General features: G+C 62.4%; 57 protein-coding genes and 1 tRNA gene (1 of these 58 only partly in view). 39 read left to right on the top strand and 19 right to left on the bottom strand.

All coding sequences use genetic code 11. The features are described from left to right. Both RE4_RS24385 and RE4_RS24380 read left to right on the top strand, forming a co-directional pair. On the top strand, positions 1-984 hold the 3' portion of the coding sequence (locus tag RE4_RS24385; protein ID WP_060939533.1) for an exonuclease SbcCD subunit D. It extends 192 nt beyond the left edge of the window; 984 of the gene's 1,176 nt are visible here — the last part of the coding sequence; its start codon lies beyond the left edge, outside the window; it ends in the stop codon at positions 982-984. Beyond that, positions 981-3,959 (top strand): AAA family ATPase, encoded by a 2,979-nt coding sequence (locus RE4_RS24380; protein ID WP_060939509.1) that lies wholly within the window; start codon positions 981-983, stop codon positions 3,957-3,959. Before RE4_RS24385 ends, RE4_RS24380 begins: the two co-directional genes overlap by 4 nt. On the opposite strand, the gene RE4_RS24375 is transcribed toward RE4_RS24380, so the two are convergent. Then, positions 3,960-5,153, bottom strand: a complete 1,194-nt coding sequence (locus tag RE4_RS24375; RefSeq protein ID WP_003945249.1) for an AI-2E family transporter — start codon at positions 5,151-5,153, stop codon at positions 3,960-3,962. It abuts the gene before it with no gap. Positions 5,154-5,305: 152 nt separating this feature from the next. Between RE4_RS24375 and RE4_RS24370 the strand changes: the two genes are divergently transcribed. After that, complete coding sequence (locus RE4_RS24370; protein WP_019744573.1) at positions 5,306-5,710, top strand: hypothetical protein; 405 nt, start codon at positions 5,306-5,308, stop codon at positions 5,708-5,710. A 6-nt stretch (positions 5,711-5,716) separates the two neighbouring features. Here RE4_RS24370 and RE4_RS24365 read toward each other — a convergent pair whose 3' ends face one another. The 3 genes from RE4_RS24365 to RE4_RS24355 form a co-directional block, all read right to left on the bottom strand. Beyond that, positions 5,717-5,917, bottom strand: coding sequence for a YbdD/YjiX family protein (locus RE4_RS24365; RefSeq protein ID WP_019744572.1), 201 nt, complete (start codon positions 5,915-5,917; stop codon positions 5,717-5,719). A gap of 2 nt (positions 5,918-5,919) precedes the next feature. Further along, positions 5,920-8,202: a carbon starvation CstA family protein gene (locus RE4_RS24360; RefSeq protein ID WP_019744571.1), complete on the bottom strand. Its 2,283-nt coding sequence runs from the start codon at positions 8,200-8,202 to the stop codon at positions 5,920-5,922. Positions 8,203-8,313: 111 nt separating this feature from the next. Further along, positions 8,314-9,891 (bottom strand): FMN-binding glutamate synthase family protein, encoded by a 1,578-nt coding sequence (locus RE4_RS24355; RefSeq protein ID WP_029255844.1) that lies wholly within the window; start codon positions 9,889-9,891, stop codon positions 8,314-8,316. Positions 9,892-9,980: 89 nt separating this feature from the next. Here RE4_RS24355 and RE4_RS24350 point away from each other — a divergent pair, with 89 nt between their 5' ends. Together RE4_RS24350 and ychF are read left to right on the top strand one after the other, a co-directional pair. After that, the gene (locus RE4_RS24350; protein ID WP_020908510.1) at positions 9,981-10,484 is read left to right on the top strand and encodes a CD225/dispanin family protein; all 504 of its coding nucleotides are present in this window, start codon (positions 9,981-9,983) and stop codon (positions 10,482-10,484) included. Positions 10,485-10,554: 70 nt separating this feature from the next. Further along, complete coding sequence (gene ychF, locus RE4_RS24345) at positions 10,555-11,634, top strand: redox-regulated ATPase YchF (RefSeq protein ID WP_019744568.1); 1,080 nt, start codon at positions 10,555-10,557, stop codon at positions 11,632-11,634. 16 nt (positions 11,635-11,650) lie between these two features. On the opposite strand, the gene RE4_RS24340 is transcribed toward ychF, so the two are convergent. Beyond that, complete coding sequence (locus tag RE4_RS24340; RefSeq protein WP_060939508.1) at positions 11,651-12,613, bottom strand: pseudouridine synthase; 963 nt, start codon at positions 12,611-12,613, stop codon at positions 11,651-11,653. Between the two features lie 188 nt (positions 12,614-12,801). Here RE4_RS24340 and RE4_RS24335 point away from each other — a divergent pair. Further along, a tRNA-His gene (locus tag RE4_RS24335) sits at positions 12,802-12,874 on the top strand. 300 nt (positions 12,875-13,174) lie between these two features. Here the strand turns inward: RE4_RS24335 and RE4_RS24330 are convergent. Both RE4_RS24330 and RE4_RS24325 read right to left on the bottom strand, forming a co-directional pair. After that, the gene (locus RE4_RS24330; protein ID WP_060939532.1) at positions 13,175-14,239 is read right to left on the bottom strand and encodes a glycerophosphodiester phosphodiesterase family protein; all 1,065 of its coding nucleotides are present in this window, start codon (positions 14,237-14,239) and stop codon (positions 13,175-13,177) included. Between the two features lie 95 nt (positions 14,240-14,334). After that, positions 14,335-15,204: a PE-PPE domain-containing protein gene (locus RE4_RS24325; RefSeq protein ID WP_060939531.1), complete on the bottom strand. Its 870-nt coding sequence runs from the start codon at positions 15,202-15,204 to the stop codon at positions 14,335-14,337. A 107-nt stretch (positions 15,205-15,311) separates the two neighbouring features. Between RE4_RS24325 and RE4_RS24320 the strand changes: the two genes are divergently transcribed. The 7 genes from RE4_RS24320 to RE4_RS24290 all read left to right on the top strand — a co-directional run bounded on the left by RE4_RS24320 (position 15,312) and on the right by RE4_RS24290 (position 19,985). Beyond that, complete coding sequence (locus tag RE4_RS24320) at positions 15,312-16,277, top strand: L-lactate dehydrogenase (protein WP_019744553.1); 966 nt, start codon at positions 15,312-15,314, stop codon at positions 16,275-16,277. A 40-nt stretch (positions 16,278-16,317) separates the two neighbouring features. Further along, entirely contained in the window at positions 16,318-16,704 is a 387-nt protein-coding gene (locus tag RE4_RS24315) for a phage holin family protein (protein WP_019744552.1), read from the top strand. Next, positions 16,701-17,066 (top strand): VOC family protein, encoded by a 366-nt coding sequence (locus tag RE4_RS24310; protein WP_019744551.1) that lies wholly within the window; start codon positions 16,701-16,703, stop codon positions 17,064-17,066. Before RE4_RS24315 ends, RE4_RS24310 begins: the two co-directional genes overlap by 4 nt. Positions 17,067-17,141: 75 nt before the next feature. Continuing rightward, the gene (locus RE4_RS24305; RefSeq protein ID WP_019744550.1) at positions 17,142-17,636 is read left to right on the top strand and encodes an SRPBCC family protein; all 495 of its coding nucleotides are present in this window, start codon (positions 17,142-17,144) and stop codon (positions 17,634-17,636) included. A gap of 32 nt (positions 17,637-17,668) precedes the next feature. Further along, positions 17,669-18,997 carry a WS/DGAT domain-containing protein gene (locus RE4_RS24300; protein ID WP_060939507.1) on the top strand — a complete coding sequence of 443 codons (1,329 nt, stop codon included), beginning with the start codon at positions 17,669-17,671 and terminating at the stop codon, positions 18,995-18,997. Positions 18,998-19,017: 20 nt separating this feature from the next. Continuing rightward, a complete protein-coding gene (locus RE4_RS24295) occupies positions 19,018-19,581 on the top strand; it encodes a mismatch-specific DNA-glycosylase (RefSeq protein ID WP_060939506.1) in 564 nt (187 codons plus the stop codon). A gap of 53 nt (positions 19,582-19,634) precedes the next feature. Continuing rightward, on the top strand, positions 19,635-19,985 hold the full coding sequence (locus RE4_RS24290) for a hypothetical protein (RefSeq protein ID WP_020908500.1): 351 nt from the start codon (positions 19,635-19,637) through the stop codon (positions 19,983-19,985). A gap of 60 nt (positions 19,986-20,045) precedes the next feature. Here RE4_RS24290 and RE4_RS24285 read toward each other — a convergent pair whose 3' ends face one another. Both RE4_RS24285 and RE4_RS24280 read right to left on the bottom strand, forming a co-directional pair. Continuing rightward, positions 20,046-21,743 (bottom strand): fumarate hydratase, encoded by a 1,698-nt coding sequence (locus tag RE4_RS24285; protein WP_003945198.1) that lies wholly within the window; start codon positions 21,741-21,743, stop codon positions 20,046-20,048. A 114-nt stretch (positions 21,744-21,857) separates the two neighbouring features. Continuing rightward, positions 21,858-22,979 carry a winged helix DNA-binding domain-containing protein gene (locus RE4_RS24280; protein ID WP_060939505.1) on the bottom strand — a complete coding sequence of 374 codons (1,122 nt, stop codon included), beginning with the start codon at positions 22,977-22,979 and terminating at the stop codon, positions 21,858-21,860. 271 nt (positions 22,980-23,250) lie between these two features. On the opposite strand from RE4_RS24280, the gene RE4_RS31685 reads away from it, so the two are divergent. The 8 genes from RE4_RS31685 (at position 23,251) to RE4_RS24245 (ending at position 30,636) form a co-directional block, all read left to right on the top strand. Next, positions 23,251-23,382, top strand: a complete 132-nt coding sequence (locus RE4_RS31685; RefSeq protein ID WP_255246888.1) for a hypothetical protein — start codon at positions 23,251-23,253, stop codon at positions 23,380-23,382. 348 nt (positions 23,383-23,730) lie between these two features. Next, positions 23,731-24,735 (top strand): alpha/beta hydrolase, encoded by a 1,005-nt coding sequence (locus tag RE4_RS24275; protein ID WP_060939504.1) that lies wholly within the window; start codon positions 23,731-23,733, stop codon positions 24,733-24,735. Beyond that, the gene (locus RE4_RS24270) at positions 24,732-25,718 is read left to right on the top strand and encodes an alpha/beta hydrolase (protein ID WP_238077106.1); all 987 of its coding nucleotides are present in this window, start codon (positions 24,732-24,734) and stop codon (positions 25,716-25,718) included. The genes RE4_RS24275 and RE4_RS24270 overlap by 4 nt, the downstream gene beginning before the upstream one ends. Positions 25,719-25,803: 85 nt before the next feature. Beyond that, the gene (locus RE4_RS24265) at positions 25,804-26,283 is read left to right on the top strand and encodes a VOC family protein (RefSeq protein ID WP_042952467.1); all 480 of its coding nucleotides are present in this window, start codon (positions 25,804-25,806) and stop codon (positions 26,281-26,283) included. 110 nt (positions 26,284-26,393) lie between these two features. Then, complete coding sequence (locus RE4_RS24260; protein ID WP_223257893.1) at positions 26,394-27,356, top strand: ABC transporter substrate-binding protein; 963 nt, start codon at positions 26,394-26,396, stop codon at positions 27,354-27,356. A gap of 168 nt (positions 27,357-27,524) precedes the next feature. Beyond that, on the top strand, positions 27,525-28,223 hold the full coding sequence (locus RE4_RS24255; protein WP_060939530.1) for a CPBP family intramembrane glutamic endopeptidase: 699 nt from the start codon (positions 27,525-27,527) through the stop codon (positions 28,221-28,223). A 69-nt stretch (positions 28,224-28,292) separates the two neighbouring features. Further along, a complete protein-coding gene (locus RE4_RS24250) occupies positions 28,293-29,693 on the top strand; it encodes an amidohydrolase family protein (RefSeq protein ID WP_020970234.1) in 1,401 nt (466 codons plus the stop codon). A gap of 1 nt (position 29,694) precedes the next feature. Next, entirely contained in the window at positions 29,695-30,636 is a 942-nt protein-coding gene (locus tag RE4_RS24245) for an antibiotic biosynthesis monooxygenase (RefSeq protein WP_020970233.1), read from the top strand. Here the strand turns inward: RE4_RS24245 and RE4_RS24240 are convergent. Beyond that, on the bottom strand, positions 30,624-30,854 hold the full coding sequence (locus RE4_RS24240; protein WP_031331074.1) for a PLD nuclease N-terminal domain-containing protein: 231 nt from the start codon (positions 30,852-30,854) through the stop codon (positions 30,624-30,626). The two genes, RE4_RS24245 and RE4_RS24240, sit on opposite strands and share 13 nt — an antisense overlap. Positions 30,855-31,742: 888 nt before the next feature. On the opposite strand from RE4_RS24240, the gene RE4_RS24235 reads away from it, so the two are divergent. After that, positions 31,743-32,525 (top strand): DUF1906 domain-containing protein, encoded by a 783-nt coding sequence (locus tag RE4_RS24235; RefSeq protein WP_020908491.1) that lies wholly within the window; start codon positions 31,743-31,745, stop codon positions 32,523-32,525. On the opposite strand, the gene RE4_RS24230 is transcribed toward RE4_RS24235, so the two are convergent. Together RE4_RS24230 and RE4_RS24225 are read right to left on the bottom strand one after the other, a co-directional pair. Continuing rightward, positions 32,512-33,012: a nuclear transport factor 2 family protein gene (locus tag RE4_RS24230; protein WP_007726289.1), complete on the bottom strand. Its 501-nt coding sequence runs from the start codon at positions 33,010-33,012 to the stop codon at positions 32,512-32,514. The genes RE4_RS24235 and RE4_RS24230 overlap by 14 nt on opposite strands. A 235-nt stretch (positions 33,013-33,247) precedes the next feature. Next, positions 33,248-34,693 (bottom strand): MFS transporter, encoded by a 1,446-nt coding sequence (locus RE4_RS24225; RefSeq protein ID WP_060939502.1) that lies wholly within the window; start codon positions 34,691-34,693, stop codon positions 33,248-33,250. A gap of 87 nt (positions 34,694-34,780) precedes the next feature. Between RE4_RS24225 and RE4_RS24220 the strand changes: the two genes are divergently transcribed. After that, entirely contained in the window at positions 34,781-35,239 is a 459-nt protein-coding gene (locus RE4_RS24220; RefSeq protein WP_078377383.1) for a MarR family winged helix-turn-helix transcriptional regulator, read from the top strand. Here the strand turns inward: RE4_RS24220 and RE4_RS31680 are convergent. The 3 genes from RE4_RS31680 to RE4_RS24205 form a co-directional block, all read right to left on the bottom strand. Further along, the gene (locus RE4_RS31680) at positions 35,230-35,631 is read right to left on the bottom strand and encodes a hypothetical protein (RefSeq protein ID WP_232253247.1); all 402 of its coding nucleotides are present in this window, start codon (positions 35,629-35,631) and stop codon (positions 35,230-35,232) included. The genes RE4_RS24220 and RE4_RS31680 overlap by 10 nt on opposite strands. Before the next feature lie 78 nt (positions 35,632-35,709). Next, positions 35,710-36,453 (bottom strand): Rv1157c family protein, encoded by a 744-nt coding sequence (locus tag RE4_RS24210; RefSeq protein WP_029255827.1) that lies wholly within the window; start codon positions 36,451-36,453, stop codon positions 35,710-35,712. A 271-nt stretch (positions 36,454-36,724) separates the two neighbouring features. Next, positions 36,725-37,027, bottom strand: a complete 303-nt coding sequence (locus tag RE4_RS24205) for a 4a-hydroxytetrahydrobiopterin dehydratase (RefSeq protein WP_029255826.1) — start codon at positions 37,025-37,027, stop codon at positions 36,725-36,727. Between the two features lie 16 nt (positions 37,028-37,043). On the opposite strand from RE4_RS24205, the gene RE4_RS24200 reads away from it, so the two are divergent. Continuing rightward, positions 37,044-37,469, top strand: coding sequence for a (deoxy)nucleoside triphosphate pyrophosphohydrolase (locus RE4_RS24200; RefSeq protein ID WP_024487314.1), 426 nt, complete (start codon positions 37,044-37,046; stop codon positions 37,467-37,469). Here the strand turns inward: RE4_RS24200 and RE4_RS31330 are convergent. After that, complete coding sequence (locus RE4_RS31330) at positions 37,447-37,623, bottom strand: hypothetical protein (RefSeq protein ID WP_019744526.1); 177 nt, start codon at positions 37,621-37,623, stop codon at positions 37,447-37,449. The genes RE4_RS24200 and RE4_RS31330 overlap by 23 nt on opposite strands. Positions 37,624-37,947: 324 nt before the next feature. Here RE4_RS31330 and typA point away from each other — a divergent pair, with 324 nt between their 5' ends. The 6 genes from typA (at position 37,948) to RE4_RS24175 (ending at position 44,343) form a co-directional block, all read left to right on the top strand. Beyond that, entirely contained in the window at positions 37,948-39,855 is a 1,908-nt protein-coding gene (gene typA / locus RE4_RS24195) for a translational GTPase TypA (protein ID WP_019744525.1), read from the top strand. 151 nt (positions 39,856-40,006) lie between these two features. Beyond that, entirely contained in the window at positions 40,007-41,791 is a 1,785-nt protein-coding gene (locus RE4_RS24190; protein ID WP_021332782.1) for an ABC transporter family substrate-binding protein, read from the top strand. Next, positions 41,788-42,672, top strand: coding sequence for an N-acetyl-1-D-myo-inositol-2-amino-2-deoxy-alpha-D-glucopyranoside deacetylase (gene mshB / locus RE4_RS24185; protein WP_060939500.1), 885 nt, complete (start codon positions 41,788-41,790; stop codon positions 42,670-42,672). Before RE4_RS24190 ends, mshB begins: the two co-directional genes overlap by 4 nt. A 49-nt stretch (positions 42,673-42,721) precedes the next feature. Then, complete coding sequence (locus tag RE4_RS31080; RefSeq protein WP_127160005.1) at positions 42,722-42,937, top strand: hypothetical protein; 216 nt, start codon at positions 42,722-42,724, stop codon at positions 42,935-42,937. A 92-nt stretch (positions 42,938-43,029) separates the two neighbouring features. Next, a complete protein-coding gene (locus tag RE4_RS24180; protein ID WP_019744521.1) occupies positions 43,030-43,446 on the top strand; it encodes a hypothetical protein in 417 nt (138 codons plus the stop codon). A 51-nt stretch (positions 43,447-43,497) separates the two neighbouring features. Next, positions 43,498-44,343 carry a uroporphyrinogen-III synthase gene (locus RE4_RS24175; protein WP_060939499.1) on the top strand — a complete coding sequence of 282 codons (846 nt, stop codon included), beginning with the start codon at positions 43,498-43,500 and terminating at the stop codon, positions 44,341-44,343. Here RE4_RS24175 and RE4_RS24170 read toward each other — a convergent pair. Continuing rightward, the gene (locus RE4_RS24170; RefSeq protein ID WP_021345012.1) at positions 44,303-45,874 is read right to left on the bottom strand and encodes a PH domain-containing protein; all 1,572 of its coding nucleotides are present in this window, start codon (positions 45,872-45,874) and stop codon (positions 44,303-44,305) included. The two genes, RE4_RS24175 and RE4_RS24170, sit on opposite strands and share 41 nt — an antisense overlap. After that, on the bottom strand, positions 45,871-46,374 hold the full coding sequence (locus RE4_RS24165; protein WP_020970221.1) for a PH domain-containing protein: 504 nt from the start codon (positions 46,372-46,374) through the stop codon (positions 45,871-45,873). Before RE4_RS24165 ends, RE4_RS24170 begins: the two co-directional genes overlap by 4 nt. 82 nt (positions 46,375-46,456) lie before the next feature. Here RE4_RS24165 and RE4_RS24160 point away from each other — a divergent pair, with 82 nt between their 5' ends. The 8 genes from RE4_RS24160 (at position 46,457) to RE4_RS24125 (ending at position 55,644) form a co-directional block, all read left to right on the top strand. After that, complete coding sequence (locus RE4_RS24160) at positions 46,457-46,645, top strand: Rv3202a family protein (RefSeq protein ID WP_003945217.1); 189 nt, start codon at positions 46,457-46,459, stop codon at positions 46,643-46,645. A gap of 118 nt (positions 46,646-46,763) precedes the next feature. Further along, positions 46,764-49,322 (top strand): bifunctional FO biosynthesis protein CofGH, encoded by a 2,559-nt coding sequence (locus tag RE4_RS24155; protein ID WP_020970220.1) that lies wholly within the window; start codon positions 46,764-46,766, stop codon positions 49,320-49,322. Further along, a complete protein-coding gene (locus RE4_RS24150) occupies positions 49,322-50,080 on the top strand; it encodes a hypothetical protein (protein WP_020908480.1) in 759 nt (252 codons plus the stop codon). Before RE4_RS24155 ends, RE4_RS24150 begins: the two co-directional genes overlap by 1 nt. A 146-nt stretch (positions 50,081-50,226) precedes the next feature. Beyond that, on the top strand, positions 50,227-50,550 hold the full coding sequence (gene fdxA, locus RE4_RS24145) for a ferredoxin (RefSeq protein ID WP_003945248.1): 324 nt from the start codon (positions 50,227-50,229) through the stop codon (positions 50,548-50,550). Between the two features lie 5 nt (positions 50,551-50,555). After that, on the top strand, positions 50,556-51,659 hold the full coding sequence (dapC, locus tag RE4_RS24140) for a succinyldiaminopimelate transaminase (protein ID WP_060939498.1): 1,104 nt from the start codon (positions 50,556-50,558) through the stop codon (positions 51,657-51,659). A 64-nt stretch (positions 51,660-51,723) separates the two neighbouring features. Beyond that, on the top strand, positions 51,724-52,404 hold the full coding sequence (locus tag RE4_RS24135; RefSeq protein ID WP_021332788.1) for a rhomboid family intramembrane serine protease: 681 nt from the start codon (positions 51,724-51,726) through the stop codon (positions 52,402-52,404). Positions 52,405-52,416: 12 nt separating this feature from the next. Further along, entirely contained in the window at positions 52,417-53,829 is a 1,413-nt protein-coding gene (locus RE4_RS24130; RefSeq protein WP_060939529.1) for an acyl-CoA synthetase, read from the top strand. A gap of 213 nt (positions 53,830-54,042) precedes the next feature. Next, the gene (locus tag RE4_RS24125; protein ID WP_029536790.1) at positions 54,043-55,644 is read left to right on the top strand and encodes a substrate-binding and VWA domain-containing protein; all 1,602 of its coding nucleotides are present in this window, start codon (positions 54,043-54,045) and stop codon (positions 55,642-55,644) included. Between the two features lie 14 nt (positions 55,645-55,658). On the opposite strand, the gene RE4_RS24120 is transcribed toward RE4_RS24125, so the two are convergent. Then, positions 55,659-56,879 (bottom strand): HNH endonuclease, encoded by a 1,221-nt coding sequence (locus tag RE4_RS24120; protein ID WP_238077101.1) that lies wholly within the window; start codon positions 56,877-56,879, stop codon positions 55,659-55,661. 211 nt (positions 56,880-57,090) lie between these two features. On the opposite strand from RE4_RS24120, the gene RE4_RS24115 reads away from it, so the two are divergent. Next, positions 57,091-57,384, top strand: a 294-nt coding sequence (locus RE4_RS24115) for an ATP-binding cassette domain-containing protein (RefSeq protein ID WP_155716989.1), incomplete at its 3' end; no start/stop codon positions are given.

The raw sequence follows: 57,384 nt of genomic DNA, 5'->3' as shown, positions 1-57,384 counted from the left end.
CGAGGCTTCGAGGCAATCCGGGCGGCCGGAGCGGTCATCGTCGCCACGTCCGGCAACCACGATTCCGCGGTGCGGCTCGGTGCCGGGGCGTCCTTTGCAGCTGCCGGCGGATTGCATTTGATCACCCGAGTCGGCCAGATCGGTACCCCGGTGATGCTCAGTGATCAATTCGGACCTGTCGCGTTTTACGGGATTCCGTATCTCGAGCCGGAGATCACGCGCGTCGAGTTGGACGTGCCCCGGGCTCGTACTCATTCCGACATCCTCGGTGCGGCAATGTCGCGTGTTCGGCGAGACCTCGCCGAACGAACAGCTACCGATCCGTCGACTCGGTCGGTACTGCTCGCGCATGCCTTTGTCGTGGGCGGTGAGGCGTCTGAATCGGAACGCTCCATTTCGGTCGGCGGAGTGGAGACTGTCGCAGTGGGCGAGTTTGCCGGTGTCGACTACGTTGCGCTGGGGCATCTGCATTCGCCCCAGATGCTCTCGGAGAGCGTTCGCTACTCAGGTTCACCGTTGCCGTATTCGTTCGGTGAGCGCAGCCACCGCAAGGCTGCGCTTTTGATCGAACTCGACGCAGCCGGACTGTCGTCGGTGCAGCGCCTCGATCTTCCGGTGATTCGAGGGCTGAGCCAGGTGACGGGAACTCTCGAGGAACTTCTCACCGAGTCGAAGTACGCCGATTCCGAGCAGTGCTACGTCTCCGCTTTGCTCACTGATCCGGTTCGTCCCGTCGATGCCATGAGGCAGCTCCATGCACGTTTCCCCTTTGCCGTTCATCTCGAATGGCAAAGGCCGGAAGGACAATCGGATCTCAAGTATCGCGACGCGGTACGGGGTCGAACCGACATGGAGATCGCCCGTGGCTTTGTCTCGGCCGTGCGTAGTGACCCGTCCGAGCGAGAGGTCACGTTGATGGCCGAAGCGCTCAGCGCTGCCGCGCGCGCCGAGGAGTCCACGGTAGAACTGAGTGAAACCGCGTGAGGCTTCACAAACTCGAAGTCAGCTCTTTCGGGCCCTTTGCCGACACCGTCGAGGTCGACTTCGACCGATTGGGTGCTGACGGGCTGTTCCTTCTGCACGGCGACACCGGTGCAGGCAAGACCACGATCCTCGACGCGGTTTCCTTTGCCCTGTACGGGCGGGTTCCGGGTGCGCGCAACGAGGGCAAACGGCTACTGTCCGATCATGCGCCTGCCGGTTCGGTGCCGCGCGTGGAACTCGAAGCGACCATCAGTGGTCGCAGAATCAAACTTGTTCGTAGTCCAGAGTATTCGCGCCCGAAGAAGCGTGGCGCCGGTTCGATCACGGAGAACGCAAAGGCCACACTGACGTGGTTGGACGGCCGCGGCGAAAACCTTTCGCGCATCCCTGACATCGGTGACGAGATCAACCGCCTCATGGGCATGAGCGCTGATCAGTTCTTCCAGGTGGTGCTCTTGCCGCAGGGTGAGTTCGCCAAATTCTTGCGTGCCGAGAGCGACGAGCGAGGCAAACTGCTCGAGCGTCTGTTCGACACCAAGCGGTTTGTCTCCGTCGAGGCATGGTTCGACGCCAAGCGAAAGGCAAGTGCGACCGCGCTCGCGGCCAGGGAGCAATCCGTGCGGCTGCTGCTCGCGAAGGTCGAGACAGCTGCGGGACTCGAGGTAGGCGCCGAGGCGCACCCACTGGAATGGTCGCGCAAACTCCTCGCCGAGGCTCAGGACACCCGCGATGCAAGTCTCGCGGAGCTGGTGACCGCGAAAGATGCAGCAGCCGAGGCTAATCGGGTTCTGTCGGCGGCGCAGCGAACCGCAGATCTGGTAGCTCGCCGTAATCGTGCGACCGCTGAGCTCGCAGCATTCAATACGGGCGCCGCCCAAAGAGCTGTGATCGGCGCTGAACTCGAGACCGCCAAGCGCGCACTGCCGGTGGCCGCTGTCGCCGGCGATGTGGACGCTGCCGGCTTGCACCTCGCTGCCGCACTCGAATCGATGACCACAGCGATGTCGACCTACTCCGCACTCGACGGTCCGGAGATTTTCGTGCCGGAGGTGTGGCCACCCACCGACGATGAGCGTCAACGCGTCGTAGCTCGGATCCGGACCTGGCGTGACGAGATCGTTCGCCTGGACGCAATGGCGGAGGACGCTCGACGAGCCGATGCGGCAGAAGCCGAGATCGAGAAACTCGGAGTTCGGCGAGACTCCCTGTCCGAGCGCATCGATGCCATCGCGGTTGAACGCACACAACTGCCAGAACTGGTGCGCTCGGCCGGCCAACGACTGGAGGATGCGCAACGCGCTCACGCGGCTCTGCCTGGCCTCGAGGCTGCACTCGTAAAAGCGTCGGATGCCGCGACAGCGGCCCATGAAATCGTTTCTCTGCGTGCACAAGCCGAGAAGATTCGTGTGCAGGTGTTGGATGCGCGCGACGCCCATCAGAGTGCTCGCGGGCGCTGGCTCGACCTCGTGCAAAAGCGTATCGAGGGCATGGCGGCGGAGTTGGCGAGTTCACTCGCGCCTGGTGACCCATGCCAGGTGTGTGGTTCGCGTGAACACCCTGCGCTGGCTCAGTCGGATGTCGTCACGGTCACCGAACCCGATCTGGATGCCGCGTCAGCGGCCGAGCGTGCGGCCGAGAAAGCCCTCAGCAAGGTGGCCGATCGCCAGGTAACCGTCGAACGTGACATCGACCGGGTGATCGCGCGCGGCGGAGACGGCGATTCCGAAGAACTCGACAGGCTCCGCGCCGAGGCACGGAACGCCGTCGACGAGGCGACACACTCTGCCGGTCAGGTTGGAGTGCTGGCACAAAAACTTGCGCAACTCAATGGGCGTGACACCGAACTACAACAGGAATCCGCTTCTCTGGCAGCCGAATTGGCGGCACTTGCCGAGCGTAGGACGACTCTGTCAGCGACGGTCGAGCAGATTCGAGCGGCGATCGTTGCTGCGGTGGGAGAAGATTCGACCATCGCTGCTCGGCGCTCACGGTTCGAAGGCCTTGCCTCCGCTGCCACGGCGGCGTCCGAAATGCGCGACGACGCCGTTCGTGCGCAGGCCCGATCGGCGGAACTGTCGGCCAAACTGGCCGCTGCGGCGGCCGCTGCCGGATTCGATTCGGTCGAGGCTGCGATCGGAGGGGTGAGAGCGCCTGCCCGAATCGCGGCGATCGAAACGGAACTCGCCAAGGCGCGTGACCTCGAGGTTGCCGCCCGGACTGTCCTCGACGACCCCGAAGTTGTTGCGGTGGGTGAAGTCGAGACCGTCGACGTGGACGGACCTCGCGGCCTCGCGCTTCAGTGCGCCGAGGTGGTGAACTCCGCTGTTGCGGCCGCTTCCCTGGCCGAGAACCGTGTGTCGGATCTCGAACGGTTCAGCGGACAACTCGAGAAGGCCTACGAGGCGGTTGCACCTGAGCGTGAACTGCACGACGAACTCGCTGCCCTCGCAGACGTGATCGCCGGTAAAGGTCAGAACAGTCGCAAGATGTCGCTGCGAGCGTATGTGCTCGCTTCGCGGTTGGAAGAGATCGCCGTGTCGGCATCGGTTCGTCTGCAGCGGATGTCCGGGGGACGGTACGAGTTCGTGCACAGTGACGAGGCAGGATCTCGGGGTCGCCGCGGCGGTCTGGGACTCGACATCCGGGACGACTTCACGGGCGTCGTTCGCTCGGCGAAGACGCTCTCGGGCGGTGAATCGTTCTTGGCGTCATTGTCTTTGGCGCTCGGACTCGCCGATGTGGTTGCGGCGGAGTCCGGCGGAATCGTTCTCGACACGATGTTCATCGACGAAGGATTCGGCACCCTCGACGCCGACACCCTCGACTCGGTGATGGCTGTGTTGGACGAGCTTCGCGACGGAGGACGAGTGGTGGGCATCGTCAGTCACGTGGACGAGATGAGGCAGCGAATCCCGAGTCGCCTGCACGTCATTCGCGGACGTGCAGGCTCCTCGGTAAGGGTAATCGCGGGCTGATCAGGCCTTTTTGTTCTCTACCTCTGACTCGGCGTCGTCGTCCTGATCTTCGAGGATGTCCGAGGCATCGCCGGCGGGCATCGGCTCGTTGTCGCTTGCGCGTTCGTCGATCTGCTCTCCGATGTAGCGGATGACAACTGCTGCAACAGCGGCGACGGGCACTGCGAGGAAGGCGCCGACGATGCCGTACAGCGAGCTACCGGCGGCCACGGCAAGCAGCACGATAACGGCGTGGAGTTTCATCGACTTGCTCTGCAGCACAGGCTGAAGGACATTTCCTTCGATCTGCTGAACGGCCAGGATGATGATCAGGACGATGATGGCGGTGGTGAGGCCGTTTGCCACCAACGCAACCAACACGGCCAGGGCGCCGGCGACAAACGCACCGACGATCGGGATGAATCCACCGATGAACGTCAGAATTGCCAGCACCGGTGCCAGCGGGACCCCGAGTATCAGCAGTCCGGCGCCGATGAAGACCGCGTCGATCAGGCTCACCAGTGCTTGAGTCCTGATGAATCCGCCGAGCGTGTCCCACATGCGGGTGAGGACCTCTTCGAGATGCCGACCGGCGCGGCCGCCGCCGACAGCGTGCAGCCAGGGGATGAACCTCGGTCCGTCCTTGATGAAGAAGAAGGCGAGAATCAGGACCAAACCGAGCGTGACCAACAACGAGCTCGCCGTGCTCACACCGCTGAAAACGCCTGAAGCGATGGCGGTTCCACTTTCCTGCACCTTCGTGATGACGGCATGGACTGCGTTGTCGATCTGGTCGTCCTTCAGATTCAGTGGCGGACCCTGGAGCCAGTCCTGAACCTGATTGATGCCCTCGGTGGTCTTGTTCGCGAGCTCGGGGGCCTGGCTGACCACTGACGGAACGATGCCTGCGATCACACCGGCCAAGATTCCGATCGAGAGGACCAGGGTGATGCCGGCTGCCGCGGCCGGTGGCATACCGCGCTTGATCATTCCGCGGGTCGGCGGCCACATGACTGTCGCAACGACGATTGCCAGAGCCACCGGCAGGATGATGACCCAGAGCTTTTCGATCAGCCAACCGAAAATCCAGGCGCCCAGCGAAATCGACGCCAACACCAACGACCACTTTGCGAGCCACATACCCCCTTGCCCGATGATCTCGCCGCGGTCGCGCTTTCGCACCCCTGCGGACGTCCCCTTGTCTTGCTCGCTCACTGATCGTCCTTTCCGTCGGCGCAGGGATCTCCTCGCCGATGTGAGAATCCGGTGATCTAGCTGAGCTGATCGTAACGACTGCATGCGATAACTCGTGTGTTGCGCTTCAATACTGTGTTTTGAAGCATGCCAGGCGGACTAACATTTCCGTCATGAGAATCGCAGCAGCAGTCGGGGCAGCAGCAATCGTCGTTCTCGGGCTCACCGCGTGTAGCACCGAGGATCAGGACAACGCGCAGAACAAGATCAGCGAGGCAGTCACGAGCGGGCAGCAGGCGCTCGAGACGGCGAAGCAGTCAGCGGGCAACGCCATCGACCAGGGCAAGACGGCGCTGTTCGTCGCCACCTTCCGTGGGGCTTACGCACCATTGGCGGAGAACCGCGACGACGCAGACATCGAGGAGATCTTGACGACCACGTGCACGGAGGTCGCCAACGGCACGGACGAGGCGGAGGTCAAGTCCAAGATCACCGACCTGGCCGAGAACAACGGCAACAAGCCCACCGACGAGCAGGCCGGCCACATTTACGAACTCGCGAAGGCCACCTGCCCCTGACCGGATTCAGCAGCAGCGGGCGCCCGGGTTGGCGTCGGCTGCTGCATGCCGGCGGCGCCAGAACTCTCGTTCGCTGATCACCGGTGAGTCGGCGTGGTGGCGTCGGGTGTGCTCGACGTAGCGCTGATAGTCGAGATCGCCCATCACCGAGCGAACCCACCACAGCGTTCCGCGGAACGCTGTGGTGAGTTTTGCCGTCATGGTCATGGTCAGTGCCCACCTCCGTGCGCGGCGCCGGGTGCCCGGACTTTCCCGGCTTTGATGAGCTCGTCCCATTCCTTCTGGATTTCCTTCTCCGCGGGCGTCGGAATGAAGCTTGCGGGACCGAAGATCTTCGACGGTTCCTCCGGGGACTCGGTGGTCGGCAGCCCACCGGCCCGGATTGCCTTGGCACATACGATGATCCCGGCGATGACCACGACGATCACCAGAGACGCGAAGATGATCGAGAGCGTGCCCTGAATGAAGGTGTTGCGGATGACGGCATCGATGGCCTCTGGAGTCTTCGCAGAACCGTGCGCCGTCTCACCTGCTGCCTTCGCATCCTTGAACACGTTGTGCTGAGCCCAGTAACCGATCGCGGGGTTGTCGGAGAAGATCTTCTGGTACGACGCGGTCATAGTCACGACCAGGTCCCACACCAATGGCACGCCGGGGATCCAGGCCCATTTGAACAGGCCCTTCTTCATGACGATCGTCATGACCACCGTCAGTGCGATCGCGGCCAGAAGTTGGTTGGCGATGCCGAAGAGCGGGAAGAGCGTGTTGATTCCGCCGAGTGGATCGGTGACACCCATGAGCAGGATCGCGCCCCACGCAGCGACCACGATCAGCGAGCACAGCCACGCACCGATGCGCCACGACGGGTCCTTGAACTTCTTTGCCGGACCGCCGAAGTTGCCGAGCGAGTCCGAGAGCATGAATCGAGCGACGCGAGTGCCGGCATCGATCGTGGTGAGGATGAAGAGAGCCTCGAACATGATCGCGAAGTGGTACCAGAACGATTTCAGCGAGTCGCCGCCGAAGACGTCGCTGAGCACTTCGGACATGCCGAACGCGAGCGTCGGGGCGCCGCCGGTTCTCGAGATGATCGATTCTTCCCCGACGGCCTCGGCTGCCTGCGTCAGCACGTCCGGTGTGATGGGGGCGGTGCCGAGGGGCAGATTGTTGACGTATTCGGCTGCGGTTTCCGGTGTTCCACCGGTCAGCGCCGCGGGAGCGTTGAGTGCGAAGTACAGGTGCTGATCGAGGATGCAGGCGGTGACCAGAGCCATGATCGCGACAAACGATTCGGTCAGCATGCCGCCGTACCCGATCATCTTGGTCTGGCTTTCCTTCTCTAGCAGCTTCGGCGTCGTGCCGGACGCGATCAGCGCGTGGAAGCCCGAGAGTGCGCCACAGGCAATGGTGATGAATAGGAACGGGAACAATGAACCGGCAAAGGCCGGGCCTTCGCCGTTGGAGGCGAACGGCGTCACTGCAGGCATGTTCAGCGCGGGTCGTGCGACCAGAATTCCGATGGCCAGCAATGCGATGGTGCCGACCTTCATGAACGTCGACAAATAGTCGCGCGGTGCCAGGAGCAGCCAGACCGGCAGCACCGAAGCGGCGAATCCGTACGCGATCATCAGCCACGCAATGGTGACCTTCGAGAGTGTGAACCAGTCTGCGCCCCAACCGGTATCGGCTACCCAACCACCGGAGACGATGGCCAGGAGGAGTAGGACGACGCCGATCAGGGAGACTTCGGAAACCTTGCCCGGCCGCAGATACCGCAGGTACACGCCCATGAACAGGGCGATGGGGATGGTCATCGCGATCGAGAACACACCCCACGGGGACTCGGCGAGCGCATTGACGACCACAAGTCCGAGCACCGCGATGAGGATGATCATGATGACGAACACGCCGATCAATGCGGCGACGCCGCCGACGAGGCCGAGTTCTTCGCGGGCCATCTGACCGAGGCTGCGCCCGCGGCGCTTCGACGAGATCCACAGGACCATGAAGTCCTGCACCGCCCCGGCGAACACCACGCCGACGATGATCCAGATCGTTCCCGGAAGATATCCCATCTGCGCGGCCAGGACGGGTCCGACCAGGGGACCGGCACCGGCGATTGCCGCGAAGTGGTGACCGAACAGCACCCGACGGTCGGTCGGCATGTAGTCGGCGCCGTTCTCCATGATCTCGGCGGGAGTTGCGACGTCGTCGCGGGGCTTGACGATCTTGCGTTCGATCAACCGCGCATAGAAGCGGTAGGCGATCAGATAGGTACAGATTGCGGCCAACACGAACCACACGGCGCTGATGTGTTCACCGCGGACGATCGCAATCATGTACCAGGAGCCCGCGCCGACCAGTCCGAGAACGAGGAAGACGACGCGCGCAGTGGTGGAAATGGGTGTTTTGTCGATGACGCCGACAGGTGGCAGGTCAGGATCGGTTTTCAGGTACTCGACATTTGGTTCCGGCGCAGTCGTCAAGCTCATCGTCGAACTCCGTCCACTAGTGCAGTGTGGCCGCCGTCACAGCGGGCCATCTGTCACTGTAGGACCAGACGGGTGAATCCGCGCGATCTGTGGCGCGGGAGTCGACCGGCGTCAGAATCGGTGAGCGTCGGCGTCGATCCAATCGGTGAGCCAGCTCTGCGGCGGGGAGTCGAGCAGTTCGCCCGGCATCAGCCAGTCGAACAGGTCGGCATAGGTACGCGTGGTGAGACCGTCGACGCGGCGGTTGAGCATTCCCGGTTGCAGTTGGTCGAACGAATCGATGCCCATCGACGCGATCATCTGTTGTGCGCTGGCGACAGTTGCCTTCTGGAAGCGGTAGACGCGCTCGCTCTTGTCGGGGATGTCGAGTGCGCGGGTGCGTGCCGGATCCTGAGTGGCAACGCCGACCGGGCAGCGGTTTGTGTGGCACATCTGGGCCTGAATGCAGCCCACTGCGAACATCATTGCGCGGGCAGCCATCGTGAAGTCTGCGCCTTGGATGATGCGTTTGACGATGTCGGAACCGCTCGCCACCTTTCCGGAAGCGCCGACTTTCACGAGAGCGCGCAGACCGGTTCCCACCAAGGCGTTGTGCACGAGCATCAGGCCTTCGGTCAACGGCATGCCCATGTGGTCCTCGAATTCCACCGGACCTGCGCCGGTGCCGCCTTCGGAACCGTCCACGATGATGAAGTCGGGCGTGATGCCGCGTTCGATCATCGCCTTGCAGATTCCGAGGAATTCACGACGCGAGCCGACGCACAGTTTCATACCGACTGGCTTGCCTCCCGACAGTTTTCGCAGGGTCGCGATGAAATCGACCAGTTCGACCGGAGTGCTGAACGCGGTGTGCGCGGGTGGCGAAATCACGGTCTGGCCGACGGGTACCCCGCGGGTTTCGGCGATTTCGGGTGAGACCTTGACTCCGGGAAGCACGCCACCCAACCCGGGTTTCGCACCTTGCGAGAGCTTGATCGAAATGGCCTTCACCTGATCGAGGCCGGCACGCTCGGCAAACCGGTCAGGATCGAATCGGCCGTCCTCGGTTCGGCATCCGAAGTATCCCGAGGCAATTTCCCAGATCAGATCGCCGCCGTGTTTGCGGTGATACGGACTGATCGCGCCTTCGCCGGTGTCGTGGGCGAAGCCGCCTTTGGCGGCGCCGGCGTTGAGGGCCTCGATTGCGTTGGCGGACAACGACCCAAAGCTCATCGCGGAGACGTTCAATAGAGCGATGTCGTACGGCTTCGTGCAATCGCGTCCGCCGAGGCGAACTCGCGGAACGGTGTCGGGGGCGGTCCGTGCGCGAATCGAATGCGTCATGAACTCGTAGCCGATCGCATTGACGTCGCGCTCGGTCCCGAAGGGCTCTTCCGCCAGTGTTCCCTTTGCCCGCTCGTAAACCAGATCTCGCGTTTCGCGATCGAATGGCATTCCATCGGTGGATGATTCGACGAAGTACTGCTGGATCTCCGGTCGAATCTTCTCGAGGAGGAATCGCGCGTGCCCCAGGACCGGATAGTTACGGAGGATGCTGTGGGACCTCTGAGTGAGGTCATAGGTGCCCATCGCCGCCAGCGCGAGAGTGACGACAGCGATCACCCACCATCCGGGCGAGGCGACAATTGCGAGCGCGGCGGTGCCGAGACCCACTATCCATATCAAGAGCACGATCAGCATCCGAGTCACCTCGAGAGCGTAGGCGCCCACTGTGACACGGCAGCGGTAAGTCTCCACTAGGTTCTGCGATAGAGAACCGAATCCGACTCTTTGGGGGAATGATGACCGAACCGCAATATCCGACCGACCCGCAGGATCCGAAGGAGCAGCAGTATCCGGCGGGCCAGCAGTATTCAGCCGGTCAGCAATATTCAGCAGGCCAGGAGTATCCGACGGGCCAGCAGTACCCAACCGACCCGCAGTACTCAGCCGGACAGCAGTATCCGACCGGTCAGCAGTACAGCGCGACCCAGCAGTACAGCGCCGCACCCACGTACGCGGCGCCCCAGTACGGTCCGCCGAAGTCCAACGCGGGATGGGCCGTCGCGTCGATCCTGTTCTTCTGGCCTATCGCGTTCGCCGCGTTCAACCATCTCCACGACATCTACCCGAAGTGGGCGATGGGCGATCACCAGGGCGCGCAGTACGCGTCCGAGCGGGTGAAGAAGCTCGGGCAGATCTCGCTCCTCATAGCCGTCATCTGCTGGGTGCTGTTCATCGCGTTCTACGTCATCTTCCTGGTTGCGATCGTGTCGTCCGTCGATTCGTATACCTACAACTGATCACCTGCCGCGACGTGACGGTGGGGCGAGTACCCGTCACGTCGCCGCGAGGCCGTAGAATCCACAGACCGTGAGCCTTACCCTCGGAATCGTCGGACTGCCCAACGTCGGCAAGTCCACCCTTTTCAATGCACTGACCAACAACGACGTGTTGGCAGCGAACTACCCGTTCGCGACCATCGAACCCAACGTCGGCCTGGTCGAGCTGCCCGATCCGCGGCTGCAGAAGCTCGCCGAGATCTTCGGCTCCGAGCGCATCCTCCCCGCGACCGTGTCGTTCGTCGACATCGCGGGAATCGTGAAGGGCGCGTCCGAGGGCGCAGGCCTTGGCAACAAGTTCCTGGCCAACATCCGTGAAGCGGACGCCATCTGCCAGGTAGTTCGCGTCTTCGCCGACGACGACGTCATCCACGTCGACGGCAAGGTCGACCCGGCCTCCGATATCGAGGTCATCGAGACCGAGCTCGTGATCGCCGACATGCAGACCTTGGAGAAGGCTCTCCCGCGTCTGGACAAGGAAGCTCGCAAGAACAAGGAGCTCAAGCCGGCGCACGACGAGGCACTCAAGGCCCAGGCCTTCCTCAACGAGGGCACGACGCTGTTCAGCGTCAAGGACAAGCTCGACTTCTCGCTGCTGCGTGAGCTGAGTCTGCTCACCACCAAGCCCTTCCTGTACGTCTTCAACGCCGACGAGTCAGTGCTCACCGACGCAGCGAAGGTTGCGGAATTGCGCGCATCCGTCGCACCGGCCGACGCTGTGTTCCTCGACGCGAAGGTCGAGCAGGAACTCCTCGAGCTCGACGAGGAAGACCGCCAGGAAATGCTCGACTCGATCGGTCAGACCGAGCCGGGCCTGCACGCTCTCGCGCGCACCGGCTTCCACACCCTCGGACTGCAGACCTACCTGACGGCTGGTCCGAAGGAAGCTCGCGCCTGGACGATCCACAAGGGTGACACCGCGCCCCAGGCTGCCGGCGTCATTCACACCGACTTCGAGCGCGGCTTCATCAAGGCTGAAATCGTGTCCTTCGACGACCTAGTCGAGGCGGGTTCCATGGCCGCAGCCAAGGCTGCAGGCAAGGTTCGCATGGAGGGTAAGGAATACGTCATGGCCGACGGCGATGTGGTGGAGTTCCGCTTCAACGTCTAAATCCGGCTTCTGGTCCTCACCCCACGGGCAACTCGCTGAGCGTCCGACGTGTCACAAACCGCCGCGCTCTCCCAGTCAACGGGTCGGTGAATTCGAGTTCCCTCGCGAGCAATTGGAGTGGGAGGGAATGATCGTCCGGGGCGTCGGGAAGCAGGTCGGGGTATCGCCGGTCGCCCAGGATCCCGGCGCCGAAAGCTGCCAGATGCACCCGTAACTGGTGCATCCGTCCGGACTGCGGACGTAGAACCGTGTGCAGCACAGCACGTCCGGAGGCGCTCACGCCCATCCCTCGCGCCTCGATCGTGGTCTCGGAGTTGGGTTCACGGCTGTCGTCGACGACGACCCGCAACTCGCCGCGTCGAGCTTCGATGTGGTTGCGGTAAACGAGAGGGACGTCGAGCGCTGGCGCATCCTGGCCCCACCGGGACGGTCGCGCCGACACCGCCTCGTAGACCTTCGTGACCTGCCGCTTCTCGAACAGTGACTGGTACGCGCCGCGCGTCGCGGGGCGGGCCGAGAACATCACCACCCCTGCGGTGCCGCGGTCGAGTCTGTGGATCGGGGTCAGATCTGGGTTGTCGAGACGAACCCGCAGTCGGACGAGCGCCGACTCGCGGAGGTAGCGCCCGCTGGGGGTGGTCGGGAGAAAATGTGGCTTGTCGATGACGACGAGATCGTCGTCGATGTGCAGGATCTCCTCGTGGAACGGCACGGGGTCCTCCGCCGGCAACTCACGGTAGTACCAGACGAACCGGTGCGCGCTGAGTTCTGTGCTCCGGCAGATCGACTGGCCGTCGATACCCACGAACTCGCCGTCGTCGAACCGCCGATACAGGTTTTCGGCGTCCAGATGGTCGAACTTGGCTACGACGTACTCGGCGATCGTCGTCCACGGCCCAGAGAGCGGGATGCGTAGGCGCGTCGGGCCAACCCCGTTCTTGACGGGCAGCGGTGGGGACATGGACACACAGGTAATCATCCCATCGACTGCTGGTCAGCGGTGATTCGGTGCGGCCTTGCCGGAGACGTCCCCGCGGGGACGTGGGGACCAACTCGGAGCGGTGATCACCAGAGATCGTCGAGTCGGAAAATCAGTAGCGCGGACCCCGGAAGGCTCCGTATGGTTTCGACACACACGATCGCGGTCGAAAAGCACTGCGGTCCATACCTTCTGTAGCTCAATTGGTGAGAGCACCCGACTGTGACTCGGGCGACGGCGGATCGTAACCGCCCAGAGGGACTCAGTTCAGATACGGCTGACGTGAGGACTCTAGGCGCAGAGACCGGCAGCCCTTTGCCTGCACAGTTGTCGAACGAGCCTCAGCCGGTATTCCCTGAATCGCCGAACAGCATTCCAGTCACCCGCCATTTCCGCGTCGGCAAGTAGGTATTCGCAGTTGTCCAACTGATCCTTCAAAGACATCATCAGAATTCACCTCCGATCACCCGAGCAAGTACCTGTCCAGGATGCGTCCGGCGACACCCCGCGGACATCGGCCGAAGTACCTGTTCAGGTACCTGCTTCGGTGCGCGGTGGAGGTTACTTCTTGACCGCAGGCGCTGGTAGCGGCATACCGCGCTCGGACAGGACGGCGCGGAGACGGTCGGGGAAATCGGTGATGATTCCGTCGACACCCAGGTCTATGAGGGCGTGCATGGTGGCGGGATCATCGACGGTCCACGGGATGACCTTCATGCCACGCGCATGTGCGCTCGCGATCATGTCGGCTGTCGGGTACAAGGCGAAGCCGGGGTCGCCGACCTTTCCACCCTGGGGAGTTCCTTGGACAGGGGAGTACGCGGAGGCGCCGAAGGTTGCCACCGCCGAGATGCCGTCGCCACCGAAATCGTCGATGTCCAGACCGCCGAGCCACGGTGACGCTCCGTCCTTGCCTACCTGGAGAAAGTCACCGTTGGTGAGCGCGACCACGGGCACACTCGGCGCGAGTTGACGGGTGAGCATGAGCGAGCCCCAGTCGAAGCTCTGAATGGTGACGCTGTCCAACAATCCGGCTGCCCGGATCGTATCGAGGACTACAGAGACGAACTGCTCACGCGGGGCGGTCTCGTGGGGCGCTCCCGCTTCCACCTTGGTCTCGATGTTGAGCTTGATTCCGGGTGCGTTGTACGACTTCACCAGAGCGAGCACTTCTTCGAGTGTCTGCATATTCGCTCCCGGAACATTTTGCTGCTCAGGGTATCCGGCAAGGGGGAGCGTGCCACAGTCCATGGTCTTGATCTGTTGCAGGCTCAGCGTGTTGACGAATTTGCCGACGTACGGGAACTCCGGGTCGCCGGTAGTGGCGGGCTCGGTGTCGAGGCATTTCTTGTTCGAGATCTTACGATCGTGCGTGACGACAGCGATCCCGTCTTCGGTGATCTGGGTATCGAGTTCCAGTGTGCTGACGCCCATTTCGAGAGCATTGGAGAACGCGGCCAGGCTGCTCTCCGTGTACAGGCCGAGCCCGCCGCGGTGGGCTTGGACGTCGAACGTCGAAACCGGCTGGGGTGCTGAACTACCGAACGAACCGGACCAGTCGAGACTGCCGGTTGGCGATGCGCCGGCCGGGGTCGCCAGGGCGGTGAGGGGGAGTGCGACGGTCACGGCGGCACACGACAATATTCTGCTCAGTTGCATGAAAGGAACGTAAGGGCGTCGAATGGCTCGCCGGGGTTCGTTAGGTAAACTAACGGTAAAGGTCAGGCTGCGTGAACGCGCTGCTCGACGCCGTTCGCCTGGACCTTCATCCACGACGCCAGAAGCTCGCACCCGGTCAGTCCGCTCTCGTCGAGAGGTTCGATCGCGTAGCTGATGTGTCTACCGCCGCGAGGGTTCTCGAGCTGAAAGCGGTTCAGGTTCAACCGCGTCGGCAGATAGCCGAGGACTTCGAGGAACGCGGTGCGAATGCGTCGTAGATCGGTGCGCCATTGTTTCGGACTGAAACGAGTCTTCTGCGCATTCTGGAAAGCATTGCTACGAAGTAGTTCCCAAACTTTTTGTGCCCACACGCGTGCCTGGGAGAAGGACATCCAGCGCGTCAAGTCTGCGATGTCGCGAATGTAGCTGTCGTCGCTGGCATTACAGATCATGTCCTGTGGGTGCCCGATCCACTTGACCGGAATCCACGGCTGGACTTCGGGTCCGTCGCCGGCAACTCCGTGTCCCTCGCAACCTTCGATGACGCCGGTCGGTTGTTGTGGATCGGAGATCAATCCGACTCCGATGATGTTGGCGCCGTTCAGCGTCGGAGAAGTCGTCGGAGAAGTAAATGTCGGAAGAGCCGCGCGGATCACGGTGCATCCCTGTGAGTATCCGATCAGCATGAGTGGGCCGTCTGTCTCTGCGATTGCGGTCGAGAGGGCCTTCACACCCATCGCGGTGCTGTGCCGAAAGCTCAGGCCGCCGTCGGCGACCGGGCCGTACGAAGCGGGATAGGCGACCCAGCGAGAATCGAATCGACTGTCGAGTTCGTCGGTGACGGCACTGAGGAGTCCGCGCACACGGTCGCCGTGGTCGCCGACGTGGGATTCGCCGGTGCCGCCAACTGCAAGAACGGTTACCTCAGCCATGCCAGCGATGATCCACGTCAATTCTGAGAGGTCGGCTTCCAAACCCTGAGAAGAGACTGGCAATCCGTTGTGCTGCGAAATCGTTATCGAGCGAGCACCATTTACCCATGACGACGCCGAATCGTTCATCCAGGCGAAAAGTGTCCGTTGTCGGTGCGGGAAGCGTCGGCACTGCGATTGCGTACGCGTGCTTGATACGCGGATCAGCCGACGCGCTCGCCCTCTACGACACCAACAGTGCAAAGGTCCGCGCCGAAGTTCTCGATCTCAACCACGGCACCCAGTTCACACCGCCGTGCACCGTCGAGGGAGGTGATGACATCTCGGTCACCGCGGGATCCGACTTGGTCGTCGTCACCGCGGGCGCAAAACAGCATCCCGGCCAGTCGCGGCTCGAACTTGCCGCGGTGAACGTCAAGATTGCACAGACTCTGACCGAACAACTATTGGCGGTGTCACCGGACGCGGTTCTACTCTTCGTCACCAACCCGGTCGACGTGGCGACCTACGCAGCGATCCAGGCTGCGGGACCGTCGTACCGCAGCCGAATTTTCGGATCGGGGACGGTGCTCGACACGGCCCGATTGCGATTCCTGCTGGCCACCGAACTCGGAGTCGCGGTCGAGAACGTCCATGCCTTCATCGTCGGCGAGCATGGGGACTCCGAGATTCCGCTCTGGTCGAGCGCAACCATCGGCGGGGTGCCGGCAACCTCGTTCGTGGGACCGTCGGGCGGCGTCCTCGGCCCCGACTTACGCGCGAATGTCGCGAAGTCTGTGGTCGAGAGTGCTTACGAGATCATCGAAGGAAAGGGTGCGACCAACCTCGCCATCGGATTGTCGAGCGCATTCATCGCGGAAGTCGTGTTGCGGGACGAACAACGGGTTCTTCCGGTATCGACCTTGCAGACCGGTGTCCACGGACTCGAGCGCGTTTGCCTGTCCCTTCCCACGATGGTCGGTCGTGCGGGTGCCGGTCGAGTCCTCGAGGTACCGCTTTCAGAAAAAGAGGCTTCGGGGCTCCGATCTTCGGCCCGTACATTGCGAGAGGTGCAGGAATCTCTGGGATTGTGAATATCTGTTCTGCTCGATTTCCGACATATAGGATCAACAAATGATCAGCTTCCTGATTCGCGCCGCGATCTTCCTGGGTTCTGCCGCTGTCGGGCTTCTTGTTGCGTCGTTGATTCTTTCGGGCTTCTCGGCGCCCACATCCGGATTCATCGTTGCGGTCGTGATCTTTGCGATAGCGCAGTCGGTCCTGGCGCCGTTCATCGCGACAGTGGCAAAGCGCCACGCACCAGCATTTCTCGGCGGAATCGGATTGGTGTCGACGTTTGTCGCTCTGTTGGTGGCGTCGCTCTTCTCCAATCTGTCGATCTCCGGTGTCTCGACGTGGATTCTGGGAACAGTCGTCGTGTGGCTGGTAACAGCACTTGCGACGCTGGTGCTTCCGTTGTTGTTCGTGCGTAAGAAAGTTCAGGAGAAGAAGGCTCAGTGACGCGTCCGAACATCGGTATGGACTACTCAGTCTTGGACTGCCCGGATCCGGCTGCATTGGCCAACTTCTACGTCCAGGTCCTCGACTGGAAAAGCGTTCGGGACGAAGATGATTGGCACGTGATCGAAGGACCCGCCGGCGAGCGGCTCGCGTTTCAGCTTGCTCCGGATTTTGTTCCGGTCGACTGGCCGACATCCGGCGTCGGAATCCATCTGGATCTGCTCGTCGATTCTCTCGACCCCGCGGAGGCTTGGGTGATCAGCCTGGGTGCGCAGCGGGTGACCGGCATCCCGGAGCATCAGACTTTCCGCGTCTACCGCGACCCGGTCGGTCACCACTTCTGCCTGTGTCTGCGCGACTGAGTGTCGACTCGCCCCGATCTCGTCGACCGTGGATAATTCCGAACACTTGTCACGCCCGAGAATTGGAGATCGACGATGGCTTCGCAGAATTCCGACGAATTCCTGGTAGAACGTACGACGATCGTCAAGGCAGAAGCATCGGTCGTCTTCGCGTTGATCAACGATTTCCACCAGTGGACGCAGTGGTCGCCCTGGGAAGGTCTCGACCCGGCAATGCAGCGCACGTACGCGGGTCCTGACGCGGGCGTCGGGGCTTCGTACGCCTGGGCCGGAAACAAGAAGGCAGGCTCCGGTTCGATGGTGATAACCGAATCCGTCCCAGACGAACGCGTAGTTTTGGACCTGGCCTTCCTCAAGCCGTTCAAGGCACAGAACGTCACCACCTTTCTCATCTCTCCGAATGCCGGTGCCTCTCCCAATGCCGGTGAAGTTCAGGTGACGTGGAAGATGACTGGAAAGAAGAATCTGTTCTTCAAGATCTTCGGTTTCATCTTCAGCATGGACAAGCTCGTCGGAAAGGATTTCGAGAAGGGCCTGTCCCAGCTGAAAGCTGCTGCCGAAAAGGGCTGACGAGCCGGTGGTACCGTCTCCCGGTGTTACGGATGACGCCCACCGATGCCCAAACTTTCTGGATTTCGGAGAAGATCCCCAACGATCAACTACTGCTCTACTGTTTCGACGGGCAGAGCCAGTCGATCGACGAGCTACGACGCTCGGTGGTGGAACGAGCGTCGCTCATTCCGGATCTCAATGTTCGGATTCGTGAATCACCGTGGCATCTCGACTATCCGCTCTGGGATCCCATGCCGGTCGATGCCTCGTTGGTGAGAGTGCATGAGCTGCCGGATGACTCGTGGCCATCGTGTATTCACGGAATCGAAAAGCTTCTCGAAAACCACGTCGACCCGCGTGAGTCCCCGTGGACGCTTCACCTGTTCCACGGCGTCACCGGCGCGCCGCGTTGTAGCGGCCCGGCGCTGATCGCAGTTCTGCAGGTCGCTCATTCTCTGGCGGACGGCAAATGCGCGTCGGCGATTGCTCGCCAGCTGTTCTCGCCGCAACCGCCCGCGCAGCAGAAGACGGACGTGCGGCGTAGCGGATCAGCCGAGATTCTGGGCCGCGCCGCCCTGCGCCTTCCGGGTCAACTTGTTTCGCTGTTCCGCGACGGCCGGGCGGGGCACCGAGCGCAGTTACAGCTGCAGGCGGACACCGAATCGGGAGTTGTTGCGCCGCAGGCGGCGAGCCGTCCCAAGGTGCGCTCCAACATCCCGCCTGGACCTCACCGACTGGTGCGCATGGTCGTGCGGGACAGCGCAGATTTCCGTGGCGACGGCGTATCCGTCACAGTCGGAGCGATGACAGCCATCTCGCTGGCGATGGCGAATTACCTCACCGAGCGAGACGGCTCGGTACCGCCGGAACTGGGGGCTGAGGTGACCATCGCCAAGGCGGGTACACCCACGGCGCGCAACCACTTCCGCAATGCAGGTGTCGGACTGTTCCCGGATGTCGATGACCTCCGTGAGCGAGCCCAACTGATCAAGGAGTCGATGGACGAGCGCCGCGCACGGGCATCCCATCCGTCCAGCGCAGCGTCGGATCTCGCGCTGAACGCGGTTCCCGGCCCGCTGGTCCGTTGGGGCGTGCAGCAATACGATTTCACGGCGGTGCCCGACGAGGTCACCGGCAACACCGTGGTGTCGAGTGTCGCGCGCGGTGACGCGGATCTGGTGCTCGGAGGCGGCGTCGTTCGGTTCACAGCGGGCTTCCCGAGTTTGTCACCGGTCATGTCGTTGACCCACGGCGTACACGGGATCGGGGACACGGTGACGATCAGCATCACCAGCAGTCCGGCCTCGATCCCGGACATCGACGTGTACGAGCAGATGATGCACGACGCGATCGACGAGGTACGCGAAGCGCTGTCGTGACGGCCTGATGTACTGGCAGCATGGGATTCACGCGCGCCGAACTGGAGTCTTTCCGAGACGCCGAGATCGAGGATCTGATCGGGCCGAATTGTCGTCTGTTGTTCGTCGGTATCAATCCGGGACTGTGGACGGCGGCGACGGGCGCGCATTTCGCCAGGCCGGGTAATCGGTTCTACCCGGCACTGCTGAGGGCAGGCATCATCGAGCGTCCGATCGATCCTTCCGCGGGTATGTCGGACGCTGACACGCAGCACCTGATCGATCGCGGCGTCGGTATCACCAATCTCGCCGTTCGCGCGACGGCCAGAGCCGACGAGTTGAATGCAGAGGAACTTGCCGCCGGAGGAGTGCGGGTGCGGGCAGTCGTGCGTTCGACCAAACCGAAAGTGGTTGCCTTCGCCGGAATCACCGCCTATCGCACTGCTTTCGCTGACAAACGAGCCAAAGCGGGGCGGCAGGATCAGCCTTTCGAAGGTGCCGCTCTGTGGATCGTGCCCAATCCCAGTGGGCTGAACGCACACGAGACGGTGGATACGTTGGCCGCCAAATACCGTTCTGCTGCAGCCGAAGCCGGGATATTCTGACAGGAACTCTCAGTTCCGTTCGCCTGGAACGAAGTACGGGATAGAGTGATCGTATGTCTGTTCTTTACAATATCTTTGTAGTGATTCACCTACTCGGTATGGCTGCCCTGGTCGGTAGCTACTTCACCGTCCTCAAGGCTCCTTCGATCACCGAGGTCATGGTGTGGGGTGCCAGGATGCAGTTCGTGTCCGGCCTGATCATCGTCGGCTTGGGCGAAGGCGCGCTGGACAAGAACTACATTCACGCGAAAATCGCTGTGAAGCTGGTGCTTTCGCTGGTGATCGTGGCGCTGGCCGAGATCACCCGGGCGAAGCAGAAGAAGGGGCAACCCAATCCGAATCTGGTGCACGTCGTCGGCGGGTTGTCGATCGTAACCGTATTCGTGGCCGCGCTCTGGACCTGACAAAGACACAAAAGAGCCCCGGCGATCGAAACTCGCCGGGGCTCTTTGCTGTTGACGCGTCTACAGGCCCGGACGCTTGCCGATCGTCAGGGTCACTTCACCGGTGTGGGCGAAGAAGTCGTTGCCCTTGTCGTCGACGACGATGAACGCGGGGAAGTCCTCGACGTCGATCTTCCAGACGGCTTCCATACCCAGTTCGGCGTACTCGAGGATGTCGACCTTCTTGATGCAGTCGAGTGCCAGGCGAGCCGCCGGTCCACCGATCGATCCGAGGTAGAAACCTCCGTGGGTGTTGCAGGCGTCGGTAACCTGCTTGGAACGGTTTCCCTTGGCCAGCATGATCATCGAGCCACCGGCGGCCTGGAACTGCTCGACGTACGAGTCCATACGGCCGGCCGTGGTCGGGCCGAACGAACCGGACGCCATACCGTCGGGCGTCTTGGCTGGGCCGGCGTAGTACACCGGGTGATCCTTGAGGTACTGCGGCATCTCTTCACCTGCGTCGAGACGCTCTTTGATCTTGGCGTGCGCGATGTCGCGTGCCACGACGAGCGGACCGGTGAGCGACAGACGAGTCTTCACCGGGTGCTTGGAAAGCTCGGCGAGGATCTCGGCCATCGGCTTGGTGAGGTCGATCTTGACCGCAGCACCCTTGCCGGTACCCGAAATGCCATCGGTCTCTTCGTCGAGCTGAGCGTCCGTGACCTCGGGCAGGAAACGGCCCGGGTTGAATTCGAGCTGTTCCAGGAACACGCCCTCCGGCGTGATTTTGGCCTTCGCCTGTCGATCGGCCGAGCACGACACCGCAATGGCGACGGGCAATGAAGCGCCGTGGCGGGGGAGTCGAACGACGCGGACGTCGTGGCAGAAGTACTTGCCGCCGAACTGTGCGCCGATGCCGATCTTCTGCGTGAGCTCGAAGACCTTCTTCTCGAGTTCGTGATCGCGGAAGCCGCGGCCCGTGATGGCGCCTTCGGTGGGGAGTTCGTCGAGGTAGTGCGCGGACGCGTACTTGGCTGTCTTCATCGCGAACTCGGCCGACGTGCCGCCGACGACGATTGCAAGGTGGTACGGCGGGCAGGCAGCGGTACCGAGCGAGCGGATCTTTGCCTCGAGGAACTGCATCATCGAGTCGGGGTTCAGGATCGCTTTGGTTTCCTGGTACAGGTAGGACTTGTTGGCGCTGCCGCCGCCCTTGGCCATGAAGAGGAACTTGTACGAGTTCTCATGTCCGGCAGCAGTATCGGCGTACAGCTCGATCTGCGCGGGCAAGTTGTTGCCAGTGTTCTTCTCGTCCCACATCGTGATGGGGGCGTTCTGCGAGTAGCGCAGGTTCAGACGCGTGTATGCGTCATAGACACCGCGGGCAATGGACTTCTCGTCGTCGCCGGGGGTGAGTACGTGCTGTCCACGCTTGCCCATGACGATGGCGGTTCCGGTGTCCTGGCACATCGGCAGAACGCCGGCAGCGGCGATATTGGCGTTCTTGAGCAGGTCGAGCGCGACGAACTTGTCGTTGTTCGACGCTTCGGGATCGTCGAGGATGCTCGCGAGCTGCGTCAGGTGATCCGTGCGCAGGTAATGAGAGATGTCGTGCAGCGCCGTTTCGGTCAGCAAGCGCATCGCTTCCGGCTCGACCTGAAGGAAGGTGCGGCCGTCCGGTCCCTCGACTGTCGACACCCCTTCGGTGGTGAGCAATCGGTACTCGGTGGTGTCATCACCGATCGGCAACAGGTCCTCATAGAGGAAGTCGGCCATCATCTCTCCTGAACAAGGGTGCGTGCGAAGGTCGCATTCAGGTTATCGTTGGGGGTTTCCTTCTCCGAATCGGGGCGGGTGTGAGCTGGAATTATCCGGATGCCACTGGCTCGATCAAGATACTTCGACCAGTTCGGAGAGCTCGACGCCGCGAAATTCGGCAAGTATTTCGGCCTGCTCGGCCACTGCTGCACGGGCCGATCGTGACCACGTTCCCCACGGGGTGATCGCGACCTTCAGCTTCTTTCCGGACGCCCGCGGTCGCCACAGTCCGGTGATCGTGCCGCCGACCGCCACCGTGCCCGGTCGCCCGAGGGTCGGCCACACCGTCTTCTGGGCGGCCGGATCGGGCACCAGGGTCTCCCGATCCTTGAGCTGTACATACGGATCGAAAGGCCCGAGCAAGCGCGTACTCGAATCGGAGGGGGAGCCGAGCAGGTCTTCGCGGTCTTGTTCGAGAATCCACCGCTTCTCGCCGTTCACCTCGATCTCCTCGGTATCGACGGGCCAGTGGGCTTTGACGTCCTTGACCGGGGCATCGAGAAACGACGCGACGTGAGCAGGAGTGGCGGGGCTGTAGAAGCGCAGATACCCGCGAATCACGTCGAAGCGGGGATCGGCGTCTGAACCTGAGGCTGTGTACGGGCGTCGGCGCCAACCCGGAATGCGTTCGAGCACTGGGGGAGATGTGCCCGGCTGTAGCTCGAGGCCTGCCTGAAGTGCCGCGAGCCGGAACGGCATCTCGTACAGATGAGTGGCGTTGCACGGGCGGCAGAATCTCAGAAAGGGCTCGGTGACCCGCGTGGTCAATTGCGCGGACATCTCGCCCTTGACGGTTGGTTTCGAGACGATGTCCCGCATCGCAGTAGCAACTGTTTGCAGGGCACTCAGCGTCGGGATGCCGGCGGCCTTCAGGGGCCGATTCGCGTCGTAAATGCGCTTGGCTGCATCAGCCTCGCTGAACGGCGACGTGGCGACGGCGATGGCAGGCAGGTCGCCCCGACGGTAATAGTGGGGAGCGCCGCGCAACGTCCAGGCGAGAGCGAGCTCAGTGACGTCGCCGCGGACGCCGCGGATCCGCAGGGCCCAGGCGGCTCCGTCAGGTCCGGTGTTCTGAATCCCGAGATCGAGAATGCTGCAATCGCTGTGATCGGCGTCACCGGCAGCCGCTCGGTCGAGTTGATGGCGGTGCCACCGGAAATTAGCCACCTGCGTGAGTGAGGTTGCGCTAGACATGATTTCAGTTTACTGGTGGGTAACCGCAGGATTTGGGACAGTTGATCAATGAGACGACAGAATCGGTGAAATTCGACCGATTGGCCGGAATTTTTTCAGTAGCAGACCTTATTAGTCGAAATAATGACCCCATTGTCGGAATCCTTTGCCAACTGGTCGTTCGTATGATTACTGTTACCCACGTCACGGATACATTACAGATGTGACGCAGCTGTCACAGCACTGTCGGGTGCTTTGGGTAGCTGACCTCTGACTTCTCTAGGAGATTCACATGGGTTCACTGATGTCGATCGTCGAACTTGCACTCAAGGGCCTCGGCTCGGTCGGTGCCGGCGACCAGTTGTTCGAAACCTTCATCGGTTCGGTTCAGACGAACACGGGCAGCCTCAAGCCCCTCCTCTGATCCTGCTCGCTGGAATCGGATCGTTCGACCACACAACTTCCGCTCGGGTGACCGAGACCTAAACAACTGTAGGAGTTTTCATGGGATCCTTCGAAATCGTGGGGAACGTCATCACGGCTGTCAACAACGTCGGCACCGCATTCTTCAATTCGCTGACCGAGCTCAGTGGCGGCACGGTTACGCCCAAGTAAGCGTCGTCTGACGAGAAAGGCTCACGCACTCGGTGCGTGAGCCTTTCCGTGTCGATCGGAACTAGGTCGACCGGATCGAGTTTTTCCGATCACGTCGGGTTTGCCTCTTTCAGCCGGTACCGTTCGAAAGGTTCCGCTGCCGAAGAGAGTGACCCGGATGATCGAGACTCGTGCTTTGCGAACGGTTTTCCGCGTCTTCGTGGCGTTGGCCACGGCAGTATGTGGGCTCCAGCTCCTCACGGCACCGGGTCACGCTCAGTCGGTGGACAGCAGGCTGGTCGACATCTCGGTGTACTCACCGTCGATGGGGCGCGACATTCCGTTGCAGGTCTTGCGGCCGGCTGATACCTCCACGCCCGCTCCGACGCTCTACCTACTCAATGGAGTGGACGGAGGAAAAGACGACGCGACGTGGTCGGTGCGGACCGATGCACCGAAGTTCTTCGCGGACAAGCACGTCAACGTGGTCACCCCTCTCGGTGGAGCATTCAGCTACTACACCGATTGGGAGCGGCCGGACCCCGGCCTCGCAAAATCCGGCAACAACAACGGGGTCAACATGTGGACCACGTTCCTGACGGAAGAACTACCGCCAGTCATTGATTCGACGTTCGGGACGACCGGCGAGAACGCACTTGCCGGCTTGTCGATGGCAGGCACGTCGGTACTGGATCTGGCTATGGCGGCGCCCGCGCTGTACAACAGTGTCGGGTCCTTCAGCGGGTGTGCGATGACGAGTCCAGGCATCGGTCAGGACTTCGTGAAACTCGTCGTCGCAGTGGGTGGTGGCAACGCGGAGAACATGTGGGGTCCGTACGATGGCCCGGGTTGGCCGGCTCACGATCCGGTTGTCAACGCGGACAAGCTACCTCGAATCCCGATGTACATCACTACCGCAACCGGGATTCCGGGTCCGTACGACACGCTTGCCGATCCACGGATCGACAACGACGTCAGAGATTTGGCGTTGCAGCTTGTACTCGGTGGCGGAATCGAGGCGGCAACTCACTACTGCACCACCCAGCTTGCGGACAGGACGAACGCATTGGGTATGAACAACATTCGCTACAACTTCAAGCCGGCAGGAACGCATTCATGGGGATACTGGGAAGACGACTTACACGACTCGTGGCCGATGATCGCCGCGTCGCTCGGCGTGTGAGGCCCCATCGAGCAAGCCTTCGAAGCGTCGTTCTCGTCGGCGCGCTCGCCTTGATTTCACTACTTGCGTTGCCCTCGACCGCGCTCGCCGACGAGACCCCGAAGATAACGAGTGTCACCGAACTGTCTTCGCGCTTGGTTCTTCTCGACGTCGCGAGTCCCGCCATGGGGCGCACCATGCAGGTGAAAGTACTGCTTCCTGCCGACCGCTCGGAACCGCGCGGGACGCTGTATCTCCTGGACGGCAATTCCGGGCAGATCGAAGAGAACAACTGGCTGGCTCCGGCTAACGGCGATATCGTCCCGTTCTTTGCCGACAAAAACGTGAACGTCGTACTCCCCATCGGTGGAACCGGCACCATGTACACCGATTGGCAGGAAGACCACCCGAAATTCGGTCGTCTGAAATGGGAGACGTTCCTGACGAAAGAGCTTCCCTCACTGATCGACACGAGGTTCGCAACCAACGGGCACAACGCAATCGGCGGGATCTCGATGGGCGCAGAGGCCGCGCTGATCCTGGCCCAACGCTCGGCCGGGTTGTACGACGCGGTCGCGGGCTACAGTGGCTGCTACACAACCGTCGGAGGATTCGGCAAGGCGTTGACCGATCTTGTGGTCGTCAACGGAAATGCCCGTTCGGAGCAGATGTGGGGTCCGGCCGGCAGTGAGGCTTGGCAAGAGCACGACATTTTCGCCAATGCCGACAAGCTGCGCGGCACCAAGGTGTATCTCGCCTCGGGATCGGGACTACCAGGCCCGCACGAAACTCTCGATACTCCTGCCCTGGGCCGGGTACTGGTCGTTGGCGGGGTCATGGAACTGGGATCGAACCTGTGCACCGACCAGATCACGCAGGTGTTGCGCGATCGCGGAGTCGATGTCACCCGCAGCGCTCAACCGGTGGGGACGCACGGTTGGCCGTACTGGCGCGACGAACTCGTTCGCTCCTGGCCGATGCTCGACTCTGCGTTGTCGGCTTGAGTAATTCCTTGCGATGAGTTTCCGCTTCGGGCCGGGTCTATAACCCTGTACACCTGATTCGTAACCTCATCGACAAGGACAGAACATGCCTTCCATCACTCCCTGTTTGTGGTTCGACAACCAAGCAGAAGAAGCAGCGAACTTCTACATCTCGGTGTTCGGTTCCGGGCAGATCCTGGGAATCGAAAGATACGTCGAGGGATCGCCTTCCGGAATGCCGGCGGGATCGGTGATGACCGTCAGCTTCGAGCTCGGTGGTCAGCGATTCACCGGATTGAACGGCGGACCGATGTTCACGTTCTCGGAAGCAGTGTCGTTCGAGATTCCGTGCGTCGATCAGGCTGAGGTCGATCACTACTGGTCCAGGCTGACCGAAGGTGGGGAAGAGGGCCCGTGTGGATGGGCCAAGGACAAGTTCGGATTGTCCTGGCAGGTAGTCCCGAATCGTCTTCTCGAACTGATGAAGGATCCGGATCGGGCCAAGGCACAACGCGCCACGGACGCGATGATGAAGATGAAGAAGATCGACATCGCGGAGCTCGAACGGGCCGCAGGCGCATCCTGAACACGATCTGGCCGATGGGCGACAGTCTTCGTTAGCTGATGCTAGCCTTCCCTAATTCTCGCTGGAGCGTTGGAGGAGTGCTGGTAACCATGCGAATCAAAGTCTCTCGAATGAAGATTGCAGTCACGGCCTTGGCGGCCTCGCTCGCCGTCGCCGGGCTTGCCGGCTGCAGCAGTGACAGCGCTGACGCACCCGCGGAGGCGGGAGCAACCGTCTCGACCATGTTCGGCGACGTCGAGGTCCCGGCCAACCCGCAGCGCGTCGTCGCGCTCGGTTGGTCGGACGCCGAGACGGCACTTGCCCTCGGAACACAGCCAGTCGGTGTCGCGGACTGGATGGCGTTCGGTGGCAAGGGCGTCGGACCCTGGATTGCGGACGAGTTCACCACAGACCCGAAGATCCTCGGAACCATGGACCTGAGCATCGAGGACGTCATTGCTCTCGACCCGGACCTGATTTTGTGGACGAGAAGCGACAACACCCAGGCCACCTACGACAAGCTCAGCGCCATCGCGCCGACGGTCGGGCCGCCCCCGGGTCTGGCCACTGCGTACGGGACGACGGTCGAGCAGCAGACCGAACTCGTCGCGAAGGCTCTCGGCAAGGAAGCAGAAGGAAAGGCGCTACTGTCCGGCCTCGACGCCAAGTTCGACGCTGCAATTGCCGCCAATCCGAGCTTTGCGGGTAAGACAGCGGCCGTCGGCGCCTACAGTTCCGATGGTTACGGCGCGTACGTACCCGGCGACGCACGCGCAGACTTCATGACGCGCCTCGGCTTCACGATCCCGACGGCGATCACCGAAAAAGCCACCGGAAACTTCTACATCCCGGTCGCCAACGAGAACCTGAACTTGTTCGACGCGGATCTCACGGTTCTGTTTCCGATCTTCCTCGACAGCAGTGCGTTTGCGAACGATCCGCTGCTGCGCGCAATCCCGTCGGCCCAGGAGGGACATCTGTTGATCCTCGATGACCCGGCACTCGTCAATGCGTTCTCGAGTGGCTCGGTACCGGGGTTGACCTACGCAATCGACAACGCCGTTCCGAAGTTTGCGAGCACGCTCGGCGCCTGATCAGAGGTGTTTCGGGACCTGCCCGTCACTGTGAGCGTGTTCGCAAACAGTGGCGGGCAGTTCTCGTGCGTCAGTACACTGGAAAAAGTGAACTTTCAGCTAACGAGCGGCGGCCCAGTGGAGATCGCTCCAGTGGAGATCGAAGCGACCGCTCCTCGTTTTCCGCGGATGCATGCATACGTGGATATCGCTGTTGTGATCGTGGTGCTGGTGGGAACCAATCTGATCGCGCATTTCACCACCGCCTGGGCAAGCATCGCGACGGTACCCATCTCTGCTCTCGTCCTGTTGGCGCTCACCAAGCGCCGGGGAATGGGTTGGGCGGAATTGGGGCTGTCCCCTCGTGACCTGCGGCGAGGTTCGAAGTACGCGCTTGCTGCCGTCGGCCTGGTACTGACCGTTGTCGCCGTCGGCGCTCTGCTTCCGCTCACACGTGCTTTCTTCATGGCGGATCGCTACGCCACTATTTCCGGCGCGATCATCGCGTCGATGATCGTGATCCCGCTGCAGACCGTCATTCCCGAAGAGTTGGCTTTCCGTGGCGTCCTGCACGGCACGTTGAACCGGGTCAGTGGATTCCGCGGCGTCGCCGCTGCCGGTTCTCTGATGTTCGGACTGTGGCACATCGCGTCGTCGATGGGTTTGACCAGCGGTAACGAAGGGCTGTCCGGCTTTCTCGGTACCGGAGTGGTCGGCCAGGTCGCCGGCATCCTCGGAGCCGTTCTCGCCACCGCTGCGGCCGGTCTCGTATTCACCTGGCTTCGTCATCGCAGCGGCAGCCTGATTGCGCCGATTGCTCTGCATTGGTCGTTGAATGGTGCAGGTGCACTGGCTGCTGCTCTTGTTTGGCATGCAACTCTTGCGTGATCCCAATATCTGACAAAAAGGACAGCATTCGCCGCGCGGCGCCGGGTAGTTTTGTGCTTTGCTCAGTAAGTGACGCACCTTCATCGAGGCCATGTTTTCCACATTTCAGGTCGTCCGACGGTTGAGGATGCGGCGCAGTCGCTCGTCTCGATCCCCGACGGCGTCTTGGCGATCGACGATGCCGGAACGATCGTCTACTGCGGAGAATTCGAATCGCTCCCCGGAGACCTCGCGGGCGGCGAAACTCACGATCATCGACCGGGTTTCCTGCTGCCCGGATTCGTCGATGCCCACATTCATTTCCCGCAGACCTACGCCGGCGATGCGTACGGCGGCGGCCAACTCCTCGAGTGGCTCGACCTGTGCGTCTTTCCCTCCGAATCGAGATTCGCTGATCCGGAGTTCGCCCAGCACGCTGCCGAGGCCTTCTGCGCTCGCCGAATCGCCACGGGAACGACGGCCGCGATGGTGTTCGGATCGGCCTTCCCGCACGCGCAGGACGCATTGTTCAGTGAAACTCTGAATCGCGGCCTTCGAGTGGTCAGCGGCCGCGGGATTCAGACCACCGGCCCGGCGTCCGCTGCCGCGCTGATCACCTCGGAAGAGGACGCGATCAGACTCACCCGCGAGGAGATCGACAAGTGGCACGCGGCCGACACCGGCGACGTGAACACCGCACTCATTCACGTTGCAGTGGTTCCCCGCTTCTCCCTCGCGGTGACAACACGGACGCTTAAAGACTTGGGGGAGTTGTACGACTCGGTCCGTGACCGAGGCGTCTACTTCCACAGTCACCTCAATGAGAACAATCGGCCCGGAACCGGCGAGGTCGCAACCACACTTGCCGAGTACGAGGTCGAGACCTATCTCGACACGTACGACGGCAAGTTCCTCCCCGGCTCACAGGTCGGCGGAAAGAGCTTTCTGGGTCCGCGCGCGATACTCGCGCACTCGGTGCACTGCCAGGACTCCGAACTCGCACGAATGGCCGAGACCGGAACCTCGATCGCACATTGCCCGACGTCCCAGCAGTTTCTCGGCTCAGGCACCATGCCGTGGAAGCGAACCGTTGCGTCAGGGGTCAACATCGCGATCGGATCGGACTTCGGCGGCGGCGACGAGTGCCTGCTCACCCGAGTCCTCGGCGACGCCTTCAAGGTTCATATCTCCGAAGCCGGTGACGACGGAGTGTCGATGCACCCCGCCGAACTGCTGTTCACCGGAACACTCGCCGGTGCTCGCGCTCTGGACATGGAGAACCGGATCGGCAACTTCGACGAGGGCAAAGAGGCCGACTTCCTGGTGATCGATCCCTCCGGGTGGCCGCCGCTCGCCGGGCTCGTCAACCACGGAACGCGTTCGGATGATCCGATACTCGCCCGCGACCAGACGCTCTTCGGCCTCCTGATGGCGATGCGCGAGCCCGCGATTGCGCACGTATACGTGCAAGGGCGCCGGGTGTCGGGCTGACGTGTCGGCAACCGCCATCACCGGGTATCACCGAACGAGTTCGGGATTCCGGGCGTGGGTCGAGCGTGCGGCCGAGACCGCCGGTCGATTCGACGGCTACCTGAGCTGTGGCATCAGTGATCAACCGGAACCGGTGTCGCACGGCATGTCTGTCACATTCGACAGTGCCGACGATCTTCACCGTTGGCTGGAGTCGAGTGATCGCCGCGATCTCGAAAGAGCCGCTGCGGCAACGGGAATTCTGGCACAGACGAGTGATCTGGTCCTCGTCGACGGAGTTCTGCCGCCGCCCGGTATCGGCGTGTACGACCACGTCGTCGTCGTGGGTAAGGAGAACGAGTTTCTGCGAACGCAACGCCATCTCATCGATCTCAGTTCGCGATTCTCCGGCTACGAGTCGGTGATGTTGTTGCGGTCGGTCACCGACTCCACCCAGTGGAAGTCCGTCCTTCGGTTCCGGACCGAGCAGCAATTGGCGGAGTGGATGGCGTCGCCCGAAAGGGCCGCGGCACTGCCGAAATTGCGAGCCGAGTTGGCCGAGGACTTCACCGAGACCACGCGGTCGACACCGTTCGGCACGATTCTGCGCACGGAGAACGGGCAGACCCGTGCGACGCCGAATTGGAAAACGGCGATGATCATCCTGCTCGTTCTCTATCCGACAGTGATGACGCTGTCGCGATTTCTCGGTCCGCTGCTCGACGGGATCGGAGCGCCTCCATGGCTGTCGATGTGGTTGAGCCAGATAGTCAGCGTCGGCGCCATGACGTGGTTCCTGATGCCGACGGTCACCAGGTGGTTCCGCCACTGGCTCGACCCGGTCGACGGCGCCGTTCCCCGCACCAACTGGCGCGGTGTCGCAGCGGTAATTGCGGTGTACGTCGTGACTCTGACGCTCTTCGCCTCCGTGAAGTGGCTGCAGTTCTGGGACTACTTCGACTGAATCCGGCCTCGGCGGAAGTAGGTGAGCGGTCCGAAGAAGTTGACGAAGATGATCGCCGCCCACTTCTTCTTGCTGCCGTTGACCGTATCGGCAGGGCGTCGCGCCAGGTCGGTCCACGCTGCGATCGCCAACAGGGACTGAATCGTTGCGAGCAGGGAGACGACGCGGCGCTGCGCGGGTGACAGCTCACTCCAGGATTTCTTTTTTGTGAGGTTCATGAACTCCACTGTGCCCTCGAACGTCCGATTGGTGTCGAGATAGGGCTGCTATCGGTGCCTGGAGTTCCGCAAATCGGTGTGAATAGCGTCACCATGATGACCGCTAGGTACGGTCCCGCGGTCAGTCGGGATGGTCGTTTTCGGCGTAAAGATCTCGCTAACTCGAACTGTGGCTGAATGTTTGCGCCCGGACTAAGCTCGCGTGGCCACATTGCCGCGGGGGATTTGGCCAATCTGCTGGTACGCGCTCTAGCGGGAGCAACGCCCTCTCTGTTAAGTAAGGCTTGCCAATCTTGTGGTCCGCCTACAGGTTTGAAGCTGCGAGATAGCTGTTATCGGGAACGATGTTCGGAATACGTCAATAAATCGTCCGTAGGTGACAGTTTGATCACTGCCGGTGGGCGTCACCTGTGTGTATGTCCGTGTCCCGAAGGGGTCGAAATGTAACGTCCCGGACACATTTGGTGTCGCGGAAGTAACGGAAGACCTCTACTCTTATCGCCAGCAGCCACTCACGTGGCGGCAATCCTCTGGACCGTATCTTCGACAGGAGCACATCGCATGAGCAGCGCAGAATTCTCGGATGCCTTCACCTTCCTCAACGACTTCTTCAGCAACGCGTCTGATCTCTTCAGCGCTCTGAGCTTCTTCACCTCGCTCAGCTGATAGCTTCCGGCCGCTAGGCCGACTCAGTGGCCCCCGAAGACGATGTCTTCGGGGGCCACTGTTGTCTGTCTGACTATCTGTCTAACGTCCAATTTGGTGACAATGTGAGCATTGTTGGCCAAGTGCATGGCGGGGTTGATGTGACTGTGGTGGAATGCGAGCGAAAGAAGATAGCTTGCCTGCCCGCCACTTCCAGCGGGACACGCCGATGATCGGAGCTTTGTGCACGTCTCGCGAAGAAACCTCTTCAAGTACGCAGCTGCTGGATCGGCAGCTGCCGGACTCGCTGCATTGAGCGGTACGACGTCGGTGGCCAATGCCGGTTCACTAGGGACCCTGCTCGATTACGCCGCCGGTGTGCCGTCCGCTCAGGCAATCAAGGCCGCCGGGTATGCAGGCGCCATTCGATATGTCTCGGACAGGCGCCCGGGAGCCGATTGGATGGTCGGTAAGCCCGTACTGGCGCGGGAAACCGACGCGTTGACGGCGGCCGGACTCCAAGTCGTTTCCTGCTATCAATTCGGCAAGGGCGGAACGGCGGACTGGCGCGGGGCTCGCGAGGCAGGCAAGCGTCATGCTTCCCGTGGCCTCGAACTACATGCTGCGGCCGGTGGGCCGTCCGGTCGGCCGATTTACGCGTCGATCGACGACAACCCGACCAGTACCGAAATCACCACCCTGATCGCGCCGTACCTCGAGGGGTGGGCCTCGGTCGTCGGCAACGGAGCACTCGGTATCTACGGAAACACTCGCGTGATCGACGCAATGATCAGCGCCGGCGTCGGAACCTGGTTCTGGCAGCACAACTGGGGGTCGCCCGCAGGATATGTGCACCCGAGGGCAAACCTGCACCAGTTCGAGATCGACAAGCGCAAGGTCGACGGCGTGGGCGTGGATCTGAACTCGATCCTCACTCGCGACTACGGCCAGTGGTCGTTGGCCGGTGCGGTCGGTCCGGTCCAGCCCGTCGGATCCTCGTTGCCGACAGGATCTATCGCACCATAGCGCCGAATTTGGCGAGCCAGGCTTTGGCGTCATCGGGGAGGGTGCCCGCCGCTTCGGCGGCGAGGCACCATGCTTTTGCCATCGACAGGAAGTTCATCGGGTTGTAGGCGTCTTCTTCGCGAGACCACAATCCGTTGCCGGCGTAATGCAGGATCGTGATGTTGGCGGCTCCGTGCTTGGATCCGTCGCCCGGATCCTCCATCGGGTTGTCGATCTCGCACACGATCCATCCGCGCTGCTCGTCGACGACGAACCAGTTGGCCGGGAATTCGGTCATGCGGTGCCCCGGGAACTCTGTCATTGTGCGAGTGACCCACTTGCGTACAGCCTCTCGGCCATTGAGGGTGCCGAAAGCGTGTTCCACGTAGACGACGTCCTCGGTGAACATGTCCGCGAAGGCGTTCCAATCGCCGGAACGAGTGCACTCGACAACGGTGTTCTGGTACCCCGCGAAGGCGTCTTCGAGTTCGGTACGCGTCCAGGTCATGAAAGGCTCCTCGGGTAGTGGTCGCCTCAAATTAGAACACGTTGCAGAATTGATTGTCGGCGATTCGATGCAGACGAGTTCTGCGGTACCGTCGTTGACGGGTCGGGGACCCAATATGTGAGAGGGCAACGCGTGGATACCATCATCAGTTTCATCTACACACTTTTGTCGAAGTTGCAGACTGGCAGCATCGAAGGCTCTTCGGAGAAGTGAGTCCTCTGCCGGGTTGATTCCCTTACGTGACTTTCTGTTTGGGAATCAATCCGGCGAACACCATCGTCACAACGGCGGCGGCGATGGAAATCAGGAACGTGGCACGAAACGCCTCGAACGAGGGGATCACTGCGGTGCCGACGGTGATGGTCATTCCGGCCAGAACGACGCTCACGATCGCGGCAGACGTCGATGTGCCGATCGATCGCATCAAGGAGTTCAGTCCATTTGCGGCCGCAGATTCCGTGATGGGCACAGCGCCCATGATGAGGGCGGGCATCGCCGAGTACGCCAGTCCGACGCCTGCGCCGATGATCATTCCGGCAGCGGAGACCTGCCACACGCTCGAAACCGTGAAATACGCAAAGGTGTAACCCAATCCGATTATCAGCGCGCCAAGCATCAGCGTGATTCGCGGGCCTTGCCACGCCGAAATTCGAGCGGACACAGGTGAGAGTGCCATCATGACGAGTCCACCGGGAGCCAGCGCGAGTCCTGCTGCGACCATGGACAATCCGAGTCCGTAGCCGGTGGATGTCGGTGCCATGAGGAGTTGGGGGAGCGTCAAAGAGTGGCCGTACATGGCAAATCCGACGGCGATCGACGCGAAGTTGGTGAAGAGAACCTGCGGCCGGGCCGATACTCGGAGGTCCACTAGAGGTGCGTTGCGTCGAAGCTCCCACCATCCCCAAACCAGGAAGCTGAGGGCGGATACGCCCAAGAGCCCGAGCGTTTTTGCGTCGCCCCATCCCCAAGTCCCGCCTTTGGTGATGGGCAGCAGCAGAGTGATCAGGCCGACTGTGAGGCCGAGGGCTCCGACGAAGTCGAAACGGCCCGGGCGTCGTACCGTTGATTCGGGAATGACGAACGCAACAAGTGCGACGCAGATCAATCCGAGTGCCGCCGCAGTGACGAAGAGGAAGTGCCAGTTGGCATGCTGAGCGATCACCGCGGCGATGGGCAATCCGATCGCACCACCGACGCCGAGGGTGGCGCTCATGACCGCCATTGCCCCGGCTACCTTTTTCGGCGGCAGTACATCGCGAATGATGGCTATGCCCAATGGAATCGCCCCGATAGATGCTCCTTGAAGTGCACGTCCGATAATGAGCACCACGAGTGAAGGTGCGATCGCGCAGATGGCCGAGCCCAGAACGACCAATCCGAGGCTGACGAGCAGCATTCGCTTCTTGCCGAACATGTCGCCGAGCCGCCCGCTGATCGGCGTGATCACCGCGGCAGCGAGGAGTGTTGCGGTGACCGCCCACGAGGTGTCGGTGGGGGTGGAATTCAGTAGGTGAGGCAACTGCGGGATGATCGGGACTACCAGTGTCTGCATCAGTGCGACGACGATTCCGCACAGTCCGAGGACTGTGAGCACGGGACCCGAAGGTGCGTAGTTCGTGACCGTGGTTTTCTTGTCCGGGGATTTCTCGTCGACGTTCGACGAATCTGCGTGCACGGACATGTGGCTCCCGCCATGGATTGTTTCTGATTTGGTGCGTTCGCCCCAATGTGCACGCTACACATCGTGTGTATTCTGCACAATATGAGTATGGATCGAGAACCCGAACTGGTGAACATCGAGTACGAGTTGACCCTGCTCTCGCGTTACCACGCGCTGGCTCAAAGAGCCGAACTTCTTCTGGACCGGTCCGCGTATCTGTTGCTCGGACGACTGGAATTGCAGCAGCCCATGAGCCTCAAGGAACTGTCTTGTGCTTTCTCGCTCGACATTTCGACCATCAACCGGCAGATCGGCGCTCTGAGGCGGCAGGGTCTGGTGGAGCGGGTGGAGGATCCGGACGGTGGGCTGGCTCGAAAAGTTCGGCCGACGGCGCAGGGTCTGGCGAAACTCCGTGCAGACCGCGCACATTCGACAGCAGGAGTCGCAAAGGCGCTGCGTGAGTGGACGCCGGAGCAGCGCTTCGCGCTCGGTGACCTACTGCGGCAATTCAATACCTCGGTCGAGTCCTTGGAAGGCCGCGAATGGCCGCGACCGAATCAGGTCTGAGAGTGCGAGACGGACCGCAGTGATCGGTCCGGATCGCTCGAATCCGATTCCGGCGCAATGACAACAAGTTTCGGATGTTCCTCGGGGGCGGTGTGATTTCCCCGCCAGGAAAGCAGTGACCAGCGTGAGAGTCCGGACAGTGCCGACCCGAGGCTGGCGAACGAGCCCGAACTCAGCACCGATGCCGTAGACCCGATGCTCCCGATCGAAAGGAAAGAGCCGACGCTACCGATCGAGAGAATCGAGTACGCCGATCCGATCGAGAGAATGGACCCCTCGGATCGGATGGACAGTATCGATCGACTCGACTTGTGAGACCGTATCGACTGGTCGTCTGGCCTTGACGTCTGCTCTGGACGGCCATGCGTGATGTCCACTCGTAGATGTCCCATCTATCGGGTCTATCACGGTGATCGGAGATGCAAAAGGGACCCGCCGGAATTCGGCGGGTCCCTTTCACAAGACTTCGATCAAGCGACCGCGAACATACCCACGGTCGGGAGGAAGCTGCAGGTGATGCGATCTGCGCCTTCCGGCTGGGTGGTCAGCGAACCGCTGATCACCGAGAGGACGCGTCCCGGACCCGTATCGGCAATAGCCGACAAGGTGGCGGGACCATCCGGGTTGATGCGCGACGCGTTGGTCAGGTTCTGGGTGGCGCTGCGCTGGTTGTCGATGTTGACCCACGTCACGGTCATCGGCACCGGCTGGTCGTCGACGGCGGGAGCCGTACCGAGAGCGGTGAAGACGAACCCGGCCTGACCGGCAGCGGGGCCGGGAGGGGGCAGGTGAGCCGGGCCCGGAACAGCAAGCGCGGTTCCGACCGAATCGGCGGTGGCCGAGATGCAGCCCTTGCCAAGCGTCGGGTAGAGGAACTGCGCGATGACGGGGGCGTTCTCGTTCGGGATTTCCGGTCCGCCGCCGCCGCTGCCGTCGAGGAAGGTGATGACCTTCTCGAGGGTGGCTTTGATCTCGGGCGGAATGCCGGGAGAGTTCAGGATCGCGCGAGCTTGGTCGAGCAACGCTTGCTGCGGGCCGCCGGCGACGTCAGCCGGACCTGCAGCGGCGCCGATGATGGCGGGCGCAAACGATGCGAGGAACTCGATCGGCACACTTTCGGGTGCGGGCGGTGCTGCCGGATCGGCCATTGCCTGTGCCGGCAATGCCAGTCCTGCTACTGCGGCAATAGCGACGGCGGTGAACGCCTTTCGCATACCTCGGGTTCGAAGCACTGTTTCCCCATCCTTAGTCATACCGCGCGGGCGCCTAGGCGAGCTCCGCGTTTGACGGCTCGAGGGGTCACTCTATGTACAGAGCCCCCGGGTTGTACAGCTGTTCAGTTGCTGAGCAGCTACGCACCGGGGGGAGTCTATGGCATGACCGGCCTCGATCGTGATTTACGGCGACCATACCTGTGACTGAAGTGATCTATGTGAAAGTTGATGCAACTGTTACGTCAGATTGCGAGGTTTGTTCACTCGGAGATCAGTCGAAACGGACCGAATCGTCGACGAGTACGTCAATTCGACGGGCAAGGTCGAAGTCCAGTTCCGTGAGACCGCCCGCCGAGTGTGTCGAAAGCGTGTACGTGACCTTTCGCCAGCGAACGTCGATGTCAGGATGATGATCTGCGGCCTCGGCGACAGCCGCGATGCGTTGAAGAAGCGCGATCGCATCCGGGAAAGTCGCGGAATCGACGGTACGAGTGATCGAGCCCGGCGACAGCTGCCAGGCCGGCAGTTCGTCGAGAGCGCTTTGGATCGCGGAGTCGGACAACAAAGTGGCCATACTCCATCATGGTGCGATGAGTGATGTGCCTGCAAGGGATCGCGAAGTTGTTGCCGGTGCGATCTTCCGTGGGGGAAGGCTGCTTCTCGCGCAGCGGACGAGTCCGCCGGCGTTGGCCGGTCGCTGGGAACTGCCGGGCGGGAAGGTCGAGGAGTTCGAAACGCCGCAGGCTGCGTTGGCCCGCGAGTTGCGCGAGGAGCTTGCGGTAGAGGTTCGATGCGGAACAAGAATCGGCGTCGACGTGCAACTGTCGGCCGGGTTGGTCCTGCGGGCGTACCGGGCGGAGTTGGTGTCCGGCGAACCGGTCGCGCTCGACCACGCTCAGTTGGCATGGGTCGATGCCGAAGAACTCTTGTCGATGGATCTGGTCGACAACGATCGAGCCTGGATCCCCGAATTGCTCGAGGAGTTGAGGGCGCTTACGCCGCGCGGGCCTTCTTGAGACCGGCTTTCAGTTCCTTCTTGGATGCGCCCTCGTTCTCGAGCTTCTTCATCCGCATGATGACGACGGGGCACTTGATGCACCGTGTCTTCTTCCGGCAGCACTTCTTTTTCGGCTTGAGCTTCGAGACCTTGCTTGCCTTGATTTTTCCCATGTGACGCTGCGGCTTTCCTGTTTCACTACGGCGGAGAGCCCGCTCTTGGAACGAGGTTAGCGTACCCTTAAACACCCTGTTTCTCCAGGTCGTAATCCTACTCGCTTCAGCGTGGTGCAGATCACTATTGGCTGGTGGGGGCGGTGATAGAGGCCGCACAATGCAGGAGTATCCGCTCGGAGCGAGTAGTATTTACTAGGCCGCGGTGCCTATTCAGGCGATTCGTGCCCTGATTCGGATCACACACTCGTGCAGCGGCCACCAGAAGAGCCGTGCGACTTGACTTTCGCGTGGCCGAATCAACTCAGCCAGGAGAGCCATCGCGTGACCACCACCAGCTTCCGTAACGTTGCCATCGTCGCACACGTCGACCACGGCAAGACCACCCTCGTCGACGCCATGCTTCGTCAGTCCGGCGCGTTCGAGGAGCGCGCCGAGCTGGTCGATCGCGTCATGGACTCCGGCGACCTAGAACGCGAGAAGGGCATCACGATCCTCGCGAAGAACACCTCGGTGCACAAGCGCAACGAGGATGGTTCGGTCACCGTCATCAACGTCATCGACACCCCGGGCCACGCCGATTTCGGTGGCGAGGTCGAGCGCGGTCTGTCCATGGTCGACGGCGTCGTCCTGCTCGTCGATGCGTCCGAGGGCCCGCTTCCGCAGACGCGTTTCGTGCTGCGTAAGGCACTTGCTGCCTCACTGCCCGTCATCTTGGTTGTCAACAAGACCGATCGTCCCGATGCTCGCATCGAAGAGGTTGTCTCCGAGGCTCAGGACTTGCTCCTGGACCTCGCGTCCGATCTCTCCGACGAGGCCGCCGAAGCCGCCGAGCTTGCGCTCGGGCTGCCGGTTCTCTACGCCTCCGGCCGCGAGGGCAAGGCTTCGACGGTGCAGCCCGAGAACGGTCAGGCGCCCGACGCCGAGGACCTCACCGCTCTGTTCCAGGTTCTGATGGAGTACGTCCCGGCCCCCAAGGGCACGGTCGACGCGCCGCTTCAGGCTCACGTCACCAACCTCGACGCGTCGGCATTCCTCGGTCGCCTCGCGCTGGTTCGCATCCACAACGGCGAGCTGCGCAAGGGCCAGACCGTGTCCTGGTGCCGCGAGGTCGACGGCGAGCCCGTCATCACCAAGACCAAGATCACCGAACTGCTCACCACCATCGGTGTCGAGCGTGTTCCCGCCGAGGTTGCGCTTGCCGGCGATATCTGCGCTGTTGCGGGCTTCCCGGACATCATGATCGGCGACACGCTTGCCGACCTCGACAACCCGGTTGCGCTGCCTCGCATCACTGTCGATCAGCCGGCTATCTCGGTCACGATCGGTACCAACACCTCACCGCTGGTCGGCCGCGTCAAGGGTCACAAGCTCACCTCGCGCATGGTCAAGGCTCGCCTGGACCAGGAGCTGGTCGGTAACGTCTCGCTCAAGGTCCTCGACATCGGACGTCCCGATGCCTGGGAGGTCCAGGGTCGTGGAGAGCTCGCGCTCGCCATCCTCGTCGAGCAGATGCGTCGCGAAGGCTTCGAACTGACCGTCGGAAAGCCGCAGGTGGTCACTCAGACTGTCGACGGTAAGATCCACGAGCCTTTCGAAGAGCTGACCATCGACAGCCCCGAGGAGTACCTCGGTGCCATCACTCAGCTTCTGGCCAACCGCAAGGGCAAGATGGTTCAGATGTCGAACCACGGTCAGGGCTGGGTTCGTATGGAGTTCATCGTTCCTTCGCGTGGTCTTATCGGCTTCCGTACGGAATTCCTCACGGATACCCGCGGAACCGGCATCGCCAACGCCGTCTTCGACGGGTACGGCCCCTGGGCCGGCGAGATTCGTGCTCGCCACACCGGTTCTCTCGTGTCGGACCGTTCCGGCACAGTGACGCCGTTCGCCATGATCCAGCTGGCTGACCGCGGAACCTTCTTCGTCGAGCCCGGCGCAGACACCTACGAGGGTCACGTCGTCGGTATCAACCCCCGTCAGGAAGACCTCGACATCAACGTCACCCGCGAGAAGAAGCTGACCAACATGCGTCAGTCGTCCGCAGACGTGATGGAGACCCTCGCGAAGCCCATCAAGCTCGAGCTCGAAGCGGCCATGGAATTCTGCTCCGGCGACGAGTGCGTCGAGGTCACCCCCGAGGACGTCCGCGTCCGCAAGGTGCATCTCAATGCAACCGAGCGCGCTCGCGAGCGTTCGCGTAGCAAGTCTCGCGACAAGGCTGCTCTGTAGTCTTTCGTCGGTTACCACCTGACAGGCGGATGTGCCTTTCAGCCGAGTTTTCGGCGGAAAGGTACATTCGCCTTCATGGTTTCCGGGCGAAAGTTCTGCCCGGAAATCGAGTGCGAAGGGGCGACGCGGCCCCGTACGGAAGGAATTGTCTGTGGCCTCAGGACGTCGCTACCTGGCGTTGGCAGTGGCAGTGACGGCGTTGTCGCTGACTGCGTGTACGGCCGATCCGCCGCCTCCGGTCGAGAGCACCGAAACCGTCAAGCCCACACCGACTCCGGTTGTTCCGGCGATGAAGCAGGTCACTGTGGCGATCGACGAGGTAGGAGGCGGATTCAACCCGCACCTGCTCGCGGATCAGTCGCCGGTCAACTCCGCAGTCGGCAACCTCGTGTTGCCCAGTGCGTTTCGCCCGATCAATTCGCCGACGCAGCCTGGTGCGACGGAGTGGGCGATCGACGATTCTTTTCTCGTTTCGGCTGAAGTGACGTCAGAGGCTCCGTTCACTATTCGCTACCAACTGCGCAACGAAGCCCAATGGTCGGACGGCGCTCCCATTGCGGCAGAGGACTTTCGCTATCTCTGGCAGCAGATGATCTCGGTTCCCGGTGTGGTCAACCCCGCCGGCTATCAGATGATCGACGACGTGAACTCGTCCGGCGGTGGCAAGACGGTCAACGTCGTGATGCGTGCGCCGTATCCGGCGTGGCGAGAGTTGTTCACCGATATTCTTCCATCCCACCTGATCAAGGACACTCCCGGCGGTTTCAGCACCGGTTTGAGTGAGGGGATTCCGGTGTCTGGAGCCCACTTTCACGTGCGCTCGGTCGACCGTGGTCGAGACGAAATCGTGCTGGAACGCAACGACCGATTCTGGGGCAAGCCTTCAGATCCGGATCAGATAGTTCTGCGACGCGGAGGAACGGCTTCGCAATTGGCGGATGCACTGCGTACCGACGATGCTCAAGTGGCGCAAGTTCATTCGGGTAGTGCCACGGATATTCAGCTTTCTGCAATCCCGGGTGTCAGTACTGCATTCTCCTACGTTCCGCGCACTCTCGACATCAACGTCAATGGGCGCAGCAAGAACTTCGCGGACGTTCGGGTGCGTAAAGGTGTTCTGGGACTGCTCGATCCGGACCTGCTCGCCGTAGTGGCGGCCGGGAGTGAATCGGCGTCGGCCCCGGTGAAAGCTCAGATCCTCGCTCCGTCGGATCCGGGATATGCGCCAACCGCGCCGCCGAAACCGACCAGAGAGCAGGCGCTCGGCGAGCTGACCGCAGCCGGTTACTTGACAGCACCGCCAACCGGAATCGTCACTGGCACTGGAACGGTCGGATCGATCGTCCGGGACGGCGCTCAGTTGACGCTGCTGATCGGCGCTCCCGAAAACGACGACATCGCGATCGCCGTGGCAAACACCGCTGCCGACGAATTGCGTGACGTGGGGATCCTGGCGACCGTCGAATCGGTGCCGCCGGAGGAGCTCTACGGCGAGGATCTGACCACAGGACGCGTCGACATGATCGTCGGTTGGAGCCGAGCAGGCGCTGACACCGCAACTTTACTGGCCTCCCGGTTCAGTTGCCCGACAGCGCCTTCCACTCCTGCGACAGGTTCGGCGGTGCCCACACCGACGCCGTCGCAGTCTCCGGAGCCTGTCCGAACGACAAGCGTCGAGGCTCCGAGCAACCTGTCCGGGCTGTGTGATCCGGCGTTGCAAGGTCGGATCGACGAAGCGCTCAGTGGCATCGGGGATCTCGGGTCGTTGATCGCCGATGCGGAACCCAAGCTGTGGGATCTTGCGGCGGTTTTGCCGATCGTGCAGAGCCGAGCGCTGGTTGCAGTCGGGACCGGAGTCGAGGGCGTGGTCCTCGACGGGCCGGTGCAGGTGGGGATATTCGGAAACGCTACGGACTGGGTGAGGGTGGCAAAGTGACCGCGTCGGCGAAGCGACTTCTGTTGGTGCACGCACATCCGGACGACGAAACGATCACCACCGGTGGCACCATCGCGCGTTACGCGTCCGAAGGTGCCGACGTCACGGTCCTCACCTGCACGTTGGGGGAGGAAGGCGAAGTGATCGGTGACGCGTGGGCAGGGCTCGTGGCTGCCGAGGCCGATCAACTCGGGGGCTACCGGATCGCCGAATTGAGCGCTGCTTTGTCGGCTTTGGGCAGTGCCGCTCCTCGCTTCCTCGCCGGTGCCGGTCGGTATCGCGATTCCGGAATGATCGGCACACCTTCGGCCGCCAATCCCCGTGCCTTTGTCAATGCTCGACTCGACGAGGCAGTCGGCGCGGTGGTCGCCGTCATTCGTGAGATTCGGCCGCACGTCGTGATCACGTACGACCCCAACGGAGGCTACGGGCACCCGGATCACATCCAGGCACACGCGATCACGACAGCGGCCGTGGAAGCTGCAGCAACGGCCGCATATCCCGAGGCCGGCGAGCCGTGGTCGACTCCGAAGTTCTACTGGACCGTGACCGAGCGCAGCGGACTCGAACGCGGCATCGCGGCGATTTCCGAGTTCCCGGAGAACTGGCGTCTGCCCGAGCCCGGTGAATTGCCGAGCGTCGAGGACGCAGACGTGACGACGGCAATCGATGTTCGAGGCGTCATCGATGCGAAGACGAGGGCATTGAGCGCCCACGCCACTCAGGTGACGGTAGCCCCGAGTGGAGCCGAGTTCGCATTGTCGAACAACGTGGTCCAACCGATCCTGACGGTCGAGCATTTCGTATTGGCCGCCGGCACGCTCGGTCCGGTGGGTGAGGACGGTCGCGAGCGCGATCTGTTCGGCGGGCTGCACAGCTGACCTGGGCGTCGGCTCACAGGCATTGCGATCGACGCCGTAGTGGTGTGTGATGCGTGTCACCGGAGGGGTGGTCCTTTCGGTAACAGCAAAGCCTGGGGCTGAAGAAATGTACAACTGGGACCTGCAGAACCAGATCGTCGCCTTCGTCGATTCGTTGCGTCCGATGGCCGGTTACTACCACGACATGTATTACGGATCGCTCTACGCATTTGCAGATCAGCAAAGTCATCTGCTGACGCTGCTCGGGTTCCCGCCGGTTCCCTGATCGACTTCGTGCTTTTCGGGCGCGAGCCGGGGTGCTTGTCGGGAGGGACCCCGCGCTCGCGCGTTGGCCGTCGATAGACCACTATCAAAACCATGATCACGGCCGAGAACAACACAGACGCTTCGACAGAAACGTCGCTGTCGTGGCTCGACCCCATCATCCTCGGTGTCCTGATTTTCGACGGGTTCTTATGCGCGGTGTTGTCCGTCCTGTTCTTGCCGACTCATCTCGGTACGACGGCATTTCCGATCAGCATTCTCGTTGCAGCGACCGCGAACCTCGTATTGGTGATCGCCGCCCGCACGGTTACGACGCCGGGTATGGCCGCATTGCCGCTCGCCGGTTGGATCGTCGGGTTCTTGGTGTGCATGGTCGGCGGTCCAGGCGGCGACGTGCTGGTGCTCTCGTCCCCTCTGACGTTCTTACTGCTGGTCGGCGCAATCGCTCCGGCCGCGGTTTTCCTCTTCAAAGTAGCGATCAACAGGCTTGCCACCCTCAGTTCGCAATAGTTCTCGGCGCGCGCGTAGGAAAGTAACCCATCCATAAGGGACACTCAGCCTGTGGCTGAAGATGATCTGGCGGGCGCGACTATCGCCTTGACCGCAGAACGGCGTGTCGAAGAATTTGCGACGCTCCTCGAACGTCGAGGCGCGGAGATCGTGCGGACACCGGTGATCCATGTGCTGCCGTTGGTGGACGATCGCGACCTGCGCACTCAGACGTCCGCGTTGATTGCCGATCCGCCGGAATTGGTCGTGATCAGCACCGGAATCGGCTTTCGGGGTTGGCTCGACGCCGTCGCGTCGTGGGGTTTGACCGACGAGTTCCTCGGAGCTCTGGCCCGGACGCGCATCATCGCCCGCGGCCCCAAGGCGACGGGCGCCATCCGGGGCGCCGGACTGCGCGAGGAATGGTCGCCTTCGGGTGAGTCGTCCGAGGAAGTTCTGGCGCACCTCGGAAGCGAGGGAGTGGCAGGCTCACGCGTCGCAGTCCAGTTGCACGGCACCATCACCGAATGGGAGCCGTTGACGGACCTGAGCGCCTCCCTCGCCGACATCGGCGCGGTTGTCACCCCGGTGTCGGTCTATCGGTGGATCCGGCCGCCGGATCAGTCGCCAGTCCGCGCGTTGGTCGCTGCAGTTCGTTCCGGTGCAATCGACGCGCTGACCTTCACCAGTGCCCCCGCGGTGTCCTCGATGCTCAGCACGGCAAAAGAAATGGGCGAACTGGAGCGGTTCGTCGCAGCTATGCGCGGACCGGTACCGACCTACTGCGTCGGACCGGTGACGGCCGCCCCGCTGGAGTTGCTCGGCGTTCCGACCATCCAGCCGGAGCGATCGCGTCTCGGTTCGCTGGCGAGGCTCATCATCGACGACCTGCCCAAACGTCGCCACCGCCCGGAGTGACGGCTTCGATCAATGCCCACGCGTTCTCGGCGGGGAGATCGATCACCTCGTAGCTTCCGGTGCCTGCTGGCGTCGCGGCGATGACGGTTGCCACGCCTGCGCGTCGCTGGAAGAACGTCTCGCGCACCGTCCATCCGATGACACCTTCGGATTCGAGGCTGTGGCGCTGGCGATCGAGCGAGCCGCTTCGGGTGATCAACCATCCCGGCAGGACTGCGTGGCCGAGGCCGTTGTATCGGTCGTAGGCGAGGGCAGCGCCAGCGATGGCGAGTACGGCGACCCCGAACCACGCGTAGATCGGTACATCCAGACCAGAAGCCGCGCACGCCACGCAGACCAGAAACGCTACTGTCGCGAGAAACAGTGCCCTGGTGTACCGGCGACGCCGCGCGGCCGGGCCGTGCGGGATCAGCGGGGCGGACGCCTGACGTGAGTCACCGATGACGGTGGCCATCACTCGCTCGGCTTCCCTGCGTGGTCCCTGCGGGAGCAGCAGCGAAGATTCCTTCTTCTCGGCGCTGACCCCGGTCATGATGGCGTCGAGCCGCGCGCCGCGGGCCAATCGCAGCAGAAGCGGTTCTTTGAGCGTCGTGCCGCGGAGGCGGGCGCGGTCGAGTGTGGTTTGCCGAGTTTTCAACAGGCCGTGACTGACATGCAGGATGCGGCCGTTGTCGGTGAGTTTCATGTTGCCGAACGCGATCAGGTACTGGACGCAGGCGAGTGCACTCGACAGCACCAGCAGCACGACGAGTGCGATGACGACCATCAGCGCGATGCCGAGGCTCTCGAGTGAGTCGAAGCTGTCGCTTACTGCCGACGATTTCGCGACGGCAGTGCCGATGCCGTATTGGAACGAGATGCCGATGATCGCTGCGATGATGGCGATTCCGGTGAACGAAAAGGGAGCGTAGCGAACCCAACTGGGCTCCCAGTGACCGATCTCGGTGTCGACCGGTTCGGCGATGTTCTCGACCGGTGTGCCCGGGGTTTCCAGTCGCCGTGCCTGTTGCGCGCCGGCCAACAGTGCGGCACGTAGGTCCGGAACCAGGGCAGTCGAGAGGGCATTGAGTTCGAACTTGTTCGAATCGTGGCCGATCCCGGCGCGCTGGCCGGTCCCGATGCGCACGATCGACAGCCCGAGCAGTCGGTGCATGACCCCGGCCTCGACGTCGACGGATCGGATGCGGCTACGCGGGACGGAGAGCAGCTTTTTCTGGAATACCCCGGTGCGCAGTTGTACGTGAACGGGCCCGATTCGGTACGTGGTGGTGAAGTACCGCAACAGACCGAAGACGACGAGCAGAGTGACGACGCCGAGTCCCCACCAGTGGTTTCCGGATTGGCTGCCGAGAACTACGGAGACGAGCAGGACCGGGAGCAGTTTGACGACTTCGTTGACGGGGTGGACCAGAAGCATGCGGCGGTCGAGGCGGAGCCATGGCTGTTCCTCCTCGGCTGCCTCGGCAGCTGCCGTTTCCGCCTCGACCGGGATTTCGATCGCGGTCGGGTCGCCCAACTGCTTCTCGTTCACGTTGCGTCTCCCACGTTGGTGCCCGCGATCTCCGTCAGTTGGGCCACTGTGCGGTCGGCGATTTCCTGGTCGAGCGCGGAGATCTTCACAGCCCCGGCCGACGACGCCGTAGTGACGGTCACGGTTGCCAGACCCAACATGCGGTCGATCGGTCCGCGTTCGGTGTCCACGGTCTGCACGCGCGATATCGGTGCGATCCGTCGTTCCTGGGTGAACCACCCCGTGCGTGTGTACACCGCAGTGTCACTGATTTCCCATCGGTGGACGCGATACCGCCACGCCGGAACCATCAGAATGTAGGTGGCCGCGAACAGGACGGTGACTGCGAAGACCAGGCCCACCACCCAGGACGGGATTCCGGGTATCAAGACGGCACAGACGATTTCGGCGACGATGACGGGTACCCAGAACAGCGAGGCAGTGATTGCCCACAGCCTCGGGGCTTTGGCGCTGGGTCGCCATAACGGGTCGGCCATGGTCAGCGGTTGCGGGGCAGTCATGGGCACTACTTTGGTCGAGTGAGGGGCGATCTGTCGACATCGGCCCTATCGTGGAGTGTGGCGACTGCGAAGGGAGCACGTGATGACCGAACAAGATGCGACATTCGACCCGGAGGCTCCGGAATCAGATGCGCTCGAACAATCGACACCCGTAGATCCGAACGCCCCCGAAGAACCCGATCTGACCGACATTCCACTCGACGCGCCAGTGGCTGACGTGGTGGATCAACGAGTCGAGGTCGCGGTCGACGACGACTACCGGCCGTCGTGATCGAGGCCGTGTCGGGGCGGTAAGGCCTCCTACTTCTGGCACCGGGTGGCACTAGTCGTCCCACATGGCGCATGATCGCTAGGTGAACCGAACTGGTGATGACTCCGGCAAACCCACCATGCTTCCGATGCCAGGTATTTCCGCGTCCGCCTCGTCCAGTCCGTCGCCCGGCCCGTCAGCGTCGGCGATGCGGCGAGTTCTCCGTCGCGCACGCGATGGAGCGACCTTAAACGTCGACGAGGCGGCGACGCTGCTGCAGGCGCGGGGAACCGATCTGACCGATCTGTGTTCCTCGGCAGCCAAGGTTCGCGATGCGGGTCTGCTGGCAGCGGGTCGGCCGAACACCGTGACGTATTCGCGGAAGGTTTTCATTCCGCTGACCCGTCTGTGCCAGGACAAGTGCCACTACTGCACATTCGTCACGGTGCCCGGGAAACTGCGTGCCGCTGGGCACGGCATGTTCCTGGAGCCGGACGAGGTTTTGGACATCGCTCGGGCAGGCGCCGAATTGGGCTGCAAGGAAGCGTTGTTCACGCTGGGTGATCGCCCCGAGGCTCGCTGGCCGGAAGCAAAGCAGTGGCTGGACGAACGCGGCTACGACTCCACCCTCGACTACGTGCGGGCGATGTCGATCCGGGTACTCGAGGAGACCGGACTGCTCCCGCACCTCAATCCCGGTGTGATGAGCTGGCAGGAACTCTCGCGGCTCAAGCCCGTTGCTCCGTCGATGGGCATGATGCTCGAGACGACCGCAACCCGCCTGTTCACCGACAAGGGCGAATGCCACTACGGCAGCCCGGACAAGGACCCGGCGGTTCGGCTACGCACCCTGACCGACGCAGGCCGACTGAACATCCCGTTCACCACGGGAATTCTTGTGGGCATCGGGGAGAACTTCCTCGAGCGTGCCGAATCGATCATGGCGATACGCAAGTCGCAGAAGGCGTTCGGGCACATCCAGGAAGTGATCATCCAGAACTTCCTGGCCAAACCTGATACCGCGATGCGCGATACCCCTGATGCAGGACTCGACGAGTTTCTCGCGGCCATCGCCGTCGCACGCCTGCTGCTCGGGCCGACGATGCGGATTCAGAGTCCGCCGAATCTCGTCTCGAACAGCGAGTGCCTCGCGCTGCTCGGCGCCGGTGTGGACGACTGGGGCGGGGTGTCACCGTTGACCCCCGATCACGTCAACCCGGAGCGTCCGTGGCCGAATCTCGAGACCTTGGCGGAGATCAGCGCCGAAGGCGGCTTCACCCTGACCGAACGCACTGCGGCTCAGCCGGCATATGTCCTGGCCGGGGCTCCGTGGATCGATCCGCGCATTGCGGGCCACGTGCAGGCACTGGCGGACCCCAAAACCGGCCTCGCCCTGCCCGACACCAAGCCGGTGGGTCGGCCGTGGCAGGAACCGGACGAGTCGTGGGAATCGAGCGGACGCGTCGATCTCAATACCGAGATCGACACGGACGGGCGCAACACCGAGACCCGCAGTGACCTGGGCAGTGCGTTCGGCGACTGGGAGACCGTGCGCGAACAGGTCCTCGAGCTGAGTGCTCCGATTCGCGTCGACACCGATCTGCTGGCTGCGCTGCGCAGTGCCGAACGCGACCCGGCCGGATGCTCCGACGACGAGTACCTGGCCCTTGCCACGGCGGAGGGCCCGGGCCTGGAAGCTGTTGTGGCACTGGCGGATGCGCTACGCAAGGATGCCGTCGGCGAGGACGTCACCTACGTGGTGAACCGGAACATCAACTTCACCAACATTTGCTACACGGGCTGCCGGTTCTGTGCATTCGCGCAGCGCAAGGGCGACGCCGACGCCTTCACGCTGTCGGCAGAGCAGGTCGCCGACCGTGCGTGGGAAGCGCACGTCGCCGGCGCGACCGAGGTGTGCATGCAGGGCGGTATCGATCCGGAACTTCCCGTCACCGGTTACGCCGACCTGGTCCGGGCCGTCAAGAAGCGCGTGCCGTCGATGCACGTCCACGCGTTCTCGCCGATGGAGATCGTCAACGGTGCATCGCGCAGCGGTGAAAGCATCAGGGATTGGCTGACCGCTCTGCGTGAGGCGGGCCTGGACACCATTCCCGGTACGGCAGCGGAGATCCTCGACGATGAGGTGCGCTGGATCCTCACCAAGGGCAAACTGCCGACGGCGGAGTGGATCGAAGTGGTCACAACGGCCCACGAGGTGGGACTGCGGTCGAGTTCGACGATGATGTACGGGCATGTCGATCAGCCGCACCACTGGGTCGGGCACCTGAACGTTCTTCGTGGAATCCAGGACCGTACAGGTGGATTCACGGAGTTCGTGCTGCTGCCGTTCGTTCACCAGAGCGCGCCGCTGTACCTGGCGGGCGCTTCACGGCCAGGGCCGACCAACCGGGACAACCGCGCTGCGCACGCACTGGCACGCATCATGCTGCACGGTCGCATCCCCAACATCCAGACCAGCTGGGTCAAGCTCGGGATCACCGGAACGCAGATGATGCTCAACGGCGGAGCCAACGACCTCGGTGGGACGCTGATGGAGGAGACGATCTCGCGGATGGCAGGCTCCGAACACGGGTCCGAGAAGACCGTCGCAGAACTGCGCGCCATCGCCGAGGGAATCGGACGCCCGGCGCGCGAACGAACCACCACACATGCACGACGCGAAGGAGCGATTGCCTGATGGCCGATGTTCTGGGGGACCGCAAGGTCGTCGAGGTTCTCGATCGAGCGGTATGGGGGATCAACCCGGTTCTCGATCTCGCCTACAGTGATCCGCTCGGTATCAAGCGTCGGACCTTCGAGCCGACCGATCCCGAGCGAAATGCCGCAGCGATGGTGTTGGACGCGGCGGCCTGGGTCCTCGACGTCGTCAAGTTCCCCGGGACGGCGGCGTGGTCGGTGATGACCGACGAGCAGCGCTCGAAGTGGTGGACGACTCGGTTGGGTGCACTCAACACCGTTGCCGTCGCGTTCCCTGGCATCTTCGGCGTCCTCCTCAATCGGCTGCCGATCCAGGACCTCTTGGCATTTGCGAATCAGGCCGTTGTGCTCGTTGCGGTTGCCCGTGAACACGGAGTGACGGAGCGGGATCAGCAGGTGGACCTCCTGGCGTCGGTGCTGTGCCGGCGTGAGACCAAGTCCCGAGATCTGCTCGCCGGTGAGGATTTCGCCGAAAAGTCGGTCAGCGGTGCTGACGAGACCTGGCGCCCGTTCGCGCTCATCGGCACCTTGTGGCGCACGTCCAAGACTTTTCGTGCCATCACGGACGAGCTGCACAAGCGGCCGTCGCGGACAAAACCGTACGAGATTTTCGGCAAGATTCCGGTGGTCGGCGTCGTGGCGGATTATCTCGGTGAGCGCGGCGCTTTGGTCCGCGCGGCTGCCGCGGGGGAGAAGTGGATCGCGATTCGGTCGAGGAACATCACCGCAGTAGGCTGAAATGTGTTACCCCCGCCTGCTCAGAGTCGGTTGGCAGGGGGATAATAGGCTGTTCCCGCGGTACGTGAGAGTCGTATCGGATTTTCGGCCCCTTGCAACTGCGTGTTGCGGCGGCGATGCACGACAGGAAGGCAGGGAGATCGGCAGTGACCTACACGATTGCTGAACCGTGTGTAGATGTGATGGACAAGGCGTGCATCGAAGAATGCCCTGTCGACTGCATCTACGAGGGTGGACGCATGCTTTACATCCACCCCGACGAGTGTGTCGACTGCGGCGCGTGTGAGCCTGTCTGTCCCGTCGAAGCCATCTTCTACGAAGACGACGTCCCGGACCAGTGGAACGCGTACATCAGCACCAACGTCGATTTCTTCGACGATCTCGGTTCGCCGGGTGGAGCGGCCAAGCTCGGCAAGGTCGACTACGACACGCCGTTCATCAAGGCGCTGCCTCCCATGGGTGAGGAATAGAGATCTTGTCTCGTACTCCGGTGGCCGCTGGGCTTCCTGATTTTCCGTGGGATTCGCTCGCCGACGTCACGGCGAAGGCGCACTCTCATCCCGACGGCATCGTGAACCTGTCCGTGGGAACGCCGGTTGATCCCGTTGATCCGGTGATCCAGGAGGCTTTGTCCTCTGTTGCCGAGATACCCGGATATCCGACGACGCACGGCACGCTCGCACTTCGCGAGGCCGTAGCGGAGTCACTCGATCGCCGTTACAACATTCCCGACGTCGATCCGGCAGCGGTCCTGCCGGCGATCGGCACGAAGGAAATGATCGCGTGGCTGCCGACATTGCTCGGTCTCGGAGCCGACGATCTGGTGGTCATTCCGGAGTTGGCATACCCGACGTACGAGGTCGCGGCGAAGCTGGCAGGCGCTCGCGTCCTGCGCGCCGACGGCTTGAACAAGCTCGGTCCCGAGTCGGCGGCGATGATCTTCGTGAACTCGCCCTCGAACCCCACCGGCAAGGTGCTCGGCCTCGAGCACTTGCAGAAGGCCGTGGCCTGGGCGCGCGAGCGCGGCGCGATCGTCGTCTCCGACGAGTGCTACCTCGGATTGACGTGGGAAGCGGATGCACTCTCCATTCTCGATCCCCGTGTCAACGACGGCGATCTGACCGGTTTGCTTGCGGTCCACTCGCTTTCGAAGACGTCCAATCTCGCGAGCTATCGCGCGGGGTTCGTCACCGGTGATCCGGCTTTGGTGTCGGAACTGCTCGAGGTGCGTAAGCACGCGGGCATGATCCTGCCGCTGCCGATCCAGGCGGCGATGACCGCAGCTTTGGGCGACGACCAACACGAGAACATCCAGCGCGAGCGGTACCGCGAGCGTCGCAGCGTGTTGATCGAAGCTGTTCGAGGCGCCGGATTCACCGTCGACAATTCCGAGGCGGGTCTGTACCTCTGGGCGACGCGCGGCGAGGAATGTCGAGCGACGGTCAGTTGGTTCGCCGATCGTGGGATCCTCGTTGCCCCCGGTGAGTTCTACGGTCCGAGCGGTAGCAAGCACGTGCGGATCGCGCTCACTGCAACAGACGAACGAATCGCCGCGGCAGCAAAGCGCCTCTCCGCCTGAACCGTGTGCTTTCCCAGGTGTCAGGTTCCCTGATGTCGGTATCGGTCCGATGTAAGGTCGCGCTGTGACCACCTCAGGGACCGGCGGCTTGGACGCGGTACTGATTTTTGCTGTCGTTGTCGCCTCGGTTGCACTGATGCTCGTGTGGTTGAAAAGTCGTCGAGTTTTCGGAGAGTTCCCACTCTCGGCAGCTCTCCTCTGGCTGATGGTTGCAGTGCCGTCCATCCTGCAGGCGCTGATACCAGGACTACTCGAGATGTTTCGTCGTGATCCCGCATTGATTCGCGACGGTCAATGGTGGCGCATTCTGACCTCCGTGCTCGTCCAGGACGGAGGGGTCGCAGGAACCGTCACCAATCTCGTGACGCTGGCCGTGGTTGCACCGCCTGCGTTTCGGCTCTGGGGCGCCGCACGCGGCTGGGCTCTCTTTCTGCTCGGTCAACTGTTGTTCGGTTTGCTCACCACCGCAGTCTTTCCGTCGACCGGCGCAGGAAACTCCGGTGCCACACTTGCTCTGGCAGCGGCGGCCGCGGGGATCGGTGTTCTGGTGCGCCCGCGAATGCCTGAGATTGTTCTGACGGCCGTGATTGTCGTCGGCGGCGCAACCCTGGTGACGGTCGACGACGCGCACGGATTCGCCGTTCTTTCCGGGGCGCTCTTGGGGGCGGCGCTGGTGACGCTGTTCCCTCCGCACTCGATAGATGCGCGTCGGGCAGGAGAAAGTTTGCGACCATCGGCGCTGTGAGATGCTGTCGTGGTGCTGCTGAGATCACTGAACCCCCTTGCTGTCGCCCGCGGTGACGACCTCGACGCCGCCGTGACGATCGGTGACACGGTTCTCTCGCGGAGTGTCATTCTCGGTGCCGCGACCTCGGTCGCGGAACGAGTGGCGCAGGCCGATCGGGTTGCCGTATTGGCAACTCCCACAGCAAAAACGATCCTCGCCGTCGTCGGGGCATTGATTGCCGGTGTCACCGTTGTGCCGGTCCCGCCGGACTCGGGGAAGGCTGAGCGGGAGCACATTCTGCGTGACTCGGGTGCTCAGGCGTGGCTCGGTGAAACGGACGACCACTGCGACACTCTGCCGGTAGTTCCCGTCCGGTTGCACGCTCGCTCGTGGCACAGCTATCCCGAACCGGCACCGCAGTCCACAGCATTCGTCCTGTACACGTCCGGAACCACTGGCCCACCGAAGGGCGTTCTGCTCAGTCGCTCGGCCATCGCAGCCGGGATCGACGCGCTCGCCGAGGCCTGGGACTGGACGTGGCGAGACACGCTCGTGCACGGGCTTCCGCTCTTCCACGTGCACGGACTGATCCTCGGAATCCTCGGCCCCCTCCGGATCGGCAGCCGGGTGATCCACACCGTCAAGCCGACGCCGGAAAATTACGCCCGGGCGAAAGGCTCCCTCTACTTCGGTGTTCCCACCGTCTGGTCGCGTATCGCCGAAGACGAAGAAGCTGCCCGCGCGTTGTCCGGTGCCCGACTTCTGGTTTCCGGTAGTGCGCCGCTTCCTGTGCCTGTCTTCGAAAAGCTGCGGGACCGAACAGGATTGACGCCCATCGAGCGATACGGCATGAGTGAGACGATGCTGACTTTGAGCACACGTTTCGACGGCGAGCGACGCCCAGGGTGGGTCGGCGTGCCGCTGCGCGGAGTCGAGACTCGTCTTCGTGACGAGAAGGGCAACGACGTGCCACACGACGGCGAGAGTATCGGCGGTCTACAGGTACGTGGGCCGATGCTTTTCGACGGCTACTTGAACCGTCCAGTCGCAACCGCCGAGTCCTGGACGCAGGACGGCTACTTCAAGACCGGTGATGTCGCCGTCATCGACGAGGGTGGGTTCCACCGAATCGTCGGCCGCGAATCCATCGACTTGATCAAAACCGGTGGATTCAGAGTCGGCGCCGGCGAGATCGAGACCGCCATCCTCGGGCACCCTTCGGTGTCCGAAGTTGCGGTGATCGGTGTCCCCGACGCCGATCTGGGTCAGCGGATCATCGCCGTCGTAGTCCGTAAGCCCGGGAGCCCCGAGGTCACCGAAGCTGAATTGGTCGAGTTGGTCGGGGCTGAGTTGTCGGCGCACAAGCGTCCCCGTGAGGTTCGCTTCGCCGAGACTCTGCCGCGTAACGCGATGGGCAAGGTCCAGAAGCGCGAGCTCTTCTGAGAAGAGTGGTTTGCTGAAAAGTCGCTGTGACGCTTGAAGGTTCGTGACTTCGGTCGGACTGTCCCGGAATATGGGCTCGTCGGTTCTCCGACGATTCAGCGCTAGTTGGAATTTCTGTGTTCTTGGCTACACTACCGCCCGGTAGGGATAGCTCCAGTCGCACGCATGCCGTCGGTATGTCCTAGTGCGAGTGGCCTCGGAAGGGCAGATTTCATGGCGGGCGGACGGCATTCGAGTCCTGACAGCGGGCGATCGATCGGGTTCTACGCAGTGGGTGGGTTGGTTGCCGTCGCGGTAGTCGCTACCGGGGTGGTGGTCTTCAAGGCAACACAGTCCGATTCCTGCGAGAGCGTCGACGAGTACTCGCTGGCAGCAGATCCTGCGATCGCGCCTGCAGTCACGGAGATCCTCGCAGAATCGTCGCCGGAGCAGACAGGCTGTTCACGGATCACGGTCACCTCTGCGTTGCCAGGCGACGTAGCGGGAACCTTGGGCAAGGGCGTGGACGCACCGGACATGTGGATACCGGATTCGACAGCGTGGGTTGGCAAAGCTGCACTGACGGCCAAGGGACCGGTCGCTGCCGCCGGCGGTTCGATCGCCACCTCGCCTGTCGTCCTCGCGTCCGGCGGTGGCGAGCAGTTTGCCAGTTGGCTCACGGCGCTTCAGGTTCCCGATCTCGCGCTGGGCAATCCGTTGTTCACCGGGGTTGCGTCGGCGCCCATTCTCGGAGCCCTCGCGGAGACAGGGGCCACCTCCGAATCGGTTCGAGCGGCACTCGTACCCCATGCCCAAGCGGAGAGCGTTCGTACCGAAGATCAGCCGGTTGGGCAGAAGATGCTCACCGAATTGGTCAGCTCCGGCAAGGTCGGTGTTTCGACCGAGCAGCAGGTAGTCGAGTTCACGAAAGCCGAGTCGAAGATTTCCGCGACAGTACCGGCGACTGGAACCATGATCATGGATTACCCCCTGGTGGTCAGTGCGTCGGCGCCGGATCGGCACTACGCGGCAGCGAAGAAGAGTGACGCCATCGCCGACCTGTTGCACAGTGAATCTGCTCAGGAAGTGCTGACACGCAGCGGTTTCCGTACTTCCGGCGGTGGCGCTGTCGAAGGTGGAGTTGGTGACGTGACGGCCTTGACGGTCTCCGAACAGTCGGTGGCCGATCAAACGCTGGGCGCTTGGGCTCTGATGGCCAAGCCGATCCGGACACTCGTTGCGATCGACGTGTCTGCGTCGATGGACTACCCGGCAGCAGGCGGCAAGACGCGCATGCAGTTGACCACTGCTGCCGCTCTCGCCGGCAATCAGGTCTTCCCGGACAGTGTCGCTGCCGGTCTCTGGGCGTTCTCCCAAGGTATGAACGGAACCCAGGACTTTCAGGAATTGGTGCCGATCAGGCGCTACGACACCATCGTCGACGGCGTGACTCAGCGAAAGTTGATGGCTGATCAGGCGAACCGGCTCACCGAACTCAAGCGTGGCGCCACCGGTTTGTACGACACGACGCTGGCCGCCTTCCGTAAGGTGCAGGAATCGTACGATCCGCGAGCGGTCAACAGCGTCATCATCTTGACCGACGGTGCCAACGAAGATCCCGACAGCATCAGCCGTGAACAGCTGCTCGATGTTCTTGCACGCGAGCAGGATCCGGCGCGTCCGGTCATCATCGTCACCATCGGCATCACCGATGACGCCGACGCGGCGGCGCTCGCCGATATCTCCCGCGTGACGGGCGGTTCGACGTACATCGCTCGTGACCCCTCGGAGATTTCCGAGGTGTTTGTGAACGCACTGGCTCACCGAGGATCGTGAGCACGCCGAGGACCTCAGGCCGCGTCGGGACCGGCCCAGGGCGTCGGAAGTGGCGGAGCCTCAGACGAATATCGGTGCCCGGTAGGCGTCGTCGTGGTGAAGGTGTGCCGGGTACCTGGTACAGGTTCGGCAGACCAGTCCGAGCCCTGTTTCGCGTAGTTGCATGCCGCGCACAGCCCGGCACCGTTGGCTGCGCTGGTGAGGCCACCCCTGGAGTGATCGCGGATGTGGTCGCGGTGGCGAACCGGCGCGTCGCACCACGGAGTGCGGCAGCTTCGATCCCGAAGTTCGATCAATCGCGCCAGTCCCTTCGGGAAGGTTCTCGCCGTGGATTCCATTGCGGTCAGCGCGCCGGTGTCGGGGCGTGCGTAGAGCCTTCGAATCGTTGTCATGGTTTCGGAGTCCTCGCCGGACAAGGTGATCCATTCACGTGCGATGGCTGCTGGAACAGGTCCGTACCCGTGGACGTGGGCAGGGTCGGAACCGTCGCCGAGTAGCGACTGGTCGGAGACAATCAGATTCACCGTGACGGGTGTCGGTGTGGCGCGGCCGATTCCGGTGACTCGCTCTACCAGGAGATCAGCCATGATCTGAGCTCGCGTGCGCTCGTCCCCACCGGCAAGTACGGAATCTGCATCGCGGCCGAGCGTGGCATATACGACGGTACCCGCGGCAGCGGGAAGTAGGACATTGAGCCAGCACATCGTGTCGGGCGCAGGCCGTGACGTCACGCGTCTGTCTCTTACGGCTTTGCGTGCTCGTCTGGCAACACTGTCTGCGTCTATTTCCGCAGTGCGTGCGCGGATTCTTTCTGTCAGTTGGTGGGTGCCACATCCGTCCAAGATTGCAGCGTCGCAGCAGAACTCGCGATCCAATGCAGCGCGATCCTGGACTGTGAGACACGCAGTTTCACGCATGAGAATTGTCGCTTGATGCTCACTGATGGAGCCACGGACGAGTAGTCGAAGTGTGTGCGGCATCTCGTCGTTCAGTGCGCGGGCCAGGTTGAGATGCTGAGTTCCGAACCATGCCGACTCTCGCCGTGCGAGGGCAATCTGCGCGTTGATTCCACGGCCCTGGTACGAGCGCGGAACTCCCCGTTCGCCGCGGTCCTTGCGGGTTACCGTGTCGAGATCGGCAGCCAGCAATGCCTGGGCCCCAGCGCAACTGGCCTTCAGCTCTTCCAGTGCGCGTAGTAGATCCACGCGAGCTGCATTGTCGATGGAACGATCCATGCTGACGAGTGACGCTCGGAATTGTCCGATCGTCTCTTCGGATATCGTCTGTTTGGATATCGCCTGTTCAGATACTTTCGTCGTCACTTTTACCCCCCGGTAGTGTCGAACATACATTCGATACTAGTGCCGACAGTGAACGCACGCAACGGCTTTCTCTGTTGGCGTCCGAAAGTTCCGACAGTTCGGTTTTCATGGTTGACTGGTCCTCATGATCGAGTTGAGGGGATTGACCAAGGTTTACGGACCGACGAAAGCGGTGGACGATTTGTCGTTCGCGGTCAAGCCGGGCATCGTGACGGGCTTTCTGGGCCCGAACGGTGCGGGTAAGTCGACGACGATGCGGATGATCCTGGGTTTGGATCAGCCGACGTCGGGTGCGGCGTTGATCGACGGCAAGCCGTACCGGGAGTTGAAGACGCCGTTGCGGACGGTGGGCGCGTTGTTGGATGCGAAGTGGGTGCATCCCAATCGCAGTGCGCGGGCGCATCTGCAGTGGATGGCT

It is taken from the genome of Rhodococcus erythropolis NBRC 15567, assembly GCF_001552595.1.
In the GTDB taxonomy this organism is placed as follows: domain Bacteria; phylum Actinomycetota; class Actinomycetes; order Mycobacteriales; family Mycobacteriaceae; genus Rhodococcus_F; species Rhodococcus_F erythropolis.
The sequence above is the reverse complement of the archived record's forward strand: the minus strand, read 5'-3'. Positions and strand labels throughout refer to the sequence as shown.

Bases quoted from the DNA above. Each gene is read 5' to 3' on its own strand.
- RE4_RS24370 (WP_019744573.1), top strand. From the start codon at position 5,306: ATGAGAATCGCAGCAGCAGTCGGGGCAGCAGCAATCGTCGTTCTCGGG.
- RE4_RS24365 (WP_019744572.1), bottom strand. From the start codon at position 5,917: ATGACCATGACGGCAAAACTCACCACAGCGTTCCGCGGAACGCTGTGG.
- RE4_RS24360 (WP_019744571.1), bottom strand. From the start codon at position 8,202: ATGAGCTTGACGACTGCGCCGGAACCAAATGTCGAGTACCTGAAAACC.
- RE4_RS24350 (WP_020908510.1), top strand. From the start codon at position 9,981: ATGATGACCGAACCGCAATATCCGACCGACCCGCAGGATCCGAAGGAG.
- RE4_RS24340 (WP_060939508.1), bottom strand. From the start codon at position 12,613: ATGATTACCTGTGTGTCCATGTCCCCACCGCTGCCCGTCAAGAACGGG.
- RE4_RS24325 (WP_060939531.1), bottom strand. From the start codon at position 15,204: ATGGCTGAGGTAACCGTTCTTGCAGTTGGCGGCACCGGCGAATCCCAC.
- RE4_RS24320 (WP_019744553.1), top strand. From the start codon at position 15,312: ATGACGACGCCGAATCGTTCATCCAGGCGAAAAGTGTCCGTTGTCGGT.
- RE4_RS24315 (WP_019744552.1), top strand. From the start codon at position 16,318: ATGATCAGCTTCCTGATTCGCGCCGCGATCTTCCTGGGTTCTGCCGCT.
- RE4_RS24305 (WP_019744550.1), top strand. From the start codon at position 17,142: ATGGCTTCGCAGAATTCCGACGAATTCCTGGTAGAACGTACGACGATC.
- RE4_RS24300 (WP_060939507.1), top strand. From the start codon at position 17,669: ATGACGCCCACCGATGCCCAAACTTTCTGGATTTCGGAGAAGATCCCC.
- RE4_RS24295 (WP_060939506.1), top strand. From the start codon at position 19,018: ATGGGATTCACGCGCGCCGAACTGGAGTCTTTCCGAGACGCCGAGATC.
- RE4_RS24290 (WP_020908500.1), top strand. From the start codon at position 19,635: ATGTCTGTTCTTTACAATATCTTTGTAGTGATTCACCTACTCGGTATG.
- RE4_RS24285 (WP_003945198.1), bottom strand. From the start codon at position 21,743: ATGGCCGACTTCCTCTATGAGGACCTGTTGCCGATCGGTGATGACACC.
- RE4_RS24280 (WP_060939505.1), bottom strand. From the start codon at position 22,979: ATGTCTAGCGCAACCTCACTCACGCAGGTGGCTAATTTCCGGTGGCAC.
- RE4_RS31685 (WP_255246888.1), top strand. From the start codon at position 23,251: ATGGGTTCACTGATGTCGATCGTCGAACTTGCACTCAAGGGCCTCGGC.
- RE4_RS24275 (WP_060939504.1), top strand. From the start codon at position 23,731: ATGATCGAGACTCGTGCTTTGCGAACGGTTTTCCGCGTCTTCGTGGCG.
- RE4_RS24265 (WP_042952467.1), top strand. From the start codon at position 25,804: ATGCCTTCCATCACTCCCTGTTTGTGGTTCGACAACCAAGCAGAAGAA.
- RE4_RS24260 (WP_223257893.1), top strand. From the start codon at position 26,394: ATGAAGATTGCAGTCACGGCCTTGGCGGCCTCGCTCGCCGTCGCCGGG.
- RE4_RS24255 (WP_060939530.1), top strand. From the start codon at position 27,525: ATGCATGCATACGTGGATATCGCTGTTGTGATCGTGGTGCTGGTGGGA.
- RE4_RS24240 (WP_031331074.1), bottom strand. From the start codon at position 30,854: ATGAACCTCACAAAAAAGAAATCCTGGAGTGAGCTGTCACCCGCGCAG.
- RE4_RS24230 (WP_007726289.1), bottom strand. From the start codon at position 33,012: ATGACCTGGACGCGTACCGAACTCGAAGACGCCTTCGCGGGGTACCAG.
- RE4_RS24225 (WP_060939502.1), bottom strand. From the start codon at position 34,693: ATGTCCGTGCACGCAGATTCGTCGAACGTCGACGAGAAATCCCCGGAC.
- RE4_RS24220 (WP_078377383.1), top strand. From the start codon at position 34,781: ATGGATCGAGAACCCGAACTGGTGAACATCGAGTACGAGTTGACCCTG.
- RE4_RS31680 (WP_232253247.1), bottom strand. From the start codon at position 35,631: ATGGGACATCTACGAGTGGACATCACGCATGGCCGTCCAGAGCAGACG.
- RE4_RS24210 (WP_029255827.1), bottom strand. From the start codon at position 36,453: ATGCGAAAGGCGTTCACCGCCGTCGCTATTGCCGCAGTAGCAGGACTG.
- RE4_RS24205 (WP_029255826.1), bottom strand. From the start codon at position 37,027: ATGGCCACTTTGTTGTCCGACTCCGCGATCCAAAGCGCTCTCGACGAA.
- RE4_RS24200 (WP_024487314.1), top strand. From the start codon at position 37,044: ATGAGTGATGTGCCTGCAAGGGATCGCGAAGTTGTTGCCGGTGCGATC.
- RE4_RS31330 (WP_019744526.1), bottom strand. From the start codon at position 37,623: ATGGGAAAAATCAAGGCAAGCAAGGTCTCGAAGCTCAAGCCGAAAAAG.
- RE4_RS31080 (WP_127160005.1), top strand. From the start codon at position 42,722: ATGCGTGTCACCGGAGGGGTGGTCCTTTCGGTAACAGCAAAGCCTGGG.
- RE4_RS24180 (WP_019744521.1), top strand. From the start codon at position 43,030: ATGATCACGGCCGAGAACAACACAGACGCTTCGACAGAAACGTCGCTG.
- RE4_RS24165 (WP_020970221.1), bottom strand. From the start codon at position 46,374: ATGACTGCCCCGCAACCGCTGACCATGGCCGACCCGTTATGGCGACCC.
- RE4_RS24160 (WP_003945217.1), top strand. From the start codon at position 46,457: ATGACCGAACAAGATGCGACATTCGACCCGGAGGCTCCGGAATCAGAT.
- RE4_RS24155 (WP_020970220.1), top strand. From the start codon at position 46,764: ATGCTTCCGATGCCAGGTATTTCCGCGTCCGCCTCGTCCAGTCCGTCG.
- RE4_RS24150 (WP_020908480.1), top strand. From the start codon at position 49,322: ATGGCCGATGTTCTGGGGGACCGCAAGGTCGTCGAGGTTCTCGATCGA.
- RE4_RS24125 (WP_029536790.1), top strand. From the start codon at position 54,043: ATGGCGGGCGGACGGCATTCGAGTCCTGACAGCGGGCGATCGATCGGG.
- RE4_RS24120 (WP_238077101.1), bottom strand. From the start codon at position 56,879: ATGGATCGTTCCATCGACAATGCAGCTCGCGTGGATCTACTACGCGCA.